The sequence below is a fragment of the Pseudoalteromonas sp. J2K-J031 genome, from assembly GCF_058197095.2.
Map to the genome: position 1 here is coordinate 77,501 of NZ_CM200279.1, position 57,671 is coordinate 135,171.

General features: G+C 42.3%; 45 protein-coding genes, 2 tRNA genes and 5 rRNA genes (2 of these 52 running past the window's edge). 25 read left to right on the forward strand and 27 right to left on the reverse strand.

Going from position 1 to position 57,671, the window contains the following annotated elements; all coding sequences use genetic code 11:
- Together AC3KZC_RS00365 and rrf (AC3KZC_RS00370) are read left to right on the forward strand one after the other, a co-directional pair.
- Positions 1-1,138, forward strand: a 23S ribosomal RNA gene (locus tag AC3KZC_RS00365) (it extends 1,749 nt beyond the left edge of the window).
- A 182-nt stretch (positions 1,139-1,320) separates the two neighbouring features.
- Positions 1,321-1,435: ribosomal RNA gene (gene rrf / locus AC3KZC_RS00370) — 5S ribosomal RNA — on the forward strand.
- Between the two features lie 70 nt (positions 1,436-1,505).
- On the opposite strand, the gene AC3KZC_RS00375 is transcribed toward rrf (AC3KZC_RS00370), so the two are convergent.
- The gene (locus tag AC3KZC_RS00375) at positions 1,506-2,339 is read right to left on the reverse strand and encodes a CZB domain-containing protein (RefSeq protein ID WP_490580031.1); all 834 of its coding nucleotides are present in this window, start codon (positions 2,337-2,339) and stop codon (positions 1,506-1,508) included.
- Between the two features lie 151 nt (positions 2,340-2,490).
- Here AC3KZC_RS00375 and AC3KZC_RS00380 point away from each other — a divergent pair, with 151 nt between their 5' ends.
- Entirely contained in the window at positions 2,491-3,627 is a 1,137-nt protein-coding gene (locus tag AC3KZC_RS00380; protein WP_490580032.1) for a PA0049 C-terminal domain-containing protein, read from the forward strand.
- Here AC3KZC_RS00380 and AC3KZC_RS00385 read toward each other — a convergent pair.
- The 10 genes from AC3KZC_RS00385 to lptM all read right to left on the reverse strand — a co-directional run bounded on the left by AC3KZC_RS00385 (position 3,624) and on the right by lptM (position 14,738).
- On the reverse strand, positions 3,624-4,631 hold the full coding sequence (locus AC3KZC_RS00385; protein ID WP_490580033.1) for an ABC transporter substrate-binding protein: 1,008 nt from the start codon (positions 4,629-4,631) through the stop codon (positions 3,624-3,626). The genes AC3KZC_RS00380 and AC3KZC_RS00385 overlap by 4 nt on opposite strands.
- A 94-nt stretch (positions 4,632-4,725) precedes the next feature.
- Positions 4,726-6,837, reverse strand: coding sequence for a GNAT family N-acetyltransferase (locus AC3KZC_RS00390; RefSeq protein WP_490580034.1), 2,112 nt, complete (start codon positions 6,835-6,837; stop codon positions 4,726-4,728).
- Positions 6,798-8,963, reverse strand: a complete 2,166-nt coding sequence (uvrD, locus tag AC3KZC_RS00395; RefSeq protein WP_490580035.1) for a DNA helicase II — start codon at positions 8,961-8,963, stop codon at positions 6,798-6,800. Before uvrD ends, AC3KZC_RS00390 begins: the two co-directional genes overlap by 40 nt.
- A gap of 104 nt (positions 8,964-9,067) precedes the next feature.
- Positions 9,068-10,021, reverse strand: coding sequence for a chemotaxis protein CheV (locus tag AC3KZC_RS00400; RefSeq protein WP_490580036.1), 954 nt, complete (start codon positions 10,019-10,021; stop codon positions 9,068-9,070).
- A gap of 165 nt (positions 10,022-10,186) precedes the next feature.
- Positions 10,187-10,891 carry an HAD-IA family hydrolase gene (locus tag AC3KZC_RS00405; protein WP_490580037.1) on the reverse strand — a complete coding sequence of 235 codons (705 nt, stop codon included), beginning with the start codon at positions 10,889-10,891 and terminating at the stop codon, positions 10,187-10,189.
- Positions 10,892-10,917: 26 nt separating this feature from the next.
- Positions 10,918-11,835: a tyrosine recombinase XerC gene (gene xerC, locus AC3KZC_RS00410; RefSeq protein WP_490580038.1), complete on the reverse strand. Its 918-nt coding sequence runs from the start codon at positions 11,833-11,835 to the stop codon at positions 10,918-10,920.
- A complete protein-coding gene (locus tag AC3KZC_RS00415) occupies positions 11,832-12,443 on the reverse strand; it encodes a DUF484 family protein (protein WP_490580039.1) in 612 nt (203 codons plus the stop codon). Before AC3KZC_RS00415 ends, xerC begins: the two co-directional genes overlap by 4 nt.
- Positions 12,440-13,270 carry a diaminopimelate epimerase gene (gene dapF / locus AC3KZC_RS00420; protein ID WP_490580040.1) on the reverse strand — a complete coding sequence of 277 codons (831 nt, stop codon included), beginning with the start codon at positions 13,268-13,270 and terminating at the stop codon, positions 12,440-12,442. Before dapF ends, AC3KZC_RS00415 begins: the two co-directional genes overlap by 4 nt.
- Positions 13,271-13,296: 26 nt before the next feature.
- Positions 13,297-14,547: a diaminopimelate decarboxylase gene (lysA, locus tag AC3KZC_RS00425; RefSeq protein WP_490580041.1), complete on the reverse strand. Its 1,251-nt coding sequence runs from the start codon at positions 14,545-14,547 to the stop codon at positions 13,297-13,299.
- A 2-nt stretch (positions 14,548-14,549) separates the two neighbouring features.
- Entirely contained in the window at positions 14,550-14,738 is a 189-nt protein-coding gene (gene lptM, locus AC3KZC_RS00430) for an LPS translocon maturation chaperone LptM (RefSeq protein WP_490580042.1), read from the reverse strand.
- Positions 14,739-14,880: 142 nt separating this feature from the next.
- Here lptM and cyaY point away from each other — a divergent pair, with 142 nt between their 5' ends.
- The 8 genes from cyaY (at position 14,881) to add (ending at position 24,497) form a co-directional block, all read left to right on the forward strand.
- On the forward strand, positions 14,881-15,204 hold the full coding sequence (gene cyaY, locus AC3KZC_RS00435) for an iron donor protein CyaY (RefSeq protein WP_490580043.1): 324 nt from the start codon (positions 14,881-14,883) through the stop codon (positions 15,202-15,204).
- Positions 15,201-15,857, forward strand: coding sequence for an alpha/beta hydrolase (locus tag AC3KZC_RS00440; RefSeq protein WP_490580044.1), 657 nt, complete (start codon positions 15,201-15,203; stop codon positions 15,855-15,857). Before cyaY ends, AC3KZC_RS00440 begins: the two co-directional genes overlap by 4 nt.
- 20 nt (positions 15,858-15,877) lie before the next feature.
- Positions 15,878-16,684: a DUF2914 domain-containing protein gene (locus AC3KZC_RS00445; RefSeq protein WP_490580045.1), complete on the forward strand. Its 807-nt coding sequence runs from the start codon at positions 15,878-15,880 to the stop codon at positions 16,682-16,684.
- Between the two features lie 25 nt (positions 16,685-16,709).
- On the forward strand, positions 16,710-17,648 hold the full coding sequence (hemC, locus tag AC3KZC_RS00450) for a hydroxymethylbilane synthase (protein WP_490580046.1): 939 nt from the start codon (positions 16,710-16,712) through the stop codon (positions 17,646-17,648).
- Positions 17,648-19,498, forward strand: a complete 1,851-nt coding sequence (locus AC3KZC_RS00455) for a uroporphyrinogen-III C-methyltransferase (protein ID WP_490580047.1) — start codon at positions 17,648-17,650, stop codon at positions 19,496-19,498. Before hemC ends, AC3KZC_RS00455 begins: the two co-directional genes overlap by 1 nt.
- Positions 19,495-20,616 (forward strand): heme biosynthesis HemY N-terminal domain-containing protein, encoded by a 1,122-nt coding sequence (locus AC3KZC_RS00460; RefSeq protein WP_490580048.1) that lies wholly within the window; start codon positions 19,495-19,497, stop codon positions 20,614-20,616. The genes AC3KZC_RS00455 and AC3KZC_RS00460 overlap by 4 nt, the downstream gene beginning before the upstream one ends.
- Positions 20,617-20,732: 116 nt before the next feature.
- Complete coding sequence (locus AC3KZC_RS00465; RefSeq protein ID WP_490580049.1) at positions 20,733-23,423, forward strand: CHASE domain-containing protein; 2,691 nt, start codon at positions 20,733-20,735, stop codon at positions 23,421-23,423.
- 75 nt (positions 23,424-23,498) lie between these two features.
- Positions 23,499-24,497, forward strand: a complete 999-nt coding sequence (gene add / locus AC3KZC_RS00470; RefSeq protein WP_490580050.1) for an adenosine deaminase — start codon at positions 23,499-23,501, stop codon at positions 24,495-24,497.
- A gap of 156 nt (positions 24,498-24,653) precedes the next feature.
- Here the strand turns inward: add and AC3KZC_RS00475 are convergent, their stop codons facing one another.
- The 6 genes from AC3KZC_RS00475 to AC3KZC_RS00500 all read right to left on the reverse strand — a co-directional run bounded on the left by AC3KZC_RS00475 (position 24,654) and on the right by AC3KZC_RS00500 (position 31,441).
- Positions 24,654-25,061 carry a CBS domain-containing protein gene (locus AC3KZC_RS00475; RefSeq protein ID WP_490580051.1) on the reverse strand — a complete coding sequence of 136 codons (408 nt, stop codon included), beginning with the start codon at positions 25,059-25,061 and terminating at the stop codon, positions 24,654-24,656.
- A gap of 204 nt (positions 25,062-25,265) precedes the next feature.
- On the reverse strand, positions 25,266-26,096 hold the full coding sequence (locus tag AC3KZC_RS00480) for an alpha/beta fold hydrolase (RefSeq protein ID WP_490580052.1): 831 nt from the start codon (positions 26,094-26,096) through the stop codon (positions 25,266-25,268).
- A gap of 136 nt (positions 26,097-26,232) precedes the next feature.
- A complete protein-coding gene (fre, locus tag AC3KZC_RS00485; RefSeq protein ID WP_490580053.1) occupies positions 26,233-26,946 on the reverse strand; it encodes an NAD(P)H-flavin reductase in 714 nt (237 codons plus the stop codon).
- Positions 26,947-27,000: 54 nt separating this feature from the next.
- On the reverse strand, positions 27,001-28,479 hold the full coding sequence (gene ubiD, locus AC3KZC_RS00490) for a 4-hydroxy-3-polyprenylbenzoate decarboxylase (RefSeq protein ID WP_490580054.1): 1,479 nt from the start codon (positions 28,477-28,479) through the stop codon (positions 27,001-27,003).
- Positions 28,480-28,650: 171 nt separating this feature from the next.
- Positions 28,651-30,003 carry a sigma-54-dependent transcriptional regulator gene (locus tag AC3KZC_RS00495; protein ID WP_490580055.1) on the reverse strand — a complete coding sequence of 451 codons (1,353 nt, stop codon included), beginning with the start codon at positions 30,001-30,003 and terminating at the stop codon, positions 28,651-28,653.
- Positions 29,993-31,441 (reverse strand): HAMP domain-containing sensor histidine kinase, encoded by a 1,449-nt coding sequence (locus AC3KZC_RS00500; protein WP_490580056.1) that lies wholly within the window; start codon positions 31,439-31,441, stop codon positions 29,993-29,995. Before AC3KZC_RS00500 ends, AC3KZC_RS00495 begins: the two co-directional genes overlap by 11 nt.
- Before the next feature lie 344 nt (positions 31,442-31,785).
- Between AC3KZC_RS00500 and AC3KZC_RS00505 the strand changes: the two genes are divergently transcribed.
- A complete protein-coding gene (locus AC3KZC_RS00505; RefSeq protein ID WP_490580057.1) occupies positions 31,786-32,361 on the forward strand; it encodes a hypothetical protein in 576 nt (191 codons plus the stop codon).
- Positions 32,362-32,637: 276 nt separating this feature from the next.
- Here the strand turns inward: AC3KZC_RS00505 and AC3KZC_RS00510 are convergent, their stop codons facing one another.
- From AC3KZC_RS00510 to mtnK, 3 genes are all read right to left on the reverse strand, one after another.
- The gene (locus tag AC3KZC_RS00510; protein ID WP_490580058.1) at positions 32,638-33,534 is read right to left on the reverse strand and encodes a DMT family transporter; all 897 of its coding nucleotides are present in this window, start codon (positions 33,532-33,534) and stop codon (positions 32,638-32,640) included.
- A gap of 66 nt (positions 33,535-33,600) precedes the next feature.
- The gene (locus tag AC3KZC_RS00515; protein ID WP_490580059.1) at positions 33,601-34,191 is read right to left on the reverse strand and encodes a DNA-J related domain-containing protein; all 591 of its coding nucleotides are present in this window, start codon (positions 34,189-34,191) and stop codon (positions 33,601-33,603) included.
- Between the two features lie 91 nt (positions 34,192-34,282).
- A complete protein-coding gene (gene mtnK / locus AC3KZC_RS00520; RefSeq protein WP_490580060.1) occupies positions 34,283-35,485 on the reverse strand; it encodes an S-methyl-5-thioribose kinase in 1,203 nt (400 codons plus the stop codon).
- Positions 35,486-35,664: 179 nt separating this feature from the next.
- Here mtnK and mtnA point away from each other — a divergent pair, with 179 nt between their 5' ends.
- The 3 genes from mtnA (at position 35,665) to AC3KZC_RS00535 (ending at position 39,986) form a co-directional block, all read left to right on the forward strand.
- Positions 35,665-36,687, forward strand: a complete 1,023-nt coding sequence (gene mtnA, locus AC3KZC_RS00525; protein WP_490580061.1) for an S-methyl-5-thioribose-1-phosphate isomerase — start codon at positions 35,665-35,667, stop codon at positions 36,685-36,687.
- A gap of 196 nt (positions 36,688-36,883) precedes the next feature.
- Positions 36,884-39,721, forward strand: coding sequence for a tetratricopeptide repeat-containing hybrid sensor histidine kinase/response regulator (locus tag AC3KZC_RS00530; protein ID WP_490580062.1), 2,838 nt, complete (start codon positions 36,884-36,886; stop codon positions 39,719-39,721).
- Between the two features lie 16 nt (positions 39,722-39,737).
- Positions 39,738-39,986 carry a Rho-binding antiterminator gene (locus AC3KZC_RS00535; protein ID WP_490580063.1) on the forward strand — a complete coding sequence of 83 codons (249 nt, stop codon included), beginning with the start codon at positions 39,738-39,740 and terminating at the stop codon, positions 39,984-39,986.
- A 20-nt stretch (positions 39,987-40,006) separates the two neighbouring features.
- On the opposite strand, the gene AC3KZC_RS00540 is transcribed toward AC3KZC_RS00535, so the two are convergent.
- Genes AC3KZC_RS00540 through AC3KZC_RS00555 form a run of 4 tightly spaced genes read right to left on the reverse strand, consistent with a single transcriptional unit; the run spans position 40,007 to position 42,199 of the window.
- Positions 40,007-40,354 (reverse strand): gamma-glutamylcyclotransferase family protein, encoded by a 348-nt coding sequence (locus AC3KZC_RS00540; protein ID WP_490580064.1) that lies wholly within the window; start codon positions 40,352-40,354, stop codon positions 40,007-40,009.
- A gap of 8 nt (positions 40,355-40,362) precedes the next feature.
- Positions 40,363-40,905: a 1,2-dihydroxy-3-keto-5-methylthiopentene dioxygenase gene (locus AC3KZC_RS00545; RefSeq protein WP_490580065.1), complete on the reverse strand. Its 543-nt coding sequence runs from the start codon at positions 40,903-40,905 to the stop codon at positions 40,363-40,365.
- Positions 40,902-41,588, reverse strand: a complete 687-nt coding sequence (mtnC, locus tag AC3KZC_RS00550) for an acireductone synthase (protein WP_490580066.1) — start codon at positions 41,586-41,588, stop codon at positions 40,902-40,904. Before mtnC ends, AC3KZC_RS00545 begins: the two co-directional genes overlap by 4 nt.
- Complete coding sequence (locus tag AC3KZC_RS00555) at positions 41,585-42,199, reverse strand: methylthioribulose 1-phosphate dehydratase (protein WP_490580067.1); 615 nt, start codon at positions 42,197-42,199, stop codon at positions 41,585-41,587. The genes mtnC and AC3KZC_RS00555 overlap by 4 nt, the downstream gene beginning before the upstream one ends.
- 138 nt (positions 42,200-42,337) lie before the next feature.
- Between AC3KZC_RS00555 and AC3KZC_RS00560 the strand changes: the two genes are divergently transcribed.
- Positions 42,338-43,483 carry a methionine aminotransferase gene (locus tag AC3KZC_RS00560; RefSeq protein ID WP_490580068.1) on the forward strand — a complete coding sequence of 382 codons (1,146 nt, stop codon included), beginning with the start codon at positions 42,338-42,340 and terminating at the stop codon, positions 43,481-43,483.
- On the forward strand, positions 43,471-44,250 hold the full coding sequence (locus AC3KZC_RS00565; RefSeq protein ID WP_490580069.1) for an amidohydrolase: 780 nt from the start codon (positions 43,471-43,473) through the stop codon (positions 44,248-44,250). The genes AC3KZC_RS00560 and AC3KZC_RS00565 overlap by 13 nt, the downstream gene beginning before the upstream one ends.
- A 32-nt stretch (positions 44,251-44,282) precedes the next feature.
- Here the strand turns inward: AC3KZC_RS00565 and AC3KZC_RS00570 are convergent, their stop codons facing one another.
- The 3 genes from AC3KZC_RS00570 to trxA form a co-directional block, all read right to left on the reverse strand.
- Complete coding sequence (locus tag AC3KZC_RS00570; RefSeq protein ID WP_490580070.1) at positions 44,283-45,539, reverse strand: methyl-accepting chemotaxis protein; 1,257 nt, start codon at positions 45,537-45,539, stop codon at positions 44,283-44,285.
- A gap of 113 nt (positions 45,540-45,652) precedes the next feature.
- On the reverse strand, positions 45,653-46,912 hold the full coding sequence (rho, locus tag AC3KZC_RS00575; protein WP_490580071.1) for a transcription termination factor Rho: 1,260 nt from the start codon (positions 46,910-46,912) through the stop codon (positions 45,653-45,655).
- A gap of 169 nt (positions 46,913-47,081) precedes the next feature.
- Complete coding sequence (gene trxA, locus AC3KZC_RS00580) at positions 47,082-47,408, reverse strand: thioredoxin TrxA (RefSeq protein ID WP_490580072.1); 327 nt, start codon at positions 47,406-47,408, stop codon at positions 47,082-47,084.
- A 92-nt stretch (positions 47,409-47,500) separates the two neighbouring features.
- Between trxA and rhlB the strand changes: the two genes are divergently transcribed.
- The 8 genes from rhlB to AC3KZC_RS00620 all read left to right on the forward strand — a co-directional run.
- The gene (gene rhlB, locus AC3KZC_RS00585; RefSeq protein ID WP_490580073.1) at positions 47,501-48,769 is read left to right on the forward strand and encodes an ATP-dependent RNA helicase RhlB; all 1,269 of its coding nucleotides are present in this window, start codon (positions 47,501-47,503) and stop codon (positions 48,767-48,769) included.
- Between the two features lie 13 nt (positions 48,770-48,782).
- The gene (gppA, locus tag AC3KZC_RS00590) at positions 48,783-50,297 is read left to right on the forward strand and encodes a guanosine-5'-triphosphate,3'-diphosphate diphosphatase (protein ID WP_490580074.1); all 1,515 of its coding nucleotides are present in this window, start codon (positions 48,783-48,785) and stop codon (positions 50,295-50,297) included.
- 515 nt (positions 50,298-50,812) lie between these two features.
- Positions 50,813-52,354 (forward strand): 16S ribosomal RNA (locus AC3KZC_RS00595).
- Between the two features lie 74 nt (positions 52,355-52,428).
- Positions 52,429-52,505 (forward strand) — tRNA-Ile (locus AC3KZC_RS00600).
- A 46-nt stretch (positions 52,506-52,551) separates the two neighbouring features.
- A tRNA-Ala gene (locus AC3KZC_RS00605) sits at positions 52,552-52,627 on the forward strand.
- Between the two features lie 255 nt (positions 52,628-52,882).
- Positions 52,883-55,769: ribosomal RNA gene (locus AC3KZC_RS00610) — 23S ribosomal RNA — on the forward strand.
- 182 nt (positions 55,770-55,951) lie between these two features.
- Positions 55,952-56,066: ribosomal RNA gene (rrf, locus tag AC3KZC_RS00615) — 5S ribosomal RNA — on the forward strand.
- Together the 16S, 23S and 5S rRNA genes with 2 tRNA genes alongside form the textbook arrangement of a ribosomal RNA operon.
- Before the next feature lie 315 nt (positions 56,067-56,381).
- Positions 56,382-57,671: the 5' end (the start) of a hybrid sensor histidine kinase/response regulator transcription factor gene (locus AC3KZC_RS00620; RefSeq protein WP_490578362.1), read on the forward strand. Its footprint extends 2,727 nt past the window's final position; the window shows 1,290 of its 4,017 coding nt (coding positions 1-1,290); the start codon lies at positions 56,382-56,384; its stop codon lies off the right edge, out of view.

Below are 57,671 nucleotides of genomic sequence, written 5' to 3' on the forward strand. Positions count from 1 at the left end.
TGGAACTGTTTATTAAAAACACAGCACTGTGCAAAATCGCAAGATGACGTATACGGTGTGACGCCTGCCCGGTGCCGGAAGGTTAATTGATGGGGTTAGCGGCAACGCGAAGCTCTTGATCGAAGCCCCGGTAAACGGCGGCCGTAACTATAACGGTCCTAAGGTAGCGAAATTCCTTGTCGGGTAAGTTCCGACCTGCACGAATGGCGTAATCATGGCCACGCTGTCTCCACCCGAGACTCAGTGAAATTGAATTTGCGGTGAAGATGCCGTATACCCGCGGCTAGACGGAAAGACCCCGTGAACCTTTACTATAGCTTGGCACTGAACATTGAACCTACATGTGTAGGATAGGTGGGAGACTTAGAAGCAGGAACGCTAGTTCTTGTGGAGTCGTCCTTGAAATACCACCCTTGTAGTTTTGATGTTCTAACGTAGGTCCCTAATCGGGATTGCGGACAGTGCCTGGTGGGTAGTTTGACTGGGGCGGTCTCCTCCTAAAGAGTAACGGAGGAGCACGAAGGTTTGCTAAGTACGGTCGGACATCGTACGGTTAGTGTAATGGTAGAAGCAAGCTTAACTGCGAGACGGACAAGTCGAGCAGGTACGAAAGTAGGTCATAGTGATCCGGTGGTTCTGAATGGAAGGGCCATCGCTCAACGGATAAAAGGTACTCCGGGGATAACAGGCTGATACCGCCCAAGAGTTCATATCGACGGCGGTGTTTGGCACCTCGATGTCGGCTCATCACATCCTGGGGCTGAAGTCGGTCCCAAGGGTATGGCTGTTCGCCATTTAAAGTGGTACGCGAGCTGGGTTTAGAACGTCGTGAGACAGTTCGGTCCCTATCTGCCGTGGGCGTTTGAGAATTGAGAGGGGTTGCTCCTAGTACGAGAGGACCGGAGTGAACGAACCGCTGGTGTTCGGGTTGTCATGCCAATGGCACTGCCCGGTAGCTACGTTCGGAATCGATAAGCGCTGAAAGCATCTAAGCGCGAAGCGAGCCTCGAGATGAGTTCTCACTAGAGCTATAAGCTCTCTGAAGGGCCGTTGGAGACTACAACGTTGATAGGTTGGGTGTGGAAGCGCTGTGAGGCGTTAAGCTAACCAATACTAATTACCCGTGAGGCTTAACCATACAACGCCAAAGTGGTTTGTATGAAGCACTGATGAATAGCAAGAAGTTAGATAGCACTGAAGTAGACAAATTGAATATCAGCCTTCCGAATTTATGGTTCTGAATTTATCAACACCTTCCATGGCGTTGACCCTAACGGGCCGCACTAAAGTGCGTTAAATTTTGTTCCAGACAAAATTTTGCTTGGTGACAATAGCGTTTTGGACCCACCTGATCCCATTCCGAACTCAGTAGTGAAACGAAACAGCGCCGATGGTAGTGTGGGGTTACCCATGTGAGAGTAGGACATCGCCAGGCTCCTAATAAGAGAAACCCGTTGCAGCAATGCAGCGGGTTTTTTGCTTTTTGTGATTTATAAAATAAGTGTTTAATTGATTGTTTCAGGTGATTGTTGAGATTCAAGAAGAGGCTTGAAAATAGCGCTAGAATCGATAATAACACTGTGATATTTATCCATTTTTATTAGTCCCCGCATCATATTGCGAGTTTGTGGATCGATATCAAAACCGATGCTTGTAAGCTTGTCTAGTGGCTTTATGTCTGAGGCGTCAACACTTACGCTATCTTCAACCTTATCTACCAATAGGCCGATATGTGGGCTTTGCCCATCTTTTGTAGTGAAAATAATAATTGGCTTATAATCCAGTACGACTTGTTCTCTAGCAGATTCAAATAATCTGAGCAGCAAAGTAAAAGTTGTCCGCTTTTCAGTCGCGAGAATTTCTTGGGCTTGTTTTTTATGTCCTTGCTTAGCCATGTTTAGTAATGAATCAGCTAATGCGTGAATTTTTTTATGCGGTTCATCAAATCGGTTGAGAATGGAGCGTAAGTCTTCATTATCTGTTTTGAAATTATCATACCATTTTCCAAAAGCACATTGATGGGGGTCTCGTGATAAGGAAAAAGGAGTGTTGTTTTCAATACTATTTTCTAACTCTTTAAACCAATCAAGATGATCTTTTTCTCTATTTTGAAGTAATTCAGCTAAATTAGCGTTGCTAACATGGGTCGATTCATTGTTTAAGATGAGTCCTAAATCAAAAATTGGTGTTGGTACACCCATATAATCTTTCACACCAATAAAGCTTTTATTATTGTTAGGCAGAGCAGTGAGATTATTTTCGAAGCGTTCGGTAAGTAAAATATCCAATATTTTTAATGCGATAGTTTTTTGACCAACTTTAAAATTGATAAAGTCCATTAGTCCCTCGTTGGATTCACTTTTGTTATTGCTAAAGCATAGAACAACCTTTTAAATCTGCTTTAAAAATTGCATGTTTTTAATGTGTTGAATTAACATTACTCACAAAAACCTTTAATCTAGTCATTACGTTATTATTTGAGCCAAATTAATGAAAAAATTTTCAATAGCTCTGAGCTTATTATTTGTTGCTAATACCCTAAATGCTTCAATTTTAACTATTGAAGAGCAACGAATAAACAAAGCGCTCCACGCTTTACCTCATTTGAATAGTAAAATAGAAGCATCTGATCAAAAAGTGCAAAGCATTTTGTCTGAATCCAATTACAGTGCAATACGACAAAAGTTACATTATTTTGGTGAGTCCTTGTGGCAAGAAGAGGTGAAGAGCGTACAGCAAGGCCGTTTAGATGATCGAGACCTTTACTGGCAGCGTTTAAGTGTCGTTAAGGCAATTAAACTAAAGAACAAGGCATTTAACCAAGCCGAGCTCACTAGTTTGATAGAGGTATTTGAGAGTAGCAGCCGTGGCCGCACTGAGTTGTCATTTACAGAACCAACAATGAAAAAAATACTGCTTACAGGTTTTGATCCTTTTTTATTGGATAAAAACATTGCACAAAGTAATCCTTCAGGCATTGCGGCATTGTTACTTGATGGTCAGGTCATTGAATATAACGGTATCAAGGCGCAAATTAATACTTTGATGGTTCCTGTTCGCTATCAAGATTTTGATGATGGTGAGATAGAGTCAATTTTAGCCCCATTTTACGCGCTAAATAATGTTGATTTGATTGCGACCATTTCGATGGGTCGATCGGACTTTGATTTAGAGCATTTTCCTGGCCGTCGTCGCAGTGTAACAGCGGCAGATAACTTGAATGTATTGACGGGAGCAACCCCTGTTTCGCCTATTATTCCAATGTTGGCGGGTCAAGTTTTATCTGGGCCTGAGTTTGTGCAATTTAGTTTGCCTTATCATGCCATGCAGCAGGCAAAAGGAGATTATAAAATCAACGATAACCGTAAGGTGCAAACGTTAACTAAAACATTTTCAGCAAAACAGCTTAATGAACTTAGAAATGACATTGCGGTAGAGGGCGGTGGTGGCGGTTACTTATCAAATGAGATTTCTTATCGTAGTATCAGGCTAAGAAATTTATTAGGTTCAACAATTCCAACGGGGCATATTCATACTCCACGAATCATTGAATTTGATGAAAAAGCGAATCAAGCTGTAATGAATCAAATTGTTGAAATGTTGAAACAATCATTAACTCAAATTTAGTTTTTGATCGACGAAAATACTTGGTTTAACCCTTGACCTGTTTGAGGGTTAAACTCAATGACTAAGTCATTAAGGCTAAGTTTTTCAGTTTTTAACGTGGTCAATAAACATTGTCGCGTGAGGTTTTCGCCGCATTTATTGGCCGCTTCAATAAAGAGCCAAGCACTTAAATAGCCTTCAAAACTAATATGATTTAAAGCATCTTCTTTACTTTTTTTCATATCGCTGCGAAATGAGAGGCAAGCTTTAATCGAGCAGGTATTAGGGTTCGGAACTACTTCTGTAACCAATACGTGACTTTTGTATTTGAGTTTTTTAAAAAGATCGTCACTTGAAGCAAATGAAACAGTAGTAAATACCGGCTTAAAATTTCTCTCGTAGCTCGAATTTATCAGTTCACTCAAAGGTTCAGCCGTTCCTACTAGCACAACTGATTCTACGTTGTGTTTTATTAATATTGTCAGTGCGTGCTCGATATCGGATGTATTGCGCCTAAAGCGTGTGATGACAGCGGGTTTAATATTGAGGGCTTTGAGAATTATGTTAATTTCTTTTTCTATGGTTAATCCAAATTCATCAGCTTGAATTAAAAGACCTATATTGTTAACTTTTTGTTCATTTAATAAGTAATTAACCTGAAACTGCATTTCTTGGTGATAGCTAGCCCTTAAATTATAAGTGTTTACTTGTTCTGGTTGTCGTAAAAATTCAGCACCGGTCATTGGCATTAAATATGGGATTTGGCTATTTTCAAGTAGCGCTAAAATTGCATGTGAGGTGGGGGTACCTACATAGCCAAAAAGTGCAAAAACATTATTATTGAAAATCAGTGAGCGGGTATTTTCGACTGTTTGTAACGGTTCATAACCATCATCTAGACTGAGTAATTCGATTTTTCGGCCATTCACACCACCTTGTTCATTGATCTTATTAAAATAAGTTAATGCGCCAAGTCTAAATTGTTGCCCTAATTTTGCTGCTGGGCCGCTTTGTGCATTTGACATGCCAATTGTTATCCTATTTTCACTAACGCCTTGTTCAGCCTGAGTTAATAGGCTTAAAAACAAAAGTATTATGTAGTGAGAGTAGTATTTCAAATTAGCCTTCAAGGTAGGTTGACCATTCTAAAAGAGCATGCTTTATCGCTGCCTCTAATTTTTTATTACCGCCAAAGTTTAAAACTGATTCAATCTGTTGTGAAGTTTGATTTTGTAATATTAGCCTAGTTAACAAAAGTTGCGACTTCTCTGAGCAGCTTTTTAATGCATTAGGTTGCTGCCACATTACGCGCCAACAACAAGGAAAAGAATAGGCTATTTGCTGCGTATTGTTACTTAGCAACGTTATGTCGGTAAGATCTTCTTTGCTCGACTGCTGGGTAGGTAACTGGTTGAGTAATGCTATGAGTAGCTTTGGGTTGATGATATGAAGGTAATGCAAACTGCCCAGAGGTAAATCACGATTAAATCGTTCAATTAAGAGGCTTATTTGTGGCTTTAATTTAGTGAGTGGTTTGAGCATGATGCAAGCATGTTCGGCACTGACTCCATCTTTTTTAAATCCAATTTTTACTGCTTTATATCCCTGGTTCTGCCAAAAATGTATTAAAGAAGGGTGTGCACCAAAGCTGGCGCCGATACTGGTAATATTTCTAGCCATTTGTTGTTCAATAAATGCTAATAGCTGCTGGCCTATTTGTTTATTTTGAAAATGTGGATGAACTGCAATACGAACAATACGTGCTAAAGACTCAGTTAAAAAGCACTGCTGCTGTTGAATTTGAGCAATAGATTGTGCAAGAAGGTGGCCTTGCGGTCTTCGTTTTCCTGCAATAATTGCTTTGCTCAGCTCAATGCTCAGCGAGCCTTCAATGGCGACAAGGGCGGTAGCAATGACTTCGTTTAGATGTGTCACTATAAAAATACGAGTGTTTGCAGCATCGAGTAGATGGCGAAAGTCGTTTGCTGAGGTTTGGTAATGCGCAAGGACTAATAAAGAGAAAACTTGTTGCAAGAGATGCTCATCATCGTATAGAGCTAGTTGAGTGACTTCTTTAAACTGCAAAGGCTCAGTTAATTTAGTTAAAGCTGTGCAGTTAGATTCTAAACCTAATAATTTATTGATTGTTTGTTCAAGAGGGTCTTGGTTTGCAAAACGAATGGGTTCGTCTAAGTGAATAAAGCGACTATCAGGAAAGTGCTGTTTTAAATAGGGGTGAAATCGTAAGGTAAAACCACGACCCATTCCCTCGTAACCATGAATAGTGGTAGCAAATATAATTCGATTAAATTGATTTAGCAGTGCTATTAACATTGGCACAGGCAAAGATGCAGCCTCATCTACAAATAAAATATCGGCTTTGATTGGTTGGCTCAACAGCTGATCTGGTGGAATATAGCAAAAATTAGTCAGTATGTTTTGCCCAGCTTTATAATCAGAAAATGTGAGACTTGCAAAGTGGCTAAATGCGCTTTCAACAGCCCTGCGTTGGCTTGCTGTAATGACAATTTTTTTACCTTGTGCGACTAATTGAGCTGCGGCAATGCCCAGAGCGGATGATTTCCCTCGGCCTCTATCTGCTGTCAGCAGTAAGGGTCTATTTGCCCGACCTAGACTTTGTTTAATGATCCGCTCAATCGCACCTTTCTGTTGATGGGTCTCTATTTGGCAAGGATTTGGTGTAATAAGAGGTATTGTTAAACCTAGGTGCTGATCAAGTTGAATGTGCGTTAGATGAGTTAAGTGTTTGGCAAGGCGTTTATTAAAATAGCTGTATTGATTAAGCTGCTCAGCAGATTGATAGGCATAAAAGTTGGGATCTTTAAAATCATCGAGTTGTTTATAATTAGGCAGGATTAAAATAAGCAAGCCACCCGCTTTTACTGTGCCACTGAGGGCTGCCAGTTTGTCGGGGCTAATCCCTGAAAAACCATCATATACTGCAAAATCAAATTCTTGCCCTAATATTTGATGGGTGTGTTCAGGCCACTGTGCAGCAGCTAGCTCATCATGTGTACTTAACACAAGTTGCTTACCAATCAAGCGAGGTAATAAGGCATTAACTTGCTGATAGCCCCAAAGTTGCTCACCACTGATAACCAGCAGTTGTCGGTGCCGGTTTTGTTTTAACTGAGCTAGGTAAGGGCTTAGCTTGTTAAGCTCAGTCATATTTATAGGCTCTGTAGGCGAGCATAAGCTGTTACCAGCCATTTGGTTCCTACATCGTCAAAAGCTACTTGAATGCGTGATTGCGGGCCTGTGCCTTCGTAATTAAGTACCGTGCCTTCACCAAACTTAGTGTGTAATACGCGTTGACCTAAATTAAAGCCGGTATCTTCAAATGCAGCATGGCTCATGGTTGCACTGAAGCGATTGCTTGCTTGTGGTCGAGTGACCTGAGTTCTAATTCTGATTTCTTCAACACAGGCTTCTGGAATTTCTCGTAAAAAACGCGAAGGGCTGTGGTATTTTTCTTGGCCATATAAGCGGCGTGTTTCTGCGTGGCTAATGTAGAGTTTCTCCATTGCGCGAGTCATGCCTACATAACAAAGGCGGCGCTCTTCTTCAAGGCGACCCGATTCTTCGTTACTTTGCTGAGAAGGGAACATCCCCTCTTCAACACCTGCCATAAACACTAACGGGAATTCAAGGCCTTTTGCTGAGTGGAGGGTCATCATTTGCACTGCATCCTCATGCTCTTCGGCTTGACCCTCACCTGATTCAAGCGCGGTATACGATAAGAAGCCAGTTAATGGTGATGCAAATTCCTCTTCGTTTGGCAGTTCAAACTGACTACAGGCGTTAATGAGTTCTTCTAAATTTTCAATCCGAGCTTGGCCTTTTTCACCTTTTTCAGCTTGGTACATCGCCATCAAACCTGTGGTGTGAATTGCTTGTTTGGCTTGCTCTTCGAGCGTTAAGTCAAGGCTGACTTTTTCGACTTTCTCGATAAGTTCAATAAAGCTATTAACAGCATTCGCAGCGCGACCTGCTAAATGTTTGTGCTCGATTAATGCTTTTGCTGCATACCAAAGCGGAATCGATTCGTTACGTGCACAGTCGCGTATTAAACTTAAGGTGCGTTCCCCAATGCCACGGGTGGGGGTATTTATGACCCGTTCAAATGCGGCATCATCTTGGCGATTACTGATTAAACGTAAATACGAAAGTGCATCTTTGATTTCTTGGCGTTCAAAAAATCGCATGCCACCGTAAATGCGGTATTTAAGCCCTTCTTGCAGTAATGCTTCTTCTAAAATACGTGATTGGGCATTATTACGATATAAAATAGCGGCATCTTGTAAAGCGTTACCTGCATTGAGCCAAGTCTTGATTTTACCAACAATAAAACGTGCTTCATCGAGTTCGTTGTAGGCAGCATAAATAGAGATTGGTTCACCTTCGCTGCCTTCGGTCCAAAGGCTTTTGCCCATACGCTCTGAGTTATTAGCTATTAATGCATTGGCAGCGGTTAATATGGTGCTGGTTGAGCGGTAATTTTGCTCAAGCCGAATGGTTTGCGCATCAAAGTCAGTTAAAAATCGACGAATATTTTCGATTTTAGCACCGCGCCAGCCATAAATACTTTGATCATCATCCCCCACGATCATCACATTTCCACCTGTGCCAGCAATCAGTTTTAACCACGCATATTGGATAGTATTGGTATCTTGGAACTCGTCAACCAACATGTGTGGGAAACGTTGCTGATAATGACGTAGCAGCGTAGGATTATTTTTCAGTAACTCATAACAGCGCAGTAAAATTTCAGCAAAATCAACTAAACCTGCACGGTCGCACGCATCTTGATAGGCGGCATAAACATTTAAAAACATTTGCTCGTTTACATCATATGCTTTGATATCTTTAGGGCGAAGCGCTTCGTCTTTTTTGGCGCTGATGTACCATGAGATTTGCTTTGGCGGCCATTTTTTCTCATCGATGTTCATCGCTTTGAGTAAGCGGCGGATCATTCTAATTTGGTCGTCGGAATCAAGAATTTGAAATGCTTCAGGTAAATGTGCTTCTCGATGATGGGCACGTAAAATGCGATGTGATAGGCCATGAAATGTGCCAATCCACATGCCGCCAGCAGATGTTTTAAGGGTTTCTTCAACCCGAGAGCGCATCTCTTTGGCTGCTTTATTGGTAAAGGTTACAGCAAAAATACTATAAGGAGAGGCATTTTCAACTTGCATAAGCCATGCAATGCGATGAACTAACACTCGTGTTTTACCTGAGCCCGCGCCCGCTAAAACCAACATATTTTGAAGTGGTGCGGCAACAGCATCACGCTGTTTATCATTTAAACCATCAAGTAATTCAGAGACGTCCATCAGTTGACCTTTTTCAATGCTAATGGCGCCAGTATAACAGGAGTTTTCATTCGGCTAAATAAAATACTGTTTGTATGAACAGTTATGTTGTGTGTTAAACACACTTATTTTTTAGTTGATGCTAACGTGTCTTTGAGGCGATCTTGTACCGTTTCAACTAATCGGTCAGGTTGAAATTTAGATAAAAACGCATTACATCCGACTTTTTCGACCATCGCTTGATTAAAGCTACCGCTTAAAGAGGTATTTAATACTACATATAAGTTTTTCAATTTAGGGTGATTGCGAATTTCATAGGTGAGACGATACCCATCCATCACGGGCATTTCAGCGTCAGTAATGACCATTAAAAACTCTTTTTCGACATCGATACCTTCATCAGACCAAGATTTTAGAAGCTCATAGGCTTCTTGGCCGTTTTGAGTTGGAATAATTTCTATGCCGAGTTGCGATAAAGTATCCCTTACTTGACGACGTGCGGTAGGTGAATCATCGGCATGTAAAATTTTGCGGCCGACAAATTGGTTAACCATGTCGGGATCTAAAATACCCGCTGAAATTTCGACTTTGTATTCGACAATTTCAGCCAAGACTTTTTCAACATCAATAATTTCAACTAATTGTTGGGTGCCATTACGTTCTAATTTTGTTAGAGCCGTTAAGTAGTGATTTTTCCCAACGGTGCTGGGTGGCGGCATAATATTAGACCACGTCATATTGACGATTTGATCAACTTTACCCACTAAAAAGCCTTGTACAGAGCGATTGTATTCGGTGATCACCAAGTTGCAGTCATCACCATGTTCAATATGTGGTAAACCAATGGCTTGGCGCAAATCAATCACAGGAATTGACTCGTTTCGGATATTAGCAACGCCCGAAATTTTGGGGTGGGCATTGGGTAGCATATTGAGTTTTGGCAGTTTTACGACTTCTTTTACCTTAAATACATTTAAGGCAAATAGGTGGCGACTATGCAGATGGAATAAAAGAAGTTCAAGACGATTTTCACCGACTAGTTGAGTGCGTTGATTTACGCTGTCTAAAATACCTGCCATTTTATACCGCAACGATAATGCTAATTGTCTGTATAGTTTAATACTAAATACGCAAATACCTAATCAAATTGTTAATATTTAGTGATGGTTTTTATGATGACTTAAGCGATTTAATGGCTTTCAAGCGCTTAAGTCACTGCTTGGGCTGAAAATAATGGGGGATTATTATTTAATTACTAGCTGTTGCAGCTCATTGATATCTTGAATTTTGATGTGAGCTAAGCCTTTGTAATTGTATGGAGTAAATTGATTTTCTAGCCATACAGACATGCAACCTGCGTTATTGGCACCTTGGACATCTGTATCGAGACTGTCACCAACATGCAGTATATTTTCAAGGTTTAAATTAAAATGCTGCGCTGCTAGTTTAAAGAGTTCACGGTTGGGTTTTGCTTTACCATCCCGGCCTGCCATTAAAACTAAATCGAAATAGCCTTTTAAATTAAACTGTTCTACATCAACGTTTCCATTGGTAATTGCTATTATTTTAAAGCGAGTTTTTAAAGCCTTTAGTAATGCTAAAACGTTATCAGAAACAATAATATTACTTCTGGCATCGGCAAATGCTTGATAAGCCAATTGTGCATGGTGCTTTGCTTCATTTTGAGCGTATCCAGCTTGAACTAAACCAAAGTAAAGAGCATGCTGGCGCCATGATGTCACATCATCTATTAACTGAGGGAATTGTTTGGCGACTTGCTCGCGGCAGTTGTGCCAAAAGTCAGTGGTTGTTGGCCATCGTGTTAGTTGTTTTAGGTAATCGTTTTGCGCTTTTACCGCAGCGATAATAATGGGGCGATTATCATAAAGCGTATCGTCTAAATCGAAGCTAATGGCTTTAATTTCAGCTAGTTTTTTAAATATTTGCACAGAGTTAAACCTTAAAAAATGGATATTTAACGTTGTTTTTTTGCTCTTGGATGGGTGTTGTCATAGACCTTAGCAAGATGCTGGAAATCGAGATGGGTATACACTTGTGTTGCCGATAAGCTACTGTGACCGAGTAACTCTTGTACAGCACGTAAATCACCGCTTGATTCGAGCATGTGAGACGCAAATGAATGGCGTAATTTATGCGGGTGAATGGGCGTGCTTATACCTTGGTTTATTCCCCATAATTTCATCCGTGCACGCACTTGGCGTGTAGAGATCCGGCATTTTTTTTTGCTTACAAACACAGCCACTTCGTCGGGCAGGGCAAACTCCCCACGACATGTTAACCACGCTTTAAGTGCTTCAATTGCCTTAGCGCCAATGGGGAGTAGGCGCTCTTTATTGCCTTTACCTAGCACTCTAATTTCTTGTTCTCGCAAATTGATATCCGATAAGTTTGCATTTACTAACTCGCTAACCCTCAGACCTGATGAGTACATTAACTCCATCATTGCTTTATCACGAAAGCCAAAACTATCTTCTGGTGTCATTTCTAATAATTGATGCATTTGATCAACATCGAGATTCTTCGGTAATGGTTTTTGAAATTTTGGGCCTTTAATTGCTTCGGCAGGATTGTTGAGTTCGGCTTTTCTAATTTGCAGATATTTGTAAAAGCTACGTACACACGACAGTTTTAAATTAATTGTGCGAGCACTAAGCGCGCGGGCTTTTAGGCTCATGCTGTAGGCGCGTAGTTGCTCGGGTTGTACTTTAAGCCAAGTATCGGTGTTATTTTGTAAAAATGAAGCCACTTCAATGAGTTGTAAGCGGTACTGTAATAACGTGTGTGCAGAGTAGTTTTTTTCGTATTTGAGGTATTGTAAAAATACCTCAACAGGGTTTAACCAAGAGGAAGCAAGGGGGGCTTGTTCGCTCATGCCCAGCCCGATAGTTTGGTGTGCAAGGCTTTTGCAAACTCATCAATAAAAAAGCTATCGTGTGAGGGTTCAAAGTGCATTGGGTCTTTGCTGGCAAAGGCTAAAATAGCCAGTGGTGTTTGCACATCACCAATCAGATAAAGCGCCACCGATTGGCATTCATGATTAAATAATAACGCCTGTTCTTGTTGGTTGATTCTACCAAGATAGCGAGGTTGGTTCGTAAGCCGATGGGTAATGATGCTGTCAAATAGTGGGGTGTATTGCAGCAATTTACATTCACAAAGCTCTAAATTGGCACTAATCAAACTTTCTAAGTTCTCAGCTAAATCGCTAAAGTTGTCATGTAGCATTAAGTGGCGATGACATGAGCTAAACACATGGTAAATTTGCTCACTTTTACGGGCATGCGCAACTAGGTTATTCAGGTGTTGTTTTTGTTGTTCGAGTTGCTGCTGCAGTCGCTTTTGTTGGTGGCTTTGCAGGGAAATCGCCCCTGACTGATTGTGATAGAGGTTAAGTGTGTCAAGCAATTGCGGGTGTTGCACTAAAAAATCAGGATGTAATGCCAAATAATCAGCAATTTGATTGGCGTCTAATTGGCTCATAAAGCGATTTGTCCATCAAATACGTGTTCAGCAGGGCCTGTCATACGCACGCTATGGCCTTCACCTTGCCAGCGCACCTCTAAGCGGCCACCGGGTAAGTCAACTTGCACATGTGGCGCGAGTTTTTTTTGTAAAATCCCTACCACCACTGCGGCACAAGCACCGGTACCACAGGCTAATGTTTCACCTGCACCTCGTTCCCACACGCGTAACTTAATGTGTTCTGGCGAGATGATCTGCATAAAGCCAATGTTGGCTCGTTGAGGAAAACGTTCGTGATGCTCCAGTAATGGACCCAGAACATTGACGGGTGCAGTGGTGATATCATCAACTTCAACCACGCAGTGTGGATTACCCATAGAGACAGCGCCACAAAAAATAGTGTGGTCTTGCGCACGAAAAATATAGGTGTTTTCACGCTTAGTTGCTTTAAAAGGGATGGCGTGAGGTTCTAGTTTTGGTTGCCCCATGTTTACACTGACTAAGCCATCCTTTTCGATGTGCAAGGTCATATTGCCAGATTTGGTCGAAACCAAAATTTTATGACGGTTGGTGAGCCCTTTCATGCGAACAAAGCGTGCAAAACAGCGTGCGCCATTGCCACATTGCTCGACTTCAGTGCCGTCAGAATTAAAGATGCGATAATGAAAATCTAAATCGGGATCATAGGGCGCTTCAACCATTAGTAATTGGTCAAAACCGATACCAAAGTTGCGATCAGCTAGTTTTATTATTTGGTCACGTGCGATAAATACATTTTGAGTGACGTTATCTATCACCATAAAGTCATTACCTAAGCCGTGCATTTTTGAAAAGTTAACTAACATAAGAACCTTTTAAAATTCAAACCACCTTAGTTAGGTAGTTTGCTTTCTCCTTGATATAAATCAGCAATGGTTTCACGCTTTCTGATCACATGTGCGGTCGCACCATCAACCATAATTTCAGCCACTCGCGGGCGTGAATTATAATTCGAACTCATGCTAAAGCCATACGCGCCAGCGCTGCGTACGGCTAATAAATCGCCTTGTTGCAAGTTGAGGTCGCGATCTTTTCCTAAAAAGTCACCCGTCTCACATACTGGGCCAACAATGTCATAAGACGCTGTAGCGCCTGAGCGAGGCGATACAGCAATGATATTTTGCCAAGCTTGATAAAGAGATGGGCGCAGTAAATCATTCATGCCAGCATCAACAATGGCGAAGTTTTTACCTTGGTTTTGTTTTAAAAACTCAACTTGAGTCACCAAAATCCCTGCATTGGCGGCAATTGCACGGCCCGGTTCAAAAACAAGTTCAAGGTCTGAAAACTCGTTTAACCGCTCAATTAATTGACCTACATAGCTGCTTGGGTGAGGAGGCTCTTCGGCTAAATAGGCAACACCTAAACCACCACCTACATCTAAATGCTTGATATGAATATTGAGGGATTTTAATTGCTTGATAATGGCAAGTACTTTATCTAAAGCGGCCAGAAAAGGTTCAATTTCAGTGAGTTGAGAACCGATATGAAAATCAATGCCTTCAATACGAATGCCTGGCAATGTAGCAGCATGTTGATAAACGCTTACTGCACGGTGAATTTCGATGCCAAATTTGTTTTCTTTGAGCCCAGTTGAAATATACGGGTGAGTTTTAGCGTCGATATCAGGATTAACACGAATTGAAATTGGTGCCACCTTGCCAAGCTCAGTCGCGACACTTGAAATACGCTCAAGTTCTGCTTCAGACTCAACATTAAAACATTTGATGCCAAGCTCAAGTGCATAACGAATTTCGTGAGCGGTTTTTGCAACGCCTGAAAATACAACTTTGCTTGGGTCGCCACCGGCTGCAACAACACGAGCAAGCTCACCTTGCGATACAATGTCAAACCCTGAGCCTAAACGCGCTAATACATTTAGTACCGCTAAATTAGAGTTCGCTTTGACGGCATAGCACACTAAATGGCGTTGTTTTGCCGCAGCGTCAGTAAAGGCATGATAATGGCGCTCTAATGTGGCGCGTGAATAGACATAACAAGGCGTGCCAAATTGTGTCGCAATATCTTCAACGCTGACCTCTTCGGCAAACAGCTGATTGTCGCGATAGTTAAAGTGATCCATGACTATTTTTCCTGTTGAGACTCGGCAGATTGAATGCGAGGTGTATCTTGTGGTGTTGTTGAATTTATTTTTTGGTTGCTCGTCTTTTGTTCTTCAGGGGGTAAATACAGTTGGCCACTTTGGCCACATGCCGTCAAAATGCTAATTAAGGTGCTAAGAGTGATAATACGAGCAAGTTTTTTCTGTTGCATAGGGTTTCTTTAGATAAAAGTATTTACTGACGAATTACGGTCTTTATAATCGCAGAGTAACAGAAAACAGATAAATTGCAGCCAGTCGACTAATTTTTATTTTACCTTCTTTCGCTGTGCCATTTGATAACAAGGAAATGCCATGACAGATCATGAATATCACCAGTTAGTTGATGCCGTAATGTTGAGCCTCGAAGAACAAATCGAAGCGTGTGAAGTGGATTTAGATTATGAATCTGCCTCGGGCATTTTAGAGATCATATTCCCTAACAAAACCAAAATTATTTTAAACAAACAAGCACCGCTTCACCAAATGTGGGTCGCGACTAAATTTAATGGCCACCACTTTGAATTAAGAGATAATGTGTGGATAGATAATCGCTCGGGTGCAGAGTTTTGGCAATTTATGTCTGAGGCAACCACCCGTCAAGCAGGGCAACCTGTAACGTGGGTGGCGTCAGTATGAGTTTAGCGGGGGTTGTTTGCCAAGCCACGGCAGAGCATAAAGCAACGGTAATTTGGCTGCATGGTTTGGGTGACTCAGGCGATGGTTTTGCGCCAATAGTGCCGGCGTTAAAGCTGCCTGCTGAGCTTGGCATTAAATTTATTTTTCCTCACGCACCCATCCAACCTGTCACAATTAATGGGGGCATGAAAATGCGCTCATGGTATGACATTGTTTCGTTTGATTTAGATAAAAGAGCCGATGAGCAAGGTGTGCGAGAATCAGCGGCAAAAGTTGAGCAATTAATCGAAACGGAACTCGCCAGCGGTATTGCAGCTAATAAAATTATTTTAGCTGGATTCTCCCAAGGCGGAGTGATTGCATTACACTTAGCACCGCGCTTTAAAGTAGCATTAGGCGGCGTAATGGCGCTTTCAACATACATGTGCGTACCCGCTAAATTGAGTGTTGAAGCAATACAGACCTCTTTACCTGTTTTGATGGTACATGGCAGCTTAGACCAAGTGGTGCCTATGAATGCCGGTAAACAAGCGTATGATGTTTTACAAAGCAACGGACTTGATGTGCAATGGCATGAATATCCTATGGCGCATGAAGTGTGTGGCGAAGAAGTGGCGTTAATTCGCCAATGGTTAATTGAGCGTTTAACTTAAGCGTTTTGCAGGAGCCCTAAATGGGACAAAAAATAGTTGTAACAGCAAAAATGAAAGCGTTAGAAGACACCTCTTTACCTGAGCCCTTGGTGGTATACCACTGGCATTGGCGACGATTGGGGTGGGCTGGTATTGTTGTTGGGACTATCACTTTTGCGGCGATATGGGGTGTTTTTTCGATGGTTAATGCCAAAGAAGTTACCAAGGATTCAGTCCTAAAAACACCTAGCCATGTCAGTATCCCCAATGAGGATACCGAAAACGATGTCCTGATTGGTTCAGATAAAGTGAGCGATGCAGCTATTAAACCAGCGAAACCTTTGAGTGAGGCTGCATCCGATGAGCCACATAAAATGGTTCAAAAAGACATCGCTACGCCTGACAATGTGCAGCCAGTTGGTGCTGAAGCCTTGCCTGAGGCTCAAAAGCCTACAATGCCATCGACCACCTTGAGCCAGGTGTCTCGTGGTGTTGAGATTGATACAAATTTTGTCACTCGTGCGGTATTAACCGTAGCTGTTGAAGATCGCGAGCCTGTTGATGTGCTTGGGAGCGAGGTCTATACCAATCAATTTAATGATCAACTGTATTTTTTTACTGAAATCAGTGACATCACACCCCAGTTAGTTAGCCATGTTTGGTTTTTTAATGGCGTTCAAATAATTGAGATTATGCTCGATATTACGTCTACTCACTTTCGCACTTACTCATCAAAAACGATTGATGAGCAACAAATGGGCGATTGGCAAGTTCAATTGCGTGATAGCAACCAGCAAATCTTGGCACAAAAAACATTTCGTATTATTAATAGAAACAGCAATTTATAAAAATAAGTCGCTAATAAGGTAGCCCATGACATCTCCAAGCCCAATCCTTCGTATCGCAACGCGTAAAAGTGCACTTGCATTATGGCAAGCTGAATTTGTAAAAGCGCAACTTGAAATACATCACCCAGGCATTCAAGTAGAGCTAGTTCCGATGTCAACGCAAGGAGATAAAATTCTTGATACGCCATTAGCTAAAATTGGTGGCAAAGGATTGTTTGTAAAAGAGCTAGAGCAAGCCATGCTAGAAGGTCGTGCCGACATCGCCGTGCATTCAATGAAAGATGTGCCGGTTGAGTTTCCAGAAGGCTTAGAACTCAATACAATTTGTGAGCGAGAAGACCCGCGCGATGCGTTTGTTTCAAATCGTTTTAAGACAATTGAAGAGTTACCTCAAGGTGCGATTGTTGGGACATCAAGTTTGCGCCGCCAGTGTCAAATTCGTGCGCTTCGTCCTGATTTAATCATCCGCGATTTGCGCGGCAATGTGAATACGCGTTTGGCTAAATTAGATGAAGGTCAATACGACGCCATCATTCTTGCTGCCGCAGGATTAATTCGTCTTGAAATGCCTGAGCGTATTGCCAGTTTTATCGAGCCTGAGCAATCATTACCTGCAAATGGTCAAGGTGCAGTGGGGATTGAGTGTCGTTCGGATGATTTGGTCACCAAAAACTTATTAGTTGCCCTTGAGCATAAAGAAACACGCATTCGAGTGTTAGCTGAGCGCGCAATGAATCGTCGTTTAGAAGGCGGCTGTCAGGTGCCAATTGGTGCATTTGCACAAGTGTCAGGCGAGCATATCACCATTCGTGGTTTAGTGGGCGCGGTTGATGGCAGCCAAATTTTGCGCGATGAGGTGCGAGGATTGTGTGTTAACGCTGAGCAATTAGGCATAGAGTTAGCCAACAAGCTGCTCGCCCAAGGCGCAGATAAAATATTACAAGCCGTTTATAAGGATGCTTAATGGCGGTTATTTTAGTTACCCGACCAGATACTAAAGGGGCGGCGCTGGTAGCACAGTTAACCAAATTGGGCCACCAAGCTATTTCATTTCCTTTATTAGCACTTGAGCCTGTAGCGGTTTCAAGTGCTGCATTAGCCCCGCTTGGTGAAGCTGATAAACTCATTTTTATTTCCCAAGATGCAGTAAAAGCGCTGTACGCCTTAAAGCCAAATTTAAAACACCAGCCACAATTTTTTGCTGTTGGCGATAAAACGGCTGAAGTTATTTTTGAGTTGTTTGGTACTAAAGCTCGGGTAGGTAAACCACAAGACTCAGAAGGATTACTTGCGTTAAAAGAACTACAGGATGTTGAACAGCAGAATATTGTTTTATTAAAAGGCCAAGATGGTCGCCCGCTAATCGCTCAAACCTTAAAGCAACGAGGTGCGTTTGTGCACCCACTTGTTTTATATCGGCGCGAGCCAACCGAAGGGACAGTATCTGGCTGGATAAAGCAATGGCAACAACAAAAAATAGACAGTATAGTACTGACAAGTAATGCTGCGGTTGACGCGATATTCCGCGAAATTGTAGAAAATGAAGGTGAATGGCTTAAAACCTGCCGGTTTTATGTCGCCAGTGAGCGAATAGCAAAGCACTTAAGTGACTATGCTATCGCAGCAAATAATATACAGATATGCGCAGGCGCTTCGGATGAGGCGATTTTAGCGGCTATCACAAAGCAGGATAAAGCTATGACGGATGAAAAAGAAATTAATAAAGCAGCAGATAATGCGAACCCCGTGATAGAAGTAAAAGCAGAGTCGGTGCAAAAAAATGCAGCCGCAAAAGCGAAACAAAATCAAAACACAAGTGGTCGCTCTGGTTCATCAGGATGGGTATTGTCGGCAGTCGCTATCTTGATTGCACTGGGTGTAGGAGCGGGAGCTGGTTTTGGTTATTTGCAGCAGCAACAATATAGCAATCAGTTGTTTAGCCAATTAAACAGTGAGAAAGAATCGCTGGCACAGCAAGTGGCTCAGTTACAAAGCGCCATGCAGCAACAGCTTGAATTACAGCGTTCGGTCGTCAATCAAACTGAGCGCAATGTTAAATTAGCGATTGAAAATTCAGAGCAATTTGTTCAGCAGCAGCTTAGTCAAACGCTGGAGCAAAAAAGCCAGCAAGTAGTTGAATTAAATATCAATGAAGCCAAATCAATGCAGCGCATGGCTGTCTTTAAAGTGCAAAGCGAGCAACGTTATGCGACAGCAGCGGCTATTTTTAAGCAACTTGATGGCTTGCTTGCGCAGTATCCAAATACCGAAGCGTTACGTGCGGCAGTGAATCAAGACTTACAAACAGTGCTCGCACTGCCGGTCGTACCGGTTGATGAGCTTTATTTCACTTTATATGGTTTGACGCAGCAGCTTAATAAATTGCCATTGAATATGGTGCAGTTACCTGATGCTGTTAATGAGACTCAGCAGCAGGCTTTAACTGAAAACGTCAGCGATTGGCAACAAAACTTAAAGCGTAGCTGGCAGTTATTAGTGGATGACTTTATTAAAATTCGTGAACGTTCAGCGCCTATCGAGCCTTTACTTTCATCTGCAGAGCAGGTGCTTGTGCGTCAACAATTAGCTTTTTATTTTGCTCAAGCCCAAACCGCATTATTAAATAAACAAGCGCAAGTATTTATTACATCGCTGGCACAAGCAGAGCAGGTACTTAACAATTTTTATGATGGTACTTCCTCTTCAGTGGTTAGCATGAAAGAGCAATTAGCAAGCTTACGCGCAACACCGTTAGAGTTTAATCCAGTTGTTGAGCTGGTCAGTGGCGCAGCGTTTGAGGAGAGATCACAATGATCAAACCGTTAATTGCGTGTTTAATAGCAGCGCTAATTTTGGCCGTTGCCCCTTGGGTCATTGGTGAAAAAGGTTACGTATTAATTGCTTTTAATAATTGGACCGTGGAAGGCTCAATTGTCAGTTTTGCGATCATGGCAATAATGGTCAGCTTAGGTCTTTATTTGTTGTTGAGGCTGGTGGGTTATGTTTGGTCTTTATACGGTCACACCCGTTTTCGCTTATCGCAGCGCAGTGAGAAAAAACAGCTTGCAAACCTACAAGAAGGCTTGTGGTCAACCCTTAACAATGACCATGGTTTAGCACTCAAAAAACTTGGTGGCACAAGCTTGCCATCGGGATGGCAAGGCCTTGCTTATGCTTTTGCTGCGGATGCGGCGTTAAAAAGCAACCAATCAGCAAAAGCGCTGGAGTTGTTGGCAAAAATTCCTGATGAGCAGCAAAATTATGTTGCGCATTTATATGGGCAAACAGGTGATCAGCAACGTGCTATTGATTTACTCAGTCTTGCTGTACAGCAGAAAAAACCTGACGAACTGCAGTTGCACTCATACTGTCAGTTGCTAGTTGGCCAGCAAGATGATGTTGCATTACTTGCTTTGATGCCTAAATTGGCGAAGTATGCAGGGTTAACCGATGAGCAATGGCAAGCGGTGTGGCAGGTTATTTTTAATAATAGCGATAGCGCGGTGATTGAACGTCGTTATGAACAGTTGGCTCGTAATCTCAAGCCGTTGGCTGAAAAAGCGTATTGTCAGGCGCTCCTTCACAATGGTGCAACTGAGCAGGCTGAAGATATTTTGATTAAATTGCTCAAGAAAGGTCAACACGAGACCGTGACAGCCAGTTTAAAACAGAGCAAAGGCTTAGCTTTGCTCTCACTGCAAAAAGCGGTTCAAGAGCTGCTAAAGAAGCAACCAGAATCAGAGGGGCTTCTTCTTTGTCTGGCTTATGTTGCGCAGGCTCAAAGCGACACCGAGCTTGCGAGCAAGGTCTTTAAAAAAGTGTTAAATGAAAAAAATGCTGCTGAACATTGGCCAAGTGCCGCTAGGTGTTTTGCCGAGCAAGGGCTGACACACGATGCCTTAAAATTGTATCAAGCATTTACGCCGACTTAAGTCGGCGTTTTTTATGATGAATACCGAGATTGATTTTTGTAAACACTTATTTTTGACTAAGCTAGTAAAGCGAGATGCCACAATCTAAAAAATAACAGCAGAAAAAAGGTACTCAATTGCACAATAAAACCCCGTTGTATCTAATGGTATTCATTTCATATATTGCAATAGGCGCTGCTTCACATTTCTTTCTTGCAATGAGCCATCACGTGACTGCCATTTGGCCGCCTGCGGGTATTGCACTAGCGGGCTTGTTTTTACTTGGTTTTAGAGTGCTGCCGCTGATTTTTATCGGAGCGTTTATTTTAAGTGCGGCTCACCTTGAGTATGCCACCTTGTACCTATCTATTGATGATGTTTTAAAGTCGGGTTTTATTTCGCTTGGGGTCACGGCCGAGGCCGCATTAGGCTATTACATTGTTAACCGCATTAATCCAAGAGCCATTGAGCTACTTGATTTAAAAGCGACACTACAACTGATGTTAATTGGCGGCCCTATTAGCTGTATTGTAGGTGCGGCGATTGGATCCAGTATTTTGCTTTATTTTCAATCTATTAATGAAAGCCAAGTCTTTAATTCATTCATTAATTGGTGGGCTGGTGATGCTATCGGCGTGATGATTTTTACCCCTTTAATGCTGGTGGCTTTTTCGGTTAAACAAGCGGGTCGTCGTTTGCAGGTGTTGCTGCCAGGTTTGTTGGTATTTATTTTAGTTAGCGCGTTATTTTATGCTCAAATCGAAAGCGATAAATTAAAAAACCAGCAGGTCATCGAAACAAAAAGTCAAATGCTGCAGTTTAGTGTCGCGCAGCAACTCCAAAAGATTCAATCTAACATTGGCTTGTTGGAGGCATATTATGAAAGTAGTGGATATATCAATTACTTAGAGTTCATCCAGTTTTCAGATAAGCAGCTTAAGTTTAACGATGAGTTTAGTGCAATCGAATGGCTGCCAAAAGTGCTGGCAAGTGAACGGTTAAAGGTTGAAACAGAGTTACAGCAAATTGGTTTTCAAGATTTTAGTTTTAAAGAACATGATTCGTTGGGTCGCTTAGTCACTGCATCACAACGCGATGTCTACTTTCCTGTGTTGTTTGTTAACCCATTAAAAGGCAATGAAAATGTTTTGGGTTTTGACTTTGCATCGAACCCCGTCCGCATTTCTGCCCTCAATTTAGCTGCTCGCACAAAAAAACCGGTATTAACCGAGCCACTGAGTTTATTACAGCGGCAAGATAGCTCCTTAGGGGTGCTTTATATTGTGCCAGTTATGGACAGTCACCCTTCGGGTGGATTAAAAGGTTATGCGTTAGGTGTATTGCACTTACAAAAAATAATTGATGCTATTTTAGGGCCTTTGGAGCTTGATGGTTTTAAGATTGCCGCGATTGATGTCACCAATAACGCGGTACCAAAAGTCTTATATCAAGAGAGTAATGTAGCCGATTTGGATCCTGTATTTCATTTTAAAGCCTCGATCGGGCAGCGTGAGTGGAGAGTCAACCTATATCAAATAACAGATGCATTATCGCAGGCAAGTTGGATGAGCCAATACGGCATGCAAGTATCTGGGCTGTTGTTTGTTTGGTTGCTAATAACGTTTTTATTGTTATTAACAGGTACCAACTTACAAATCAGTGAGCAAGTGCACAAGCAAACTCAAAAGCTATTGTTAGAAAAGCAAAAGTCAGACAAAGCTAATAAAATTAAAAGTGAATTCTTGGCCAATATGAGCCATGAAATTCGTACTCCAATTAATGGCATAAAAGGGCTGCATTATTTAGTTCTGCAGCAAAATGATTTACACAAGATAAAAGAATACATACATCAGGCAGAAAATGCGGTTGATGTGTTGCTTAAAGTGCTCAATGACCTATTAGACTTTTCTAAAATTGAAGCCGGAAAATTACAGCTTGAATATTCAGAAGTGTATTTTACTGCGCTTTTTAGTCAGTTAGAAACATTGGTGAAAACCGACCTCACTAACAAGGGTGTCGGTCTTGTGATCCAATACCCTAAAATAACGCCGCTGAGTATGTTTGCCGATAAAATTCGCTTAAAACAAGTGCTGCTCAACTTACTCAATAATGCGATTAAATTTACTAATTTTGGCGGTAAAATCGAACTTACTATGACTGTACTTAACAATAAATTTGTGCGTTTTAGTGTCAAAGATAACGGTATTGGCGTGTCTGCTGAGGCACAAAAAACCTTGTTTGATGCGTTTACTCAGGCCGATAACTCAACGTCACGCAAATACGGTGGCACTGGTTTAGGGCTCAGCATTTGCAAGCATTTAGTCGAGTTGATGGGGGGAGAAATTGGCTTTGTGAGTGAGGTAAACGTGGGCAGTGAGTTTTATTTTACTTTGCCGCTTGGTCAGTTTAATTCAGATGAAGCACCTCGTAAGGCTGCCCATTTTAATATTGGTGATGTGTCATTAAGCCAGTTTAAAATTTTGGTTGCAGAAGACAATCCATTAAATCAGCAGGTTATTTCAGCTATTTTAACCGGTAAAGGTTGCACACCAGACATTGCTGAAAACGGACAAGTTGCACTCAATAAACTTGAACAAAACGAATATGACTTAGTATTAATGGATATTCAAATGCCATTATTGGATGGCTTAGCCACTACAAAACAAATTCGACAAAATCCTAAATTTAAAAATTTACCTATCATTGGTTTATCGGCTAATGCGATGGATAGTGATATCGCCAATGCGCGGGCTGCTGGTATGAACGATTACGTTGTTAAGCCACTTGACCCTAATAAGTTATTTAAAGCAATTTTAAAGTATGTGTAATTAACGGCTATATGTCCTTGAATTACTGAGTAAGCTGCGTATCATGCGGCAACTTTTAAAAAACCGAGCTCAATTATGATAAATAAACACTTACCATTACTTGATATTCACCGCCACCTTGATGGCAATGTGCGTCCCCAAACCATATTAGAGCTTGGCCAACAATTTAATATCACTTTACCTGGCACTGACATTGAATCTTTACGCCCACATGTACAAGTACTTAAAAATGAGCCTGATTTATTAGGATTTTTAAGTAAATTAGATTGGGGTGTTGCAGTGTTAGGTGATTATGATGCGTGTCGCCGTATTGCATTTGAAAATATCGAAGATGCGGTCAACCAAGGTTTAGATTATGTTGAACTGCGCTTTAGCCCGTATTACATGGCTAAAACACAAGGCCTCAATCCAACAGCGGTGGTTGAAGCTGTGGTCGATGGTGTACATGCAGGTTTAAAACAGTTCCCGCAAATTAAAGCCAATTTAATTGGTATTTTATCACGCACGTTTGGCCAAGTTGCGTGCCAACAAGAGCTCGATGCCATTTTGGCGCATAAACAACACATGGTGGCGCTCGATTTAGCGGGTGATGAACTGGGTTTTCCAAGTGACTTATTTATGAGCCACTTTAAACAAGCGCGCGATTGTGGTTTAAATATTACCGTTCACGCAGGCGAAGCTGCGGGCCCAGAGAGTATTTGGCATGCAATTAACGAACTTGGTGCAGTACGTATTGGGCATGGTGTAAAAGCGATTGAAGATAACGCATTGATGGATTATTTAGCCGCGAATAAAATTGGTATTGAATCTTGTATCACCAGTAATTTACAAACCAGTACGGTTGCCGATATTTATCAACATCCACTCAAACGCTTTTTAGATCACGGCATTTTAGCGTGCATCAATACTGATGATCCCGGTGTTAGTAATATTGAAATTCGCCACGAATTTGAAGTTGCAGCGCCGCTTGCAGGTTTAACTGCCGCTGACATCACAAAAGCGCAGCACAATGCTATTGAAATCGCCTTTTTAAGTGCGGCAGAAAAGCAGGCTTTAAGAAGCTTAAAAGCCTAACTATGTGATGATGTGAAAAATATAAAAAATGCGCCAAAAGGTGCATTTTTTATTTTTGCAGGCAAATTGGTTCGTTTTATATCGTCAAAAAGCAAAAACGTTCTTCATAAAAATCAACTGCAGGTGAGTTAAAGCAATCTGGTGACAGACCCTTCATTAGCTCGCAGTTTGGCAACGTAAATAACTTGCTGCTAATGCACTTAGTACTTGGCTGCGGTTTATTAAACCAATCACTTTATTACTTTCAACTACTGGGTAGTTTTTAGGTTGTGCCTGCAACATACGCTCGGCTACATCGGCAATGCTCATATTTGCGTCAATGGCGATTACATCGGTGCGCATTAAGTCTTTGACTTTAATCGCTCCATCACAAAAGTAGCTGTTGTTTAGCATAGGTTTTAGCAATTCGTGTTCAGAAATAAAGCCAATTAATTCACGGTTGTTGCCAAGTACGGGCGCACCAAGCAATTGATATTTTTTTAGTTCAGCGATGGCTTCGGTAATTTCTGTATTGGCTGTGATATTAGGTAGTTGTTTGATCAGGTGTTGTTTTACGGTATCCATTTTGTGCTCCAAAAATAAGTGGTCGCTTTGATGAATCGAGTATGGAAGGTCGCTGTTAATTTTAAAAGTTGATTAAATATATCAGATCAAACTGTTTTTTAGATTGATGGGCGATAAAGTAAATAAAATAGAGAGTGCGTTAGGGGAATAAACGGGCCTAAGTTATCGTATTAGATCACTTAGGCTGTGAACGAATGAGCACCATTAAGAGCGATGCGAACCTTCATTGTGAGTGCTGTCCATCGGCAATGTAAGGGCGTGGCATGGTTTATTTTGTAAAAAGCCTGCTGTGATAGTGCTCATTTTCTGGGTTAACCATAGCGGCCCGTGATCGGTCATATCATTGTGGCGCGCGTTTTTTATGGTGACAACGCAGCTATTAAATTGGCGTTGTTCAGCTTGGGTTGGCAGTACGTTGTCATCGGCTGGGTAATCCGACGCTCTGACCGATAAAACTTTGATGCTGCTTGTACGTGGTAAAGGCACGCGGCGATGGTCGAAAGTGATCACCGCATTAATAAACGAATACCCTTGATTGGCTAGCAGCGCTGCAATATCGCCACCGTTAGAGTGTCCCATTAACGTCACGGTATCAAAATTATATTCAGGGTATACGCTTTTAAGTTGCTCTCGTACCAATAACACCGTTTGTGCCCCGCGCTGCCAATTTTCATTGCGGGTTTTAATAAAGGGTTGTGCAGTTGATAGCGGTGGGTCGTTCGGGAGCTCGTGGGCAATCGAGACCATTAACACATCTTGTTGATTCAGTGTGTTAGCTAAAAAAGTGTAATCAGTATTAGGCATGCCATAACCTGCACCAAACATGGCTACTTTGCAGGGTGATTGTGCTGAGCATTGGCTTTGAGCTGGAAAATACACGCTGATGGGGATGTCACGCTTACGCGCATCATCATGAATGATGTGATTCAGTGGTTGCTGTGATTGAGGTTGTAATGGTGCTTTAATTGATGCCGCCAACAGTAGTGGTGATGACAATACCAGTGATAAAAAGCTCAGCAGAATAGATTTATTCATAATGTTATTTTATTAAGGAAATCAGAATCGTAAATGGTTTAAAGCACAAAAGCAAAAAGCTGACCGCGGTCAGCTTTTTTGTTTTTTGCCATTGAGTTATAAAGCGTTATAGCGCATTTACTCTCAAAAATTTAGCTTATTTAATAAACGCAAAGGCATCGGCGTACATGTGTTCGCGAATGGCACCTTGGTTTATAAAGTCATCACGCACAATACCAATCATGTCAAAACGACCTGCCATGTAGATATCGTAATCAACGAGCGAGACAAAATCTTTTAATACCGCTAAATGCACATAACCGCTATGGCCTTGCCAATCGCTTGATGGCTTTTCAATTACCGGAATGTAGTTAAAGTGCGGATTACTTGTTGCCCATGCTTTCATTTCGTCATCAGCATATAATGCGCTTGCGTCTTTAACACCCCAGTAAAAGAATACTGGGCGATCGCAGCCTATTTCTTGTAGATGATCAGCCATTGATTTTACGTATGAAAAACCTGTACCACCGGCCAAAAGAATAATAGGGCGGGTACTTTGCTCGCGCAGTTCTGACACTCCTAAACCGACTTCAAGACTTGCTTGTGTACCAGCAGCGTGGTGCTCGCGAAGATGGTCGAGTGCTTGGCGGGCATAGCCATCGGCTGCGCCGGCACCAATGTGTAATTCGAGTAGCTCAGTTTGGCTTGGCTTGCTAGCGATTGAAAAAGCGCGCTTGTCCTTTTCGCCCAATACCACTTGAAGATACTGACCGGCTTTAAACTCGGCAGCTTGCGCTGGTTTGAGTTCTACTTTAAAAATGAACTCGGTCAGTGGGCTGATGCTGACGACATCAGCGAATAATTGTTGCATTTTATTACCTTTTCACGACACGTTTATTTATTTTAGCTGTTTTTTGCTCAGCTATTAAGCTTTGTTTTTGATGATGCCAAGTGAATCCCAGATGTCATCAACTTTAGCTTTCACTTTTGGATCCATCACAATCGGTTCACCCCACTCGCGGGTGGTTTCGCCTGGCCATTTATTGGTGGCATCCATACCCATTTTTGAGCCTAAGCCTGAAACAGGCGAGGCAAAGTCGAGGTAATCAATCGGAGTGTGTTCAATTAACGTGGTATCACGTGCCGGATCCATACGAGTAGTAATGGCCCAAATAACGTCATTCCAATCGCGTGCGTTAATATCATCGTCACAGACAATCACAAATTTGGTGTACATAAATTGGCGTAAGAATGACCACACCCCCATCATCACGCGCTTAGCATGACCGGGATATTGTTTTTTCATGGTGACGACTGCCATGCGGTACGAACACCCTTCAGGAGGCAAATAAAAGTCGACAATTTCAGGAAATTGTTTTTGCAAAATAGGCACGAACACTTCGTTTAGTGCCACACCTAAAATGGCTGGTTCATCAGGTGGTCGGCCCGTATAAGTACTGTGGTAAATCGGATCTTGGCGATGGGTGATGTGTGTGACTGTCATCACTGGGAATTCATCGACTTCGTTGTAATAACCAGTATGGTCGCCATAAGGGCCTTCAGGCGCGGTTTCACCTGGTGTTAAATAGCCTTCGAGTACAAACTCGGCACTGGCAGGCACTTGTAAATCATTGGAAATCGATTTAACTACTTCAGTTTTACTGCCGCGTAGTAAACCGGCGAAGGCGTACTCACTTAAGGTATCGGGTACTGGCGTGACAGCGCCTAAAATTGTTGCCGGATCAGCACCTAATGCGACCGAAACCGGATAATTTTTCCCCGGATTCTCTTTACAGAATTCTTGGTAATCTAGTGCGCCACCACGATGTGAAAGCCAACGCATAATGATTTTATTTTTACCGAGTAGCTGCTGGCGATAAATACCGAGGTTTTGACGTTTTTTATATGGCCCTTTTGTGACCGTTAAACCCCAAGTGATCAGTGGGGCTGCATCGCCCGGCCAACAGTGCTGAATCGGTAGCTTAGTTAAATCGACCTCATCACCGCTTAAAATCACTTGCTGACACGGTGCTTTTTTCACTTCTTTAGCTGGCATGTTAAGCACTTGCTTATAAGCGGGAATTTGGCTCCATGCTTCTTTTAATCCCGCAGGTGGCTCAGGCTCTTTTAAAAAGGCCAATAATTTACCGACTTCACGCAGTGCCGATACATCCTCTTGTCCCATGCCTAATGCTACTCGTTCAGGCGTACCAAATAGATTCGCTAATACAGGAATATCAAACCCTTTAGGGTTTTCAAATAACAGGGCGGGGCCTTTGGCGCGCAAGGTGCGGTCGGCAATTTCAGTCATTTCAAGGTAAGTATCAATTTCTTGTTTGATACGTACGAGCTCACCGCGTTTTTCAAGTAACGCAATAAAGTCGCGAAGATCTTTATATTTCATTGCAGCTCAGTCAGTCACAAATAAAAGTTTACGCATTATAACGAGATGCGCGCTTGGTGACCAATAATACCCGTTAACTGCTTGATGCGATCAGTCTTTACATTGTAATTATCAATGCACAGCTATTTTATTCTGCATCAAGCCAAGTTGTGTCTGCCGATTGTGGCGACCTTACAATTTATATTTTTCTAAGCGGTATAAAAACTGTTTATAGTTAAGGCCTAGCAGTTTGGCCGCTTGGGTTTTATTGCCAGCTTCGCGGTTGAGGGCTTGTTGCAATAAGTCTTTTTCAAACTGATCCCACTCAATGCCATCACTTGGCAAGGTGAAGTGTGTTGTGTTATTTGCTGGTGTTTGTTGCCGAATGAGGGTGTCGAGGAGCTCGTCTTCATTTTGCAGCAGTACAAACTGCTCTAAGGTATTAGATAGTTGACGGACGTTACCGGGCCAATTAAATTGCATTAGCTGTTTCAGTAGCTGACCACTCAATTGCAGGCCGCTTATGCCATAGCGTTGGCTAAACATAGCTAAAAAGTGCTGAATTAAGCGCGGGATGTCTTCGCTGCGCTCGCGCAGGGGCGGCATATGAATGGGCACAACATTGAGGCGATAAAATAAATCTTCCCGAAATTCGCCTTCTTGCACCATTTGGTGCAGGTTTTTATGGCTGGCGGCAATCACCCTAACATCAATTTTTTGTTCGTAGTTAGCCCCAATCGGAGTGACCACACCTTCTTGTAATAAGCGCAGTAGTTTAGTTTGTAAGCTCAGGCTCAATTCGGCGATTTCATCAAGAAAAATAGTGCCCTGATCGGCTGCGGCAAATTTGCCTTGTTTGTCGTGGGTGGCACCCGTAAATGCCCCTTTAACTGAGCCAAATAATTCAGACTCGGCAAGGTTTTCTGGAATAGCCCCGCAATTGATGGCAATAAACGCCCGATTACTGCGATGAGAGAGTTGATGTAAAGCGCGGGCTGCAAGTTCTTTACCTGTGCCACTTTCACCGCTGATTAATACTGTTGCGCTGGTGGCGCTGACTCGTTCAATCCGCTGAAAGACCTTTTGCATGCAAGGTGCGTGGCCAATGATATCGACTAAACTGCTTTGCTCGGTCAATTGGCTATTAAGCTGTTGGTTAGTATGGCGTAATTGGCTGGCTTTATTGGCTTTGGCGAGTGCGAGCAGGAGCTCTTGGCGCTGAAAGGGTTTACTTAAATAGTCATCAGCCCCTTGTTCAATCGCTTGTACGGCGTGCTCAATTGAACCATATGCCGTCGCAACCACAATACCGTGCTCAAGTTTGTTACCGCGAATGTAATTGATTAAATCAAGCCCGCTTAGTTGACCGAGTTTCCAGTCTGTAAATACCAGTTTGATATGTGGCTGCTGTTTGAGGAGCACAATGGCATCTTCGACACTAAATGCACTGAAAACCTGATAATTGGCCGCGCTTAACATGGCGCTGATCAGCTCATTTTGGGCGTAGTCATCCTCAACCAATAAAATGGGGGTATTAGTGCTCATCTTTAGTCCTTGTTGTAAGCGTGATGGTAACGGCTGCGCCACTTGGTTGATTGGTGACGGTAATATTGCCTTGATAATACAAGTGCGCAATGCGCTTAGCCAAATAAAGCCCCATGCCTGCGCCATCGGCTTTGCTACTAATATGAGGCTCGAATAAATGCTTTAAAATGGCCTCACTAAATCCTGGGCCGCTATCTTGCACGCAAATGATGAGTTGATTTGCTCGTTGTTGGCTATGGATACTAATCGGTTTGACCGTCCCAGAGACTAAGTGATTGGCTTCAACAGCATTAACGATAACAGTATGCAGTATGGTGCGAATTTCTGACTCAAGACCAAAAATGCTTAGGTTTTGCTCGAGCTCGAGTATAAAACCTGCTTGTTCGCTACCCAGTTCTAATAAAATATCTTGGATCACTGCGCTGATGGGTACGTGCTGATCGCGCCGGACATCATTATTACTTAAGGTCAATAAGGCAGTAATATTTTTGTTCAGATGGGCGATTTTATTATGGGCAATCTGCTGCAAATGTTGTTGCTGTTGCAGCGATTGAGTTTGCCAGTATTGCTCAAGCGTGAGCCCTAACGTATGAATGGGGTTACGTAACGAGTGCGCAACCGCACGGCTTAGCTCGCCAAGCTCAACAAGTTGACGTTGTTGTTCGAGTTGTTTTTCACTTTCGCTCAGTTGCGCTAAACGTTGGCTGGTGTGGTTAAACTGGGTAATGCATGAGGCAATTTCAGCCACCCCTTGCGGTGTGACTTGGCAGCCAAGCTTACCATTACTCAGTGCTACAAACCCGGCATTTAAGGCTGCAATTGGACGAGTGAGTGCATGGGTGAAGTAAGCCATCAGCACAATGGCCACTAAACTTGAAATAACAATGCTCCACAATATCAGTTCGGCAAATTTCTCAAAGCTGTTGCTGGTGGTAAGGCTGCGAAATTCGCCATTAATCACGTGTTGAATGTTATCGTCGTTTTCAAGTTTGATAAAAATGGTGTTGAGCTCATCAGTGAGTTCTTCTTGATGAATTGCAAACAGTGGGTGTTCTTTAATGAGTTCATTAGCTGAACTACCATTACCACGAATTTCAAACTCGAATTGTTGCTGGCTGCTAGGCGGTGCAATGGGTGCAACGTCGGCTGGCGCTGCTGAGACCGGTTTTGGCGGTGGCGGTGGAGGTGTCGCGGTATTTGAAATGGTTATGCCATCGGAAATCATCACCACTTTTGGCGCGGAACCTTTAAATTCGATGATGCGCTCGGTGAGGTCGTCACGTGCTTTGTTAATTAATTTTTTGGTAATAACTTGTGATTGTTTACTGATGTCTTGGCGCACTTGGTCTTTAAAATACAGCACTAACAAAGCTTGGCTGGTGGCCAGTAATAAAAAGATAATGCTGATCCCTAAAATAAAATACCGCTTAATACTCACATAAACCCCTTAACAACTCAGTAAACTGCTTGATTAACATAAATGCCAATGCGGTATCTATCAAGAAACATTCCACTAAATACAGAAAAAAGAGTTTTTTAACATCATGTAATTAAAGGGAAATTATATATGCTGGAGAATGCTCGCTGCCAAGTCGAGAATTTAATCCTGATATCAGTAAGTGAATATCCTCAAATCAGGATAATTGCATGAATGCTTAAGTTCGATTTTTAATTAAGCTTATAAAAAATAAGATGTTTTTTATTTGGCATGTATTTTTCATTAGTGAAAGCGAATTAATCATTTCAGTTAAATGTTCGCGATGTGATCGCAAGGAGAAAAATATGTTTTTGTTAAATAAATTCAACCTATTTTTATTGGCCTCGGGCTTAGTTTTAGCCTCAGGTTTTGTGGTGGCAGAGCAAGAGAAAACCACTGTCATTAAAATTGAAAAAGACTTATCTGATGTCAAAGTGCTGGTTGATGAAGGTCAAGGTAGCCAGTTTATCCACTTTGATAAGTCAGAACTTGGCAGTGCTGAGCTTGATGAAAAAATTAATCAGCTGCCAGCCGATACACAAGAAAAAGTTCGCAAGCTTTTGGCAAAAATGGATTCGGGTGACGGTAAAAATGTATTTATTCTTGATGGTAAAACCATAGAAACCTTTAGCGATGGCGACGATACCAGCCATAAAATGGTGTTTATTAGTAATGGTGATGAGCTGAATTTTGATATTCCACCGCCACCGCCAGCACCCAACGCGCCCGTCCAACCACATAATGTAAAAGTGATGAAGTTTGCTTTTGAGATGGATGGCGAAGAGGGGCACGAATTTATGCTTATCAAAACGTTATTACAAAAAGCGAAATTAAGCCCAGAGCAAATTGATGAAATTCAAACGCTGCTTAATAGCAAGTAATACCAATCGTAATAAATAACTGATCACCCTAGCTTGTTAAAACACTCGATAACTTCGTTAGATTTTTTGATTGTAGAATAACCACTTATCGAAAAAATCAGCCTTGTTCTCAAGCGTTTTTCCTACGCTATTTTTGATCACTTACTTATCGTGATTGGTATAAAAGAGTCAAACCTGAAGTAGCAAAGGCCAGCAATGAATGTTGGCCTTTTTTAATTTAAGCGACGTTATAAAATTCTGTGATAAAAACGAGGCGACTCAGGTTGCAAATTAACATTAGAGAGTTGCTGGCTTTGGCCTGCGAGCCAGTAAACCTTTGAGTGAAAACCCTGTGACTAATGCGGTGCCAGAAAGTGTGGCCGCACCGCCAATTAAGGTATGCCAGCCAATTACTTCATTTAAAAAGAGATGCCCCCACAGTACGCCAAATAAAGGAATTAAAAAGGTCACGGTAAGAGCCGATGGCGCACCTAAGTCCTCAACCAAACGAAAATATAATAAATATGCCACACCGCTACAGACCACCCCAAGCGTAATGACCATGATGGATACTTCAAGCGTTGGGATGTTTTTTAAAGGAAAAAATAATACAACTGGAACGAGCATGGCCGTTGCACACCACATGCTGCCATGCGCTGTGGCGAATGGCGCTACTTTTTTTGCAGTGTGTGCATAAGTAGATGCAATGCCATAACACAGCGCCGCACCCAATGCACAAGCAATGGCGAGCGGTGCGCCTTCTTGCAATGTCACGTGATCAAAGCCAACGAGCACCCCAACCCCAGTCATACCCAATAAAAGGCCTGCGGATTTTCGCTTGGTTAATTCTTGTTTTTGCCAAAGTGCAGCAATTAATACTCCCCAAATTGGGGCGGTTGCATTAAGCACACTTAATAACGAAGCCGAAATGGTTTGTGCGGCATAGGCAAAAAGTAAAAATGGCAGCGCTGAGTTGAGTAAGCCGATCACCATATAAAAGCGCCAGTTTTGGCGAAAATGCAGTGATTTTTTAAGTAATAGCGCAATCGCCAATAAAAACAGGGCAGCAAAAGCAACACGACCAAAAATTAAGGCGCTTGGGCCGAGTGCTGGGGCAGCAACGCGCATAAATAAAAAGGACGATCCCCAAATCGCGGCGAGCAATAACAGCTGCGCAACACTTTTTAATGGCATGGTGAACTCGTAATGATGATGAATAAAGCATCATCATACGAAGAAAAGGACCTAAATGCGATGTTGTTAAGCGTGTTTAAAGTATTGCCGCAATACTTGCCAATCATTTTGTAATTGTTGAAATTTTGCGGTATCACCGCCTGATTTATCTGGGTGATGGATCACCGCTAGCTGCCGCCAGCGTTTGTTAGCCTCAACAAAGTGGCAATCTGCGCTGAGGTTAAAGCGAGTAAGTGCTGATGCAATATCATTTTGGCTAACGGGGGTGATGGTCGGGCGCTTGCCAAAAGTTTGCCAAAAATCGTTAAGCAGTTGGTCTATCTCTTGGTTTGAGGGGGTGAAGTTATGCCAATCAAGGTAGTAGCTTGCTAAGGCGCTGGTTTGGATGGGGGAGGTGTGAGTGGTAATGCTGATTAAGGTTGCACTAAACCCTTCAATATTAATAGTTAGCCCTTGTGCAACTAACTCGTGCTGTAAATGAAATAGCGCATTCATCACTAAAAAGTTGCGTTTAAATAAATCTTGATTGGCGTCGTCATCAAGTGGCGCCGACCAGCCTTGGGTTCGTAAATGGCTGGCGAGCTCATGGGTTTTCCAGCTAGGTTGCTGCATCAGCGCGTTAAATACATCATCGAGAATGGGATTTTGAATGTGCAAAATATAGAGTTAAACCATTTAAATGAAGCGTACTTTAAACCTAGCAAGGTTAGTGGCAAATAAAAAGGCCTTGTTGTGACAAGGCCTCTGGTTAATTTAGTTGTTGGCTTAAAAACTCAGCAAGTTGTGCTGGGCTTGTAACATGCTGGGCATGCAGAATCAGTGCCTGACCCAGAGCGACAGTGCGTTGTTGCACGGCTAAACGAAGGTGCTCATCACTGATGGTGTCAATATCGCTGGTGTGTGCAAGCCCAATGGTGCGTCGAATTAATTCACAGCCACAGTAGCCTATCGCATCTTGTAATACCTGTTGTAAAAACTCTTGCTGGTAAGTGTGGTTGGTAAAGCTAATGTCTTGACTGTGCTGTGTTGCAAGTGCGCTAAATAAACGAACAAACTCTGCTGTGGTGGTATTGAGTGTTTCAAGTAAATGTTGCTGCATAGCTTGGCGCGCAGTTTCATCGCTAATGCGGCCTGTTTGAGCACAATAATTAATTAGCAAATTGCCGATAAACGAGCCTAAATCGAAGCCGATTGGGCCAAAAAACGCAAATTCAGGGTCGATTAGCTTGGTGTGGTGTTGATCAACAAAAATACTACCGCTGTGTACATCGCCATGTAATAAGGTTTGCGGGCATGATAAAAATTTACTTTTTAATTTTGCTACGGCTAAACGCAGTGCTGTATTGGCTTGCAATTGCTTAACCGCAGGTTCGAGTGCCAAAGGGTAATTATTGCGTTCATGACCGACAAATGGGTCGGTTAAAAATAAATCTTCCGTTATTTGGCAAAGCTCAGGATTAATAAATTGTGCCACTAAGGCTTTTTTGTGCTGGGCAGTTAAATAAAAATCGCTGTGATAAAAAGCGCTATGGGCTAAATAATGCGCTATGTGTTGACCGAGCAATGGAAAATAGCACCCTTGATTTTGTGCGGTGCGCAATATCTGCATATGGCCTAAATCTTCTAATAAAATTAAAGCCAGTTCAGGATTATAAGCGATGACTTTAGCCGTATGTGCGGGGCTGACTTTTGCGTGTGCGAGTAAGGCTTCGGCCTCGATGCGAGCACGGTCTAAAGTCAGTGGCCATGATTCGCCAACACAACGGGCATAAGGCAAAGCTTGTTTTAAAATGATACTTTGCCCTGCTTGGTTGCTGATTCTAAACACCATATTTAAATTACCGTCACCAAACTCGTAGCAGGTTAGTGAATCATCAGCATGAAAAAGTGAGGTATTTTTTTGTACGTAACGAATTGCGTCTTGTTCTGTAAATGCAACGTATTGGCTCATTAGGACACCCAAACAATAGTAAAGTGATAGCATTCTATATTTTTAAGTGTTTAGATGTCCAGACTTCTGTTGTTGCTGGTGGAATATTGCTAGGGTAAAATAACGGCGGTGTGTAATGTTAATTTGTCTTTAAAAGCTGAAGATTGATCACTTAAAGACTATAAAAAGCGGAAATCAAGATGAAAAACTTGCTGGCAGCGAGCCTTAAGTACCAAGACAATCAATTATTTGTCCTCGATCAATATGCGTTACCCCATCAAGAAAATTGGCTGTTGTGTCACAGTGTTTCAGAGATGGAATGCTTGATTAAAGCGCTTAAAATTCGCGGTGCACCCCTTATTGGCATTGGGGCAAGTTTGTTAATAGCCCATTTAGCCAGCCTACATTATTCAAAAACGCAGCTTATTGATGCAATTGCCCAGCTACGTAAAGCTCGCCCTACAGCCGTAAACCTAATGCATTGCATGGATAAAATGAGTGCCGCAGTGCAAAAAGAAGATTATGAAACCGCATTGCAACGTTGTGCGGAAGCTATTTTTGAACAAGATATTGCGCTGTGTAATTCGATGGCTAATTTTGGCAATGAGTTAGTGCAAGAGGGCGATAATATTTTAACTCATTGCAATACTGGGGCATTAGCAACTGCAGGTATTGGCACGGCACTGGGCGTTATTTATAAGGCGCATCAAGCGAATAAAAAAATACATGTTTGGGTCGATGAAACCCGGCCATTGCTGCAAGGTGGTCGATTAACCGCTTACGAACTTGAGCGTTGGCAAGTGCCATACACCCTCATTTGCGATAACATGGCTGCAAGTTTGATGGCCGCAGGTAAGGTCGACAAAATATTTGTTGGTGCTGACCGCATTGCTGCTAATGGTGATTTTGCTAATAAAGTAGGCACTTATAATTTAGCTGTATTGGCCAAGCATCATGGCATTGAGTTTTATGTGGTTGCCCCAAAGACTACCTTAGATATTGAATGTGAAACTGGTGCCGCTATTGAGATAGAGCAACGTGATGCCACTGAAGTAACGGGTGTTAGTGGTAGTTTTGGCCAGTGCCAATGGGCCCCACATAATGCGCAAGTATTTAATCCTGCGTTTGATGTTACTCCCGCTGATTTGGTGACTGGCTGGGTACTCGATACGGGTATTTATTCACCCCTTGATGTGCACAGTGGCGTATTGCGCTTTTTGTAATTTTAACTACAAAGTGTAAGGCTTTTAGTGCCTTACACTACTATCTCTCAATCATTTGCTTATCTTATTAGCAACATGTCGCAGTTTTTTTCAGTACCATAAAGTGATATAAGTAAACGGATCTTTTAATGCCAGCATACATTTAGGCTCAGTTTTTAGCTTAACGCTGCGCTCAATTCTGCAAGGGCTGTTAAAAATGCTTATCAAAAAAAAGGATGTGTTTGGTTGTGCGCTGGCGTGCTTGCTATTTTTTGTCGCTATTTTTGAGATTAATGCGCAGAGTTTCACTGAAAAAGTTGAACAAATAGAAACACTACTGTTACTTGATGAAAAAATTGAGCATTTTAGCCAGTTACTCAGTGATCCAAGTTTAACTGCAGAGCAAAAAATTACTGCATATACTGCCTTATCAAGGCTTTATCACCAAGATAATGATTTAAAGTCAGCACTAACGCAGTTAGAAAAAACACTGCTCATAACAAGAGAGCAGCAGCTTTTGTTACCCCAAGCTCAAACCGAGCATCGCTTAGGTGTGATCCATTATTTAATGGGCAATAATGCCCAAGCTTTAATTGCTTATCAAAATGCCGAACAATTATATTCCGAATTGGATCAGCCACTACTGCAAGCAAATACCTTTAATAATCTGGGCTTGGTGCATGCGGCGATGAGTAATATTGATCAGGCGCTTAAGTACTATAAATTAGCCCAGCCTATCTATAACGAGCTGGGGAGTGAAAAAGATAAAGTCGACATTGTTTTTAATATTGCTGGTTTATATTTGCGCTTAAAGCAAAACTCAGTTGCTATCAAAATGTATAACCTAGTCATAGCACAGCGCGAGCAGTTAAATGATATTGAAGGGTTAGCGCTGGCGTATGGCGATTTAGGTTCTACCTATAAAAATGATGGGCAATATTCGCTTGGTGAAGAGTACTTGCAAAAATCACTACAATATTATTTAAAGAAAAATGACTATTACAATGCCGCGTCACAAAGTCATAATTTGGCTGAACTATACAGTTTAACAGAGCAGTTAATTAAAGCTAAAGAGTATGCAAATCAAGCAGTAACGATGGCCATACAAGCAAGTAACCAAGCCGCTTATGCCGGTAGCCTATTCACGTTAGGGAAGTTAGCTTATTTAGACCGCGATTTTGCGCTGGCCTTGGAGTATTTAGCAAAATCCGATCAGGTTTCTAAGCACATGATGTATAAATTGCAGCTTGAAGAAAACCTTACTTTGTACGCTTTAATATTATCGGCGCAGCAGCAATCAAGTGGTGCACTACAAACCCTACAAGAATATAAAGATAAAAAACAAAGCAGTAGTGATAAGCAGCTACAAGATAAGCTCGCACAATACCAAGCATTACTTGATGCTGAACAGCTTAATCAGCAATTGGTGCAATTAAAGCAGGCCAAAAAAATCGACGCGCTAAATCTTGATCAAACCATGCAGCAGCGTAATTTCACCATTATGATTGCCTTGCTTTTATTGCTTGCGACTTTTTTGTTATTTCGTCGCGCGATGGCCGAAAATGCCCGATATATTCTCAGTAAAAAGGTTGAGCAACGTTCGGCCGAACTTGAGCAAATTAGTAAGCAACTGCAGCGGGCAAGTGAAGTTAAAAGCCAGTTTTTGGCCAATATGAGTCATGAAATTAGAACGCCTTTAACGGCAGTGATGGGGCAGGCTGAATTAATTATTAATGGGGATATTCCTGTTGAAGAAATTAAAGATGAAGTAAAAATAATTCATAACAACAGTTTGCACTTACTTGAATTAATTAATGATATTTTAGATTTAACGCGAATCGAGGCTAATAAGTTGGTGCTCGATAGCACCCCAGCTGACGTAACCGCGTTGGGTCAAGAGGTGGTTCACATGTTTTGTGAGTCAGCGAAGCAAAAAGATCTTAAGCTCAGTTTTCAGCATTTTCTCAGCTCCCCTTTTTATATCGCTACCGATAAAGTGAGGCTTAAGCAAATTCTCATTAATTTATGTTCAAATGCCGTGAAGTTCACCGAGCAAGGTGAGGTAAAAGTTGAAATTTGGCCAACGAGTTCCGGCCTTAAGTTCGTTATTTCAGATACTGGCATTGGCATGACCGAAAAGCAGTTAGGTAATATTTTTAATAGCTTTACTCAAGGTGATAATACCATTAGCCGCCGTTTTGGTGGTTCTGGCTTGGGTCTTTGTTTATCGGAACAGCTAGCGAATTTAATGGGGGGCAGCATAAGTGTTAATAGTGAATTAGGCTTGGGAAGCATTTTTACCTTGCACCTCACTTGTCAGCCGCTCGTTAATTTTCAGCCAGTCGTCGAGGCGCACAAGTCGTTAGCTACTTGTAACGAAGCGCAACTGCAAGGCACTGTATTGCTCGCTGAAGATCATGAAGATAATCGCCGCCTTATTACCTTGATGCTCGAAAAGCTTGGTTTGTCGGTTATTGGTGCTGAAAATGGTAAGCAAGCGGTAGAAATTGCCTTAAAATCGGACATAGATCTTATTTTGCTTGATATTCAAATGCCGCAAATGGATGGCATCGCCGCATTTAAGTTGTTGCGTCAATGCGGGATGAATTTGCCAATTATAGCTTTAACAGCAAATGCAATGTCCCATGAGGTGCAGCAGTATTATGATTTAGGGTTTAACGATCACTTAAAAAAACCGATTGAACGCGATAGTTTTGTCACGACATTGGCAAAGCATTTAACGGCTGATGGATCTCGAGTCTCAGGTAACCAGCTTACGGGCATTGATATGTCAGACCTTATTGGGCGTTTTGCGAATAGTTTTGCTGATGAACTCAGTGAATTAACTTCGCACATGGCTGCGTTGCGTTACACTGAAATCGGTTTACAAGCACATAAATTATCTGGTGCTGCGGCCATGTTTGGTTTTCATGATTTAGCAACCTGTGCGCAATATCTTGAAAAAGTCATTAAGTATGAAGATTATAGCGAAGTCGAAGAGGCTGTGACTGAGTTGCAGGCTCAACTCGTTATTCAGCAAAAGGTTAGTCAATAGCAAAAGGGAGTCAATCATGCAGTGTGCCGACCATGATTTTATTGAAGTGGCTTGTTTATATGGCTACCAGCTTAAAATTAGCTTGCGTGATAACCAACACGTTGTGGGTCAAGCTTTCACCACGCAGGTTAAGCGGTGTGGCAATACGAAAGTTGAGCTACTGATACTGCAAACTAACACTGGTCAACAAAGCGTTATCCTTAATGATATCATGCAAATCGAAGCGTTAACCGCGAACGATTATTTTAGTGTTCTGAAATTTTAAAAAATTAACCTCAGTACATCTTAAGGTAAGTTTGCCTGTGCATCGATATAACACCATGCAGTTTTGCCCGAAGCAAAAGTCAGTAAGGCGCGTTTATAGGCGTCGACCTCATATTCATCAGCTTGCGCTAATTCATCTGTTGTAATCAAAAAAATAGTACCTGAAATACTATCTTGTGGATTGCCAGTGTAGCGTAATATTGGGTGAAAGCGTTTGCCACTGCGCGCTAATACCATAGGGTCTGTAATTTCAACCTCGCCTAAAACAAAACAGTGTAAGGTATCGGCCTCTCCCAATAATTCTCGGCCAAATGTGTCGAGTTGAACGTTTTTTTGCTGCAAAGTACCATACGAAAAAAGCGTTTCCATTGTTATCCCTAATCCAATAATGGAAATTGTGCTGCTATCGGAGATTGAGTGGCTTGGGCAACCCAACCTGCTTCGTTGTTAAATAGGCGGATGGCAGTAAATTCAGGATCAGAACCCATATCAAACCAATGGGGAGTGTTGGCTGGTACCGAAATGAGGTCACCCCTTTGGCACAATACTTGGTATACCTCGTCGTTAATGTGTAGGCAAAAAAGCCCTTGGCCAGCTACAAAAAAACGGACTTCATCTTCACTATGAGTATGTTCAAAGAGAAATTTCTCGCGCAATTGGGCTGCGTTTGGATTGCCTTTTGCCAGCGAAATGACATCAACAGTGCAGTAGCCACCTTGCGCTTTTAATCGGTCAATATCATGTTGATATGCCGCTAAGATTTCGTCATTGCTTGTTTTTGCATCAATAGGTGATGTAGCTTGCCAGCGCTCAAATCGTACGGCAATTTTTGCAAGTTGTGCTGCTATTTCGTGATGAGCATCACTATGAAATAGGGGCGTTTTTTTGTCGGCTAACGAATAAATACTAAGTTGGCTCACGAGAATTGCTCCATTTGAAATGCATTAAAATCATGGATAAAAGCGTGATTTTCTGAAGTGGCTTGTTGATCTCGAACTAAATGACAGGTTTTTAAACCAGCAGCCTTTGCTGCATCCAGTTCTTCGACAACATCAGACAAAAACAATATTTCATCAGCTTTATAGGGCAGTTGTTCAACAATATTGTGGTACGAAAGAGCCTCTTTTTTACCACCAACCAAAGTGTCGAAAAAGCCGCTAAACAATGAGCGAATATCACCATAATCAGAAAATTCAAACAATAAATGCTGAGCTTTAACTGAGCCTGATGAATAAACATAAAGCGCCATCCCTTCATCAAACTGTTGTTGTAAAAATTGATATGCATCGGGATAAAGGTGGCCTGTGAAATCACGATTATGATAACCATGCTGCCAAATCATGCCTTGTAGTTGCTTGAGAGGCGTGATTTTTTGATCGGTTGCAATCCAGTTCTGCAGTGCTGCAATAACGTCCGCCAAGGTGGCTTCAGGCTGATTTATTTCGGCTTTGACAGCCGCAATGTGTACGGCGACTTCAGGGGCTGCGTGATTATTTTGTATAAATTGAGTGATATGTTGCGCAGCGTAAGGAAAGAGCACTTCTTTGACAAAAGAAATGCGGGTAATCGTACCTTCAATATCGGTTAGCATGGCTTTAATCATAAGGTGCCTTCTAATTTTATACGTTCAAGTTCGCAGGCAAATAAAAACTCAAGCCCTTCAAGGTGTCGGCGCGTTTCGTTAGGTGTGCGACCCCAGGCGTAAAGGCCATGACCGCGAATTAAAATGCCATGAAAAAGAGGGTTACGATGGTAGCGTTCAGCAACTTTATCAGCCAGTCGTTCGATATCTTGGTCATTATCAAAAATAGCAATTTGCAGGGTTTCTTCGTGACTTAAAATACCGTGCAGAGATTTTTGCATTTCATAACCTGTAATGGCTAACGTATCTGACTTTACAAAACGCGATAAGACAGTCGCAGCTACAGAGTGAGTATGCAATACACACGTTGCATCAGTAGCCAGCTGATAAATGCAAAGGTGTAACTCGGTTTCGGCCGAAGGCTTGCCTGTGCCAGATTCAATTTGGCCATGGTAATCAAATTGTAAAAACTGTTCAGGAACGAGTTGGCCTTTATCATAACCACTAGCAGTAACTACAAAGCCTGAGTCTGTTTTGGCTGAGAAGTTTCCACCGGTTGCTGGAACCCAGCCTTTTTTGCTGATCCAAACACCAGCGTCTATAAGTTGTTCAATCGCGTATCGATTTTGCATGCTGCCCCTTTGTTCTTTTAGATGGCTAAACATCTAATTGGGTGATAATAACATTGCTTTTCATTCAAGACTATATACAGTTTTGTTGGCTTTCGTGTTAAAAAAGCAGGTAATTTTATTGTGAGCAAAGGTGTTAAGGTGTTTCAAAGTAAGTTACCGTCACTCGGAACAAGTATTTTTACTCAAATGTCTATGTTAGCCAATCAGCATCAGGCAATTAATCTATCTCAAGGCTTTCCTGAATTTGATACTCCTGACTTTTTAAAGTTACAAATTAGCACTGCGATTCAAACAGGGCTAAACCAGTATTCACCATCCAATGGTATCGCACCTTTACAGCAGCAAATAGCCAATCTCATTGAACGCAAATATGGTAATTCATTAGAGCCAAGCGCGTCGATTACCGTAACATCAGGTGCAACTGAAGCACTTTTTGTTGCCATCCACACTTTGGTTCGCGCTGGAGATGAGGTTATTATTTTTGACCCTGCTTATGATTCGTATCAACCTGCGGTTGAGCTTGCTGGGGGGCGCTGCCAACGACTAGCATTAACCGCGCCTGATTATGCGATAGACTGGCAAAATGTCGCGAGTAACATGAATGATAAAGTGCGAGTGATCATTATCAATTCACCGCACAATCCAACTGGCAAAGTGCTTAAAAAGCACGATCTTCAAGCATTAAAAGCCTTACTTGCTCAATACCCAAATTGTTATTTAATTAGTGATGAAGTGTATGAACATATGACGTTTGATGGTCATCAGCATCTGAGTATTTTGTCAGAGCCTGAATTATTTGAACGTGCATTTGTGATTTCAAGTTTTGGCAAAACGTTTCATTGTACGGGTTGGAAAATTGGTTATTGCGCAGCGCCATCAGCACTTTGCGCTGAGTTTCGTAAAATTCATCAATACGTTACTTTCTCCAGCTTTACTCCGGCTCAGTTCGGTTTGGCTTCGATGTTAGCCGAGCACCCTGAGCATGTTGATCAGTTAGCCGATTTTTATCAGCAAAAACGTGATTTGTTAGTTTCGCATCTTTGCGCGAGCCGCTTTAAGGTGTTGCCAAGCGAAGGTACCTATTTTGTATTGCTCGATTACAGTGCTATTTCAGATTTAAATGATGTCGATTTCTGTCATTGGTTAACAACGGATGTTGGAGTCGCGGCTATTCCGTTAAGTGTTTTTTATCACGATGCCCCTGCGGATAAAGTTATTAGGCTTTGTTTTGCAAAAAATGACAGTACGCTAATTGCCGCTGCGGAGAAATTATGTCGACTCTAAGTGTTGTGTTGGTGCAAACAAATATTAAATGGCTGGATATTAGCGCAAACTTGGAAGCGCTAGCGCAGCAATTGCAAAATTGTAAAACCGTTGATTTAGTCTTGTTGCCTGAAACGTTTGCAACTGGTTTTGCAATGTCAGACCCAAAAGCGAGTGTAAGCGCTGATGGTGGACAAATTCTGGATTGGCTAAAAATAATGGCTATGCGTCATCAGGCCGTGATTGCGGGTTCGGTGTTAGTAAATTATGGTGATAAAATCGCAAATCGTTTTTATTGGGTCTGGCCTAATGGCGAAGTAAAATATTATGACAAACGCCATTTATTTCGTCTTGGCAATGAAGGTGATTATGTGGTTGCTGGTCAAACACGAGCAGTGTTTGAGATCAATGGGGTACGAATTTTACCTCAGGTTTGTTATGACTTACGGTTTCCTGTTTGGGCGCGAAACCGCAATGACTATGATGTTTTGATTAATGTCGCAAATTGGCCTCAGGCAAGGCGAAAAATTTGGGATACTTTGTTACAGGCTCGTGCTATCGAAAATCAAGCATTTGCGATCGGTGTTAATCGAATTGGTGAGGATGGTTTTTCGATTGAGCATAATGGTGGCAGTGCCGTCTATGATTTTAAAGGCGATACATTGATACTTGCGACAGATAATGTTTCACAACTCACTTATGTAACCTTAGATATGGCAGCATTGCGTCAATTTAAACAGCAATTCCCCGCTTATTTAGACGCTGATAATTTTTATCTGACTGATTAGGTAATCAGGCGTACAAACTCAAAACGTTGAGCTTAAAATAGCTCAACGTCTCCTTCATTTAGCGCTTTGGTACGATCGGTTTGCTCGCCCACTTGTTGCATTTTCGCAGGGCGTAATTTGGTGTCCCATACCATATCGGAGAACTCAAACATTTCTAGTTTTTCTTTTAAACTTTGCGCTAAGCGTTGTAAATCATCACTGGAAATGACTTGGATTTTAGTGCTTGAAAGTGCGTCGCTATTGAGTTCCATCATGGCATCAACAGAGAGCTGCGCTTCATCCGAAACCTTTTTTTGCTGCTGCACTTGTTGATGAATCTTTTCAGAAAGGGTTTGAATATCGATCATAGAAGATTCAATGCGATCAACTTCACTAGTTGCTTGATTTGAAAGCTCAACAGTTTGCTCCGTTTCATGTTGACCTTGGATCATGAGTTGATGAACTCTGTCGGTGCCTTGTTGAATTTTAGAGATCATCGCGCTGACTTCTTGAGTCGATTTACTTGTCCGGGCTGCTAAATTTCGCACTTCATCTGCAACAACCGCAAATCCCCTTCCTTGTTCACCAGCTCGTGCAGCTTCAATTGCGGCGTTAAGTGCTAAAAGATTTGTTTGTTCTGCAATGGCATTTATTACTTCGATAATTGAGCTAATTTGGTCGCTATCATGTTTTAGCTCATCGATTTGAGAACTTGTTTGTTCAATTTGTTTGGCAAGGTTTATTAAACTCGCTTGGCTTTTGTTTGCATCATTACGTGTCTGTTTAACAGATTGTGTGGCGCTTTTTACTGCTTGGTAAATACGCTCGAGATTATCATCAAGATCGCGAGAGACATCGAGCATTGCATGCATTGATTGTCCTAACACTTCGCCATGATTATGCTGCATGGTGGTTTTTTGACTCATTGATGTATAAGTATCTCTTAATTCAGCGGCCATTGGCGTGAGTCGTGCGGAAGACGAGTAAATTTCGTTGAGTAAATGGTCCATTAGCTCAAGCCAATTATTAATGTCTATACACTCTTTTGGTGGAAGTTTGCCGTCATCTTGATAGCGGAATTTTAAATTTATTTTTGCAGGATTGTTCACTGCATCGGCAAAATGATTAAGGTATTTTTCTTTTGAGGAGGGATGCGTATGTAAATAATAAAACAGACCCCCACCGCATATTACATCAAGGGTTATGATTGCCAGCCAAAGATTGATGTGGGCATCAAAAAAGTATAAAAAAATAAGGTGAGTGAGTAGTAATAAAGTAATGGGGAAAAGCGCTAATTTAGATGATTCCATAATACAAATTTTTTATTATTTATGTATTAATAGGTATAGTCCAAAACTTTTAATATCACGAAAAAAAACGCCTGCATTTGCAGGCGTTTTAAGTTATTTAATTGGATAAATTGTTATTTACGTTTCATCGAATCAAAAAATTCATCGTTTGTTTTGCTCATTGATAATTTATCGATTAAAAACTCCATCGCATCAATTTCTGGCATGTCATGAACGATTTTACGTAAAATCCACATTTTTTGGATTTCATCTGGTTTAGTCAATAACTCTTCGCGACGCGTGCCTGAGCGGTTGAAGTCAATCGCCGGGAATACACGTCTTTCAGCAATTTTACGATGAAGGTGTAATTCCATATTACCGGTACCTTTAAATTCTTCGTAGATAACTTCATCCATTTTAGAGCCTGTATCGATAAGAGCAGTTGCGATAATCGTTAAGCTACCGCCTTCCTCAACATTACGTGCCGCACCAAAAAAGCGCTTTGGTTTGTGAAGTGCGTTGGCATCAACACCACCGGTTAATACTTTACCTGATGAAGGAATTACAGTGTTGTAAGCGCGCGCTAAACGAGTAATCGAATCAAGTAAAATGATGACGTCTTTTTTATGCTCAACAAGACGTTTTGCTTTTTCAATTACCATTTCGGCAACTTGAACATGACGACTGGCTGGCTCATCAAACGTAGATGCAATGACTTCACCTTTAACTAGGCGTTGCATTTCAGTTACTTCTTCTGGACGTTCATCAATAAGAAGTACCATTAATTCACATTCAGGGTGGTTGTGAGTAATTGATTGTGCGATGTTTTGTAACAACATGGTTTTACCCGCTTTTGGCGGAGCAACAATCAAGCCACGTTGACCTTTACCGATTGGCGATGCTAAATCGAGCACGCGAGCTGTAATATCTTCGGTACTACCGTTACCACGCTCCATACGCAAGCGTTCGTTTGCATGCAGTGGGGTAAGATTTTCGAAGAGGATTTTATTACGAGAGCTTTCAGGACGGTCAAAATTTACTTCATTTACCTTAAGTAAGGCAAAATAACGTTCGCCTTCTTTTGGTGGGCGAATTAAGCCTGAAATTGAGTCACCGGTACGTAAGCTAAAGCGACGGATTTGACTTGGAGAAACATAAATATCATCAGGGCCTGCAAGATAAGACGCTTCGGATGAACGTAAAAAGCCAAAACCATCTTGAAGGATTTCTAAAACACCTAAACCAAAAATATTCTCTCCACTTTTAGAGTGAGCTTTTAAAATGGCAAAAATGATGTCTTGTTTTCTTAAACGGGCTACGTTTTCAAGCCCCATGGACTCGGCTAACTGTACAAGCTCACTGATAGGCTTGTGTTTTAATTCGCTTAAATGCATATTGGTGGGTTCTTCACTGTTTTATAGTGCTCAAAGGTTCATTTGAGTTGCGGTGTTTTGAAATTAACTAAGGGATATATCTTTGGATTAATAAACTAGCAGCTATTTATTTAATCGTCCAGCAATGATTAAAATTAAAAAAGTAAAAAAAGGGCAAAGCCCTTTTTTATTAGATGTTATTTTCTAAAAATTCAATTAGTTGAGTTTTAGATAATGCACCGACTTTAGTTGCAGCAACTTGGCCATCTTTAAATAGTAATAATGTTGGGATACCACGAATACCAAATTTTGGTGGTGTTGCTGAGTTTTGGTCGATGTTTAGTTTACCAACAACAACGCGATCAGCATATTCACCTGCAACGTCGTCTAAAATTGGAGCGATCATTTTACAAGGACCACACCACTCAGCCCAAAAGTCAACAAGTACTGGTTTGTCAGCTTTTAATACGTCTGTTTCGAAACTATCATCGGTTAATTGGATTATTTTGTCGCTCATTGAGCACTCCATCATGTGTTAGCAAATTTATTTAATGTGTATTTAAACACTCTTGTTTCTTATTGCAAGCTTAAGCGTTATGCTTTATCGCTATGAATAATACACATCTATCAGAAAAAAAGTTTGCGGACTTTAATATTGCACCAGAAGTTATCGCTGGTCTGAATGCTCATGGCTTTGAATTTTGCACACCAATTCAAGCTCAATGCTTACCCCATGCAATTGAAAAACGTGATATTGCAGGTCAAGCGCAAACAGGCACCGGTAAGACACTCGCATTTTTAACTGCGACGTGCCACCACCTATTGCAAAGTACTAAAGGCCAAGGCAAACACCCAAGAGCCCTGATCATGGCTCCCACTCGGGAGTTAGCTGTTCAGATCCATAAAGATGCTAAAATATTAGCGCCGCACTGTAATCTTAACTTAGGTTTAGTATATGGTGGCGAAGAATATGAAAAACAACTCGCACAACTCGAAAAAGGTGTAGATATTTTAATTGGTACGACTGGTCGGCTAATTGACTTATATAAACAAGGTGCCTACAGCCTAAATGAAATTGAAGTTGTGGTCTTAGATGAGGCAGATCGGATGTTCGATTTGGGCTTCATTAAAGATATCCGTTATTTATTTAGACGTATGCCTGATGCGACACAAAGGTTAAATTTATTATTTTCAGCGACGTTATCATACCGAGTTCAAGAGCTTGCTTTTGAGCACATGACTAATCCTATTCATGTACAAGTTGAGCCAAGTCAAAAAACAGGCAAGCGAATTGTGGAAGAGTTATTCCATCCTGCGCAGGTCGATAAAATTCCTCTATTACTAACCATCATAGAAGAAGAGTGGCCAGAAAAAGCGATTGTTTTTTCAAATACAAAGCACATGTGTGAAACAGTATATGCTTGGTTAAAGGCTGCGGACCATCGAGTTGGTTTGTTGACTGGAGATGTAAATCAGAAAAAGCGTATCTCGATATTAGAGCAATTCACCGCGGGTAAATTAGACTTCTTAGTTGCAACTGACGTTGCTGCTAGAGGCTTGCATATTCCAGAAGTGAGTCATGTATTTAATTTTGATTTACCTGATGATTGTGAGGATTATGTGCATCGCATTGGCCGCACAGGTCGTGCTGGCGCATCAGGTAAAGCAATTAGCTTTGCGTGTGAGCAATATGCTTATAACTTACAACCAATAGAAGAATATGTAGAACATGTGATTCCTTTATCTCATTATGATAAAACAGCACTGTTAGATGATATTCCAGCACCTCGGATTCAAAAAAGACGTAGCCCACAAGGCTCAAAAAATTCACGTTTAGGTGGAAATCGCTCCAATAACGCTCGTCCAAGAGCGCGTTAGTACAGAGGTAAAAATGACCGGTGCTCACTATCTTCAGCATCAAAATGTGTATGCTGTGATTGATTTAGGTTCAAATAGTTTTCACATGCTGATAGCCAAATCAGTGGCCGGAAGTTTGCAGACAATCGGGCGGCTCAAACGTAAAGTGCGTTTAGCTGCTGGATTAGATGGTGATAATGTTTTAAACCTTGCTGCAATGCAGCGTGGTTGGGAGTGTTTATCGCTTTTTGCCGAGCGACTACAGGATATCCCTGCAGAAAATATTACGATAGTTGCAACAGCAACTTTAAGACTAGCTAAAAATGCTCATCAATTTATCGAACAAGCTGAAAGAATCCTAAATCATAAAATCAATATCATCAGCGGTGAAACCGAAGCAAAAACAATCTATAAAGGAGTTGCGTATACTTCCGCTGCGATAGGTAAGCAATTAGTTATCGATATTGGTGGCGCAAGTACAGAAGTTGTGATTGGTGATGGTTTTACTCCGCTGCATTATAAAAGTCTTGATATGGGCTGCGTTACTTACTTAGAGCGTTATTTTCCTGAAGGGCAATTAACTCATAAAAACTTTGATGCTGCCATAAAAGCTGCGCATCTGGTTATTTCAGCAATTAGTGAAGAGTTTAAGCAAGCTGGTTGGTTAAGTGTGTCGGGTGCATCGGGAACCGTGCAAGCAATTCAAGAAATAATGATTGCGCAGCGACAAGATGATTTGCTGACCCTTGATAAATTGAACGCAATAAAACACCAATCCGTACTATATAAAAATATTCATAAATTAGAGTTACCAGGTTTACTTGAAGAGCGACGCTTGGTGTTTGCATCAGGTTTGGCAATTTTAATCGCACTTTTTGAAGCGCTTGAAATAGATACTATGGGTTTAGCTGGCGGCGCGCTGCGAGAAGGTGTGCTGTACAGTATGATCCCCGAGTTGCAAAATCAAAATATACGACAAAGAACGCTCGATAGCTTTATTGAACGCTATCATGTTGATCAAGTGCAAGGTTTACGTGTTGCCGAGTTAGCAAAAACATTTGCTCAACAACTCGAAGGCTCGTGGGAGTTATCGGCGCATGATGGTGAATCTCTGCTATACGCAGCAGCGCAACTACATGAAGTTGGTTTATTAATAGAATATAAGCAGTATCAAAAGCATACTGGTTATATCGTAAAAAACACCGATATGCCCGGGTATAGTCAAACACAACATAAAATGCTGGTGCAGCTAGTAAAACAGCATCGAGCAGACATTGAGTTAAAACATCTTTATAACTTTGGGGTCTGTGACGAATTTATTAGTCGAGTACTGCGAGTATTACGATTAGCATTCATTCTTACCATGCGACGAAAAAATGATGTACTACCTATTATACGAGTCTTTGCTGAAGGGGATGTGCTCACTATCGAATTACCAAATAAATGGTTAGAGCAACATCCTTTAATGCAAACCGAATTAGAGCAAGAAGTACAGTATCAGAAAAAGGTTGGTTGGGAACTGCAAATTCAAGCAAGTACAAGCCAGTGAATATAAAGCAAAACGCTTGGAAAGAGTTCTTTTTGAGCGCTTTGTATTAAAATTAAGCAGAAATCCGCTTTTTTACATTTTTATGCAAAAAAACGCTTGCCAAAAAAGTTCGCCGCCCTATAATGCGACCCCACTGAGACGGCAGACAGCAACGCTTAGCGAGGTGAAGGTCGAATCAGAGAGTTACATAAAACTTAGTTTGGTTTTGAAAGAAATTTAAAATTAAGTGTTGACTTGGAAAGTGAAACGTTTATTATGGCGCTCCACTTCGCAGCAAGCTCCTAGAGTTAGCGCTGCAACGTTCTTTAACAATTTAAGCAATCATCTGTGTGGGCACTCGTACAGGTTGAGTTCTAACAGCTAAGTTACTTCGGTAGCAAAGCAAAAAATTTAGAGTCTCAATAATGAATGAGTGGCTATACAGTCAATTTGATTTCACTTTCTCTTTTTATTAAGAATTGTGGAAACAAAAATCAGAATTCATTGAGCTGAACCGCAAGGTTCAAAAAAACTTTTAATTGAAGAGTTTGATCATGGCTCAGATTGAACGCTGGCGGCAGGCCTAACACATGCAAGTCGAGCGGCAGCACAAGGGAGTTTACTCCTGAGGTGGCGAGCGGCGGACGGGTGAGTAATGCTTGGGAACATGCCTTTAGGTGGGGGACAACAGTTGGAAACGACTGCTAATACCGCATGATGTCTACGGACCAAAGTGGGGGACCTTCGGGCCTCACGCCTAAAGATTGGCCCAAGTGGGATTAGCTAGTTGGTGAGGTAATGGCTCACCAAGGCGACGATCCCTAGCTGGTTTGAGAGGATGATCAGCCACACTGGAACTGAGACACGGTCCAGACTCCTACGGGAGGCAGCAGTGGGGAATATTGCACAATGGGCGAAAGCCTGATGCAGCCATGCCGCGTGTGTGAAGAAGGCCTTCGGGTTGTAAAGCACTTTCAGTCAGGAGGAAAGGGTGTGTTTTAATAGAGCACATCTGTGACGTTACTGACAGAAGAAGCACCGGCTAACTCCGTGCCAGCAGCCGCGGTAATACGGAGGGTGCGAGCGTTAATCGGAATTACTGGGCGTAAAGCGTACGCAGGCGGTTGATTAAGCGAGATGTGAAAGCCCCGGGCTCAACCTGGGAACTGCATTTCGAACTGGTCAACTAGAGTGTGATAGAGGGTGGTAGAATTTCAGGTGTAGCGGTGAAATGCGTAGAGATCTGAAGGAATACCGATGGCGAAGGCAGCCACCTGGGTCAACACTGACGCTCATGTACGAAAGCGTGGGGAGCAAACAGGATTAGATACCCTGGTAGTCCACGCCGTAAACGATGTCTACTAGAAGCTGGGGTCCTCGGACAACTTTTTCAAAGCTAACGCATTAAGTAGACCGCCTGGGGAGTACGGCCGCAAGGTTAAAACTCAAATGAATTGACGGGGGCCCGCACAAGCGGTGGAGCATGTGGTTTAATTCGATGCAACGCGAAGAACCTTACCTACACTTGACATCCAGAGAAATCGCTAGAGATAGCTTTGTGCCTTCGGGAACTCTGAGACAGGTGCTGCATGGCTGTCGTCAGCTCGTGTTGTGAGATGTTGGGTTAAGTCCCGCAACGAGCGCAACCCCTATCCTTAGTTGCCAGCGAGTAATGTCGGGAACTCTAAGGAGACTGCCGGTGATAAACCGGAGGAAGGTGGGGACGACGTCAAGTCATCATGGCCCTTACGTGTAGGGCTACACACGTGCTACAATGGCGAGTACAGAGGGCAGCAAGCTGGCGACAGTGAGCGAATCCCTTAAAGCTCGTCGTAGTCCGGATTGGAGTCTGCAACTCGACTCCATGAAGTCGGAATCGCTAGTAATCGCAAATCAGAATGTTGCGGTGAATACGTTCCCGGGCCTTGTACACACCGCCCGTCACACCATGGGAGTGGGTTGCACCAGAAGTAGCTAGCTTAACCTTCGGGAGGGCGGTTACCACGGTGTGATTCATGACTGGGGTGAAGTCGTAACAAGGTAGCCCTAGGGGAACCTGGGGCTGGATCACCTCCTTATCACGATTTAGAACTGATTTGTTCGTAGTGTCCACACAGATGATTGTTCGTAAGTAACGAGAACACTATTGTTTGGGTCTGTAGCTCAGTTGGTTAGAGCGCACCCCTGATAAGGGTGAGGTCGGCAGTTCGAATCTGCCCAGACCCACCACTTTACTCCTCCCAGGGTTAAGTGGTACACAATAAAACAATTTAGTGGGGCTATAGCTCAGCTGGGAGAGCGCCTGCCTTGCACGCAGGAGGTCAGCAGTTCGATCCTGCTTAGCTCCACCACTTCTACTTTTCAAAACTAAAAATACTTTATTAAGTATGGTTAGATTTGAGAAGTTATTCTCATGCTCTTTAAAAATTTGGAAAGCTGATAGAAAAAATTCTTTGAATCGAAAGATTTGAAAGAGTTTTCAAAAGTAAAATTATGCCATTTGCATCGAAAGATGTGATTGGTGTCTACTTTAGTATTCAATATTTAACTTCTGGCGAAGTTTAAATCAGTCCTTTATATATAATTCAAACTATTTTGGGTTGTATGGTTAAGTGACTAAGCGTACACGGTGGATGCCTTGGCAGTTGGAGGCGATGAAGGACGTATTAACTTGCGATAAGCCTAGTCAAGCTAGTAAAAAGCGCTTGAGACTAGGATTTCCGAATGGGGAAACCCACCTATTTATAGGTATCATATGGTGAATACATAGCCATATGAGGCGAACGCGGAGAACTGAAACATCTAAGTACCCGTAGGAAAAGAAATCAACCGAGATTCCGGAAGTAGCGGCGAGCGAAACCGGAGCAGCCCTTAAGTTTATTTGTGATTAGTGGAATGTTCTGGAAAGGACAGCGGCACAGGGTGATAGCCCCGTACATGAAAATCTATAGTAAATGAAATCGAGTAGGTCGGGACACGTGTTATCTTGACTGAATATGGGGGGACCATCCTCCAAGGCTAAATACTCCCAACTGACCGATAGTGAACCAGTACCGTGAGGGAAAGGCGAAAAGAACCCCTGTGAGGGGAGTGAAATAGAACCTGAAACCGTGTACGTACAAGCAGTAGGAGCACCTTCGTGGTGTGACTGCGTACCTTTTGTATAATGGGTCAGCGACTTATATTTTGTAGCGAGGTTAACCAATTAGGGGAGCCGTAGGGAAACCGAGTCTTAACTGGGCGTATAGTTGCAAGGTATAGACCCGAAACCCGGTGATCTAGCCATGGGCAGGTTGAAGGTTGAGTAACATCAACTGGAGGACCGAACCCACTAACGTTGAAAAGTTAGGGGATGACTTGTGGCTAGGAGTGAAAGGCTAATCAAACCGGGAGATAGCTGGTTCTCCCCGAAATCTATTTAGGTAGAGCCTCGGACGAATACTTACGGGGGTAGAGCACTGTTAAGGCTAGGGGGTCATCCCGACTTACCAACCCTTTGCAAACTCCGAATACCGTAAAGTACTATCCGGGAGACACACGGCGGGTGCTAACGTCCGTCGTGAAGAGGGAAACAACCCAGAGCGCCATCTAAGGTCCCAAAGTGTATGTTAAGTGGGAAACGATGTGGAAAGGCCCAGACAGCCAGGAGGTTGGCTTAGAAGCAGCCATCCTTTAAAGAAAGCGTAATAGCTCACTGGTCGAGTCGGTCTGCGCGGAAGATGTAACGGGGCTAAACATACCACCGAAGATGCGCCTGCGTACTTTGTATGCGGGGTAGGGGAGCGTTCTGTAAGCCGTTGAAGGTGATTCGAGAGGGTTGCTGGAGGTATCAGAAGTGCGAATGCTGACATAAGTAACGATAATGGGAGTGAAAAACTCCCACGCCGGAAGACCAAGGGTTCCTATCCCATGTTAATCAGGGTAGGGTGAGTCGACCCCTAAGGCGAGGCGGAAACGCGTAGTCGATGGGAAACGGGTTAATATTCCCGTACTCGACATGAATGCGATGGGGAGACGGAGCAGGCTAGGCAGGCATGGCGTTGGTTGTCCATGTGAAAGTAAGTAGGTTGGAGACTTAGGTAAATCCGGGTTTCCTTAAGACTGAGATACGAGACGAGCTACTACGGTAGTGAAGTTGTTGATGCCATACTTCCAGGAAAATCCTCTAAGCTTCAGTTCATGTGGAATCGTACCCCAAACCGACACAGGTGGTCAGGTAGAGAATACTAAGGCGCTTGAGAGAACTCGGGTGAAGGAACTAGGCAAAATAGTACCGTAACTTCGGGAGAAGGTACGCTGCTGACGGTGAAGGGACTTGCTCCCGGAGCTGTTGGCAGTCACAGTAACCAGGTGGCTGGAACTGTTTATTAAAAACACAGCACTGTGCAAAATCGCAAGATGACGTATACGGTGTGACGCCTGCCCGGTGCCGGAAGGTTAATTGATGGGGTTAGCGGCAACGCGAAGCTCTTGATCGAAGCCCCGGTAAACGGCGGCCGTAACTATAACGGTCCTAAGGTAGCGAAATTCCTTGTCGGGTAAGTTCCGACCTGCACGAATGGCGTAATCATGGCCACGCTGTCTCCACCCGAGACTCAGTGAAATTGAATTTGCGGTGAAGATGCCGTATACCCGCGGCTAGACGGAAAGACCCCGTGAACCTTTACTATAGCTTGGCACTGAACATTGAACCTACATGTGTAGGATAGGTGGGAGACTTAGAAGCAGGAACGCTAGTTCTTGTGGAGTCGTCCTTGAAATACCACCCTTGTAGTTTTGATGTTCTAACGTAGGTCCCTAATCGGGATTGCGGACAGTGCCTGGTGGGTAGTTTGACTGGGGCGGTCTCCTCCTAAAGAGTAACGGAGGAGCACGAAGGTTTGCTAAGTACGGTCGGACATCGTACGGTTAGTGTAATGGTAGAAGCAAGCTTAACTGCGAGACGGACAAGTCGAGCAGGTACGAAAGTAGGTCATAGTGATCCGGTGGTTCTGAATGGAAGGGCCATCGCTCAACGGATAAAAGGTACTCCGGGGATAACAGGCTGATACCGCCCAAGAGTTCATATCGACGGCGGTGTTTGGCACCTCGATGTCGGCTCATCACATCCTGGGGCTGAAGTCGGTCCCAAGGGTATGGCTGTTCGCCATTTAAAGTGGTACGCGAGCTGGGTTTAGAACGTCGTGAGACAGTTCGGTCCCTATCTGCCGTGGGCGTTTGAGAATTGAGAGGGGTTGCTCCTAGTACGAGAGGACCGGAGTGAACGAACCGCTGGTGTTCGGGTTGTCATGCCAATGGCACTGCCCGGTAGCTACGTTCGGAATCGATAAGCGCTGAAAGCATCTAAGCGCGAAGCGAGCCTCGAGATGAGTTCTCACTAGAGCTATAAGCTCTCTGAAGGGCCGTTGGAGACTACAACGTTGATAGGTTGGGTGTGGAAGCGCTGTGAGGCGTTAAGCTAACCAATACTAATTACCCGTGAGGCTTAACCATACAACACCAAAGTGGTTTGTATGAAGCACTGATGAATAGCAAGAAGTTAGATAGAACTAAAGTAGACGAATTGAATATCAGCCTTCCGAATTTATGGTTCTGAATTTATCAACACCTTCCATGGCGTTGACCCTAACGGGCCGCACTAAAGTGCGTTAAATTTTGTTCCAGACAAAATTTTGCTTGGTGACAATAGCGTTTTGGACCCACCTGATCCCATTCCGAACTCAGTAGTGAAACGAAACAGCGCCGATGGTAGTGTGGGGTTACCCATGTGAGAGTAGGACATCGCCAGGCTCCTAATAAGAGAAACCCGTTGCAGCAATGCAGCGGGTTTTTTGCTATGTGCGTTTTAAATTGTCCATTTTAAAAAACTGAGTAAATAACCTCAATATTGAATAATAAACCAATCTCACGCAGCCCTTTTCAACACTGTAAAGTTTAATGTTAATTTAATGCGTTGTTCAACCTCTTATCTAGAACTGTGGTTAAATAAATACTTGATTACTTACTGAAGTTATAAATAGTCTCAACTCATTGAATCTGTTTCTAAATAGTTATATCGTTTCTATTTAATCGCCTTACTAAGGTGTGATTGACTTAAGGATAACGATGTCATCATTCATTTCTTTGCTTTTTTGTCTTTTTCTTCTGTTGTGTCCGTTTTTATCGACCGCTGTACTGACTGACACCGCCTATTTTGATCGTTATAACGTTGAGCATGGCATTTCACAAAACAGTATTACATGTAGTATTGAGGATTCTTTTGGTTTTGTTTGGTTTGGTACGCAAAACGGGCTCAATCAAATGGATGGCTATGGTGCAAAAAAATTCAAGCCAACTGATTATGGTGGCTCAATTCAAGGTAATTGGATTACGGCTTGCGCACACGATAATGCAGGCAATCTTTGGTTCTCAACTGCGACCACAGGGCTCAACCGATACGATGCACAGACTAGCTTCTTTACTTCATATGATACCCACTCACACAATGCTCAGCTTAATGATGATAATTTATTGTCTTTGTTAGTTGATAACTCGTTTTTATGGATTGGTACCAGTAATGGCGGTCTAAATCGGTTAGATTTAACTACGATGGATGTCACCGTCTTTAACAGCAATCTTGCACCGTTACGAGAAATTCGATCTTTAGTGAAAGATCATAATGATGTGCTATGGCTTGGAACCGCACGCGGTCTTTATTATTTGGATAACAGCACTCAGACAATAGAACGTTTCTCTGTCGAGAAGAACAATGACGCCTTAGATACTTTAGCGGTTTGGGCGATTGCAGAAGATGTACACGGTACACTTTGGGTCACTGGTCGAGGTGGCAGTGTTCGCATTGATGCATCTCGTAAAGTCATTAAACATCTCAATATGCCAGTAAAGTCAAATCAGTGGGGCACCAGTGTATTAAATACACCAACAGGGATTTGGCTGGGAACCTACGGTGCAGGTGTTAGCCGCTATAACTTTAGTGGTGAGCTTGAACAGCAGTATGTATATGATCCAACTGAAAAAAATAGTCTATCTAATAATTACATTTTATCGTTATACCAAGATTCTAAAAAGAATATTTGGATTGGAACAGATGGTGGGGGCGTCAATCGTTTTTTGCCCACTCGGCAATTGTTTCATCATCAAAAAAACATCCCAGATTTAGCTGATTCACTCAGTCATAGTTTTGTTCGTGCAATTACTCGTGATCATGACAATACCCTTTGGGTTGCAACTCGTGAGGGGTTAAATAAACAATTGTCAGGAGAAGCTCAGTATCAGCGCTATTTTCATCAAAAGGAACAAATTAAGTCATTGCCTGCTGACAATGTATTTGCATTATTTTCATCAGCAAGTCATGGGCTCTGGTTGGGCACTTATGGTGGTGGTTTGGCGCGGTAT

What these genes read in the sequence shown, in the direction of transcription:
- AC3KZC_RS00375 (WP_490580031.1), bottom strand. Translation starts at nt 2,339, where the DNA reads ATGGACTTTATCAATTTTAAAGTTGGTCAAAAAACTATCGCATTAAAA.
- AC3KZC_RS00380 (WP_490580032.1), top strand. Translation starts at nt 2,491, where the DNA reads ATGAAAAAATTTTCAATAGCTCTGAGCTTATTATTTGTTGCTAATACC.
- AC3KZC_RS00385 (WP_490580033.1), bottom strand. Translation starts at nt 4,631, where the DNA reads ATGTCAAATGCACAAAGCGGCCCAGCAGCAAAATTAGGGCAACAATTT.
- AC3KZC_RS00390 (WP_490580034.1), bottom strand. Translation starts at nt 6,837, where the DNA reads ATGGCTGGTAACAGCTTATGCTCGCCTACAGAGCCTATAAATATGACT.
- uvrD (WP_490580035.1), bottom strand. Translation starts at nt 8,963, where the DNA reads ATGGACGTCTCTGAATTACTTGATGGTTTAAATGATAAACAGCGTGAT.
- AC3KZC_RS00400 (WP_490580036.1), bottom strand. Translation starts at nt 10,021, where the DNA reads ATGGCAGGTATTTTAGACAGCGTAAATCAACGCACTCAACTAGTCGGT.
- xerC (WP_490580038.1), bottom strand. Translation starts at nt 11,835, where the DNA reads ATGAGCGAACAAGCCCCCCTTGCTTCCTCTTGGTTAAACCCTGTTGAG.
- AC3KZC_RS00415 (WP_490580039.1), bottom strand. Translation starts at nt 12,443, where the DNA reads ATGAGCCAATTAGACGCCAATCAAATTGCTGATTATTTGGCATTACAT.
- dapF (WP_490580040.1), bottom strand. Translation starts at nt 13,270, where the DNA reads ATGTTAGTTAACTTTTCAAAAATGCACGGCTTAGGTAATGACTTTATG.
- lysA (WP_490580041.1), bottom strand. Translation starts at nt 14,547, where the DNA reads ATGGATCACTTTAACTATCGCGACAATCAGCTGTTTGCCGAAGAGGTC.
- lptM (WP_490580042.1), bottom strand. Translation starts at nt 14,738, where the DNA reads ATGCAACAGAAAAAACTTGCTCGTATTATCACTCTTAGCACCTTAATT.
- cyaY (WP_490580043.1), top strand. Translation starts at nt 14,881, where the DNA reads ATGACAGATCATGAATATCACCAGTTAGTTGATGCCGTAATGTTGAGC.
- AC3KZC_RS00440 (WP_490580044.1), top strand. Translation starts at nt 15,201, where the DNA reads ATGAGTTTAGCGGGGGTTGTTTGCCAAGCCACGGCAGAGCATAAAGCA.
- AC3KZC_RS00445 (WP_490580045.1), top strand. Translation starts at nt 15,878, where the DNA reads ATGGGACAAAAAATAGTTGTAACAGCAAAAATGAAAGCGTTAGAAGAC.
- hemC (WP_490580046.1), top strand. Translation starts at nt 16,710, where the DNA reads ATGACATCTCCAAGCCCAATCCTTCGTATCGCAACGCGTAAAAGTGCA.
- AC3KZC_RS00455 (WP_490580047.1), top strand. Translation starts at nt 17,648, where the DNA reads ATGGCGGTTATTTTAGTTACCCGACCAGATACTAAAGGGGCGGCGCTG.
- AC3KZC_RS00460 (WP_490580048.1), top strand. Translation starts at nt 19,495, where the DNA reads ATGATCAAACCGTTAATTGCGTGTTTAATAGCAGCGCTAATTTTGGCC.
- add (WP_490580050.1), top strand. Translation starts at nt 23,499, where the DNA reads ATGATAAATAAACACTTACCATTACTTGATATTCACCGCCACCTTGAT.
- AC3KZC_RS00475 (WP_490580051.1), bottom strand. Translation starts at nt 25,061, where the DNA reads ATGGATACCGTAAAACAACACCTGATCAAACAACTACCTAATATCACA.
- AC3KZC_RS00480 (WP_490580052.1), bottom strand. Translation starts at nt 26,096, where the DNA reads ATGAATAAATCTATTCTGCTGAGCTTTTTATCACTGGTATTGTCATCA.
- fre (WP_490580053.1), bottom strand. Translation starts at nt 26,946, where the DNA reads ATGCAACAATTATTCGCTGATGTCGTCAGCATCAGCCCACTGACCGAG.
- ubiD (WP_490580054.1), bottom strand. Translation starts at nt 28,479, where the DNA reads ATGAAATATAAAGATCTTCGCGACTTTATTGCGTTACTTGAAAAACGC.
- AC3KZC_RS00495 (WP_490580055.1), bottom strand. Translation starts at nt 30,003, where the DNA reads ATGAGCACTAATACCCCCATTTTATTGGTTGAGGATGACTACGCCCAA.
- AC3KZC_RS00505 (WP_490580057.1), top strand. Translation starts at nt 31,786, where the DNA reads ATGTTTTTGTTAAATAAATTCAACCTATTTTTATTGGCCTCGGGCTTA.
- AC3KZC_RS00510 (WP_490580058.1), bottom strand. Translation starts at nt 33,534, where the DNA reads ATGCCATTAAAAAGTGTTGCGCAGCTGTTATTGCTCGCCGCGATTTGG.
- mtnK (WP_490580060.1), bottom strand. Translation starts at nt 35,485, where the DNA reads ATGAGCCAATACGTTGCATTTACAGAACAAGACGCAATTCGTTACGTA.
- mtnA (WP_490580061.1), top strand. Translation starts at nt 35,665, where the DNA reads ATGAAAAACTTGCTGGCAGCGAGCCTTAAGTACCAAGACAATCAATTA.
- AC3KZC_RS00530 (WP_490580062.1), top strand. Translation starts at nt 36,884, where the DNA reads ATGCTTATCAAAAAAAAGGATGTGTTTGGTTGTGCGCTGGCGTGCTTG.
- AC3KZC_RS00535 (WP_490580063.1), top strand. Translation starts at nt 39,738, where the DNA reads ATGCAGTGTGCCGACCATGATTTTATTGAAGTGGCTTGTTTATATGGC.
- AC3KZC_RS00540 (WP_490580064.1), bottom strand. Translation starts at nt 40,354, where the DNA reads ATGGAAACGCTTTTTTCGTATGGTACTTTGCAGCAAAAAAACGTTCAA.
- mtnC (WP_490580066.1), bottom strand. Translation starts at nt 41,588, where the DNA reads ATGATTAAAGCCATGCTAACCGATATTGAAGGTACGATTACCCGCATT.
- AC3KZC_RS00555 (WP_490580067.1), bottom strand. Translation starts at nt 42,199, where the DNA reads ATGCAAAATCGATACGCGATTGAACAACTTATAGACGCTGGTGTTTGG.
- AC3KZC_RS00565 (WP_490580069.1), top strand. Translation starts at nt 43,471, where the DNA reads ATGTCGACTCTAAGTGTTGTGTTGGTGCAAACAAATATTAAATGGCTG.
- AC3KZC_RS00570 (WP_490580070.1), bottom strand. Translation starts at nt 45,539, where the DNA reads ATGGAATCATCTAAATTAGCGCTTTTCCCCATTACTTTATTACTACTC.
- rho (WP_490580071.1), bottom strand. Translation starts at nt 46,912, where the DNA reads ATGCATTTAAGCGAATTAAAACACAAGCCTATCAGTGAGCTTGTACAG.
- trxA (WP_490580072.1), bottom strand. Translation starts at nt 47,408, where the DNA reads ATGAGCGACAAAATAATCCAATTAACCGATGATAGTTTCGAAACAGAC.
- rhlB (WP_490580073.1), top strand. Translation starts at nt 47,501, where the DNA reads ATGAATAATACACATCTATCAGAAAAAAAGTTTGCGGACTTTAATATT.
- gppA (WP_490580074.1), top strand. Translation starts at nt 48,783, where the DNA reads ATGACCGGTGCTCACTATCTTCAGCATCAAAATGTGTATGCTGTGATT.